This window comes from Nonomuraea solani (assembly GCF_900108335.1).
In the GTDB taxonomy this organism is placed as follows: Bacteria; Actinomycetota; Actinomycetes; order Streptosporangiales; family Streptosporangiaceae; genus Nonomuraea; species Nonomuraea solani.
The window spans coordinates 56661-113777 of sequence record NZ_FNVT01000027.1; the positions used below are offsets into that span (position 1 = coordinate 56661).

The window sequence follows — 57117 nt, forward strand, 5'->3', positions numbered from 1 at the left end:
GTCGCGTTCGAAGACCTTCGTGTAGCCCTGGCCCTGCAGCTCGCCGACCTCGGCGAGCTGGTCGGCGGCGGAGCCGAACGGAAACTCCCAGCGCGTGACGTCGGCCACCACCCACGGCGCGCCCTTCGATTCGGCGGTCCACAGCAGGACGGTGGCCTTGGACGTGAGCGCGGGCCCGACGGAGTTGACGGCCTCGACGGTCACTCCGGCGGGCACCTGGGCGACGGCCGCGGCCGCCGCGGCCGCCTTGGGCTCGGCGTAGAAGCCCGGATGGTAGAGCTGGTCGAGAGCGAACTTCGGCACCAGGGTGAGCGCGACGACGCAGGCCCCCGCCGCCCAGGCCAGCTTGAGCGAGGCGTCGTCGGAGCGCTTCGCCCAGCGCAGCAGCCGGGCCAGCCCGTCGACGCCCGCGCAGAAGAGGATCACCACGGTGAACGCGCTGTACTGGAAGTCCGCCTGCCACCACTGGCCGCGATCGGAAAGCATGCGTTCGAGCACGTGCGGCAGCGCCACCAGCGACACCGGCGAGAGCAGGCACAGCAGCAGCGTCGGCCACGCCAGCAGGAACAGCGTGTCGACCTTGGCCTCGTCGCTGAACGGCAGCAGCACGGCGGCGATCGGGTCGCGCAGCAGCCCCATGATCGCGCCGGGCAGGTCGGGGCCGAGATGGTCGTAGGCCCAGAAGTCCTTGGCGTCGCCGCCGAACGAGGTGATCAGCAGCCCGCGGACGAGCAGCACGGCCCCGAGCCCGAACCCCATGGCGATCAGGCCGCGCAGGCGGTCGCCGATGGCGATCAGGCACAGCCCGGCCCCGATCACCATCAGCCCCATGTCCTCCTTGACCAGGAGCAGCGCGATCATCGCGACGAACGCCGGCGGCACCCGGCCGGCGTGGTAGCGCTCGATCATGATGGCGGTGAGCACGGGGACGAACATCACCTCGTGCGCGTCGAACGCGGCGGCCTGCGCGATCGGCCACGACAGCGCGTACGCGACGGACACGAGATAGGCGGGCGCGACCCCCAGCACCCGGCGGGTGAAACGCCACAGGAACGGGATCGCGGCGGCGAACAGCAGCGCCTGCGCGACGATCAGCGTCCCGGGCCCGTCGTGGATCCAGTAGAACGGCGCCAGCGCCGCGTAGACGGGCGAGAAATGATCGGCGAGCTGGAGATACTCCATGCCCCGCCCGTGGAACATGCCCAGCACGGGAATGTAGGGCGGGCGGAGGTTCGCGTAGTTGCGCACGGCCTGGTCCACGATCACCAGGTCGAACGAGGTGGCCCGGAAGGTCGCCAGCTTGACCAGGCCCAGAACGGCGTAGGCCACCGCGGCGGCGAGCGCGACTGCGCCCACCCGCCCGCGGTGGCCCGACCACTTCTTCCATGGGGAGGGAGCGGCGCTCGCCCCCGTTCGCGCCACGTCTGTCTCACCCGTCACGAGCAGCAAGACTAGAACGAATCCTCCCCAACCTGACGCGGCCGCCGCCCCAGCCTGCCCCCCACAGGTGGTGTACGGCGGCCGCGAGCCCGTCAGGTGCAGGCAGAGGTGATCTTGGTCTGGAAGCCCGTGATCTTGCCGGTGAACTCGGTGGCCTTGCCCAGGTCACCGTCCTCAAGAGTGCTGAAACCGGCGGCGAGGTCGTTCAGCGCGGCGGCGACTTCGCCGTCGTACTTGCCGGCCAGTTCCTTGGTCTTGTCCGCCGCGGACTTCGAGGCGTCCCCAAGGGCCTTGGTGTCCGTGGCATTCGCGGTGATCGCGCTGGTCCACTCGGTGACGATCTTGCTCGCGTCATTGGCGGCGGTGTTGCAGTCAACGGCCTGGCCAAGCGCACCACAGGCGGTGGTGAGGGCGGCAAGAGTCAGCGTCGCGGCCGCGACGGCCAGGCGACGACGAGGGGGAGTCATGTTCCGTGCCCTTCGTAGGTTTAGCGAACGAAGGGAACATTATGGGCCAGGACTTGACCATCGCTTGCACCCCACTAACACCACGGGTATCAAGTGGCCGTAAAGCCGTGCAGGAGGACCCGCACGATCTCCTCCGGTTCCGGCAGGGGAAGATCCAGGAGCCCACGGTAGGCGACGAATCCGGCGAACAGGTCTGTGAGCAGCCACAAGTCGGCTTTCGGCGGCAGTTCGCCGCGTTCGATGGCGCGCTCGTACACGACCCATGAGCGCCGCATCCGGGTGCGCATGCCGGTGCGGATGATCTCGGCGACCGCGGGGTCGCGGCCGGCCTCGCCGAACACCTGCCTGGCCATGCGCGACACCTCCGGGAACCGCCAGAGGGCGAGGGTGTCCGCGACCACCACCCGCAGGTCGCCCTCCAGGGAGCCGGTGTCGGGGACGGCGACGTGCGTGTCCATGAGGCCGGTGATGGTTTCGAGGAGCATGTCGCGCTTGGTGGCGTAACGCCGGAACACGCTCGCCCTGCCCACGCCTGCCGCGGCGGCGACGTCGTCCATGGTGAAGTCGAGGCCGTGGGAGAGCAGCAGCCCGGTGGCGGCCTGCCTGATGCGGTGATCGACCGTCGGGTCGGGTTTGCGGCCGCGCGCGGACATTGTGATACTCCTAGTATCTGATACTGCCAGTCTCGGTTATGGGGGTCGTAATGAGAGTAATCGTGATCGGCGCGGGCGTCGCGGGGCTCGCCCTGGCGCGCGGGCTGCTCAACGCCGGGCACGAGGCCGAGGTCTACGAGGAGGCCCCCGAATTGCGTACGGCCGGGGGCTCGGTGTCGCTCTGGCCCGGCAGCACGGCCATCCTCGATGAGCTCAAGGCCGATCACACGGGCGTCGGGCGGCGGCTGGAGACCCTGGAGTCGTGGTCCGGCGACGGGCGCGAGCTGCTCACCATCGACCTGACCGCGGCCGAGCGCCGCTACGGCCACCCCAGCGTGCACGTGGCCAGGAGCGAGCTGGTCGAGCTGCTCGCCGACGGGGTGCCGGTGACCTACGGCATGCCCGTCGAGCACGTGGTGCCCGAGCGCGCCGAGGCGCGGCTGGCCGATGGGCGTACGGTGCGCGGCGACGTGCTGGTCGGCGCGGACGGCCGCCGGTCGGTGGTGCGCAGGGCGCTGTGGGGCGACGATCCCGCCAAACTGAGCGGCTGGGTCACCTGGCAGGGCTTCACCACCATGCCCACCGCGCTGACCGAGACGCACAGGGCCGTGATGATCGCCGGCGCGAAGGGGTTGTGCGGGCTGATCCCGGCGGGCCAGGGCCGGCTGCTGTGGTGGTTCGACGTCAGGTCGGCGCCGGGGGAGCCGTTCTGGGGTGACGACACGCGGGTGGTGGAGCGGCTGCGGGAGCGGTTCGGCGGCTGGGCGGAGCCGGTGCCCGGCATCCTGGAGACGATCACGGACATCGACTTCTTCCCGCACCACCGGCACGTCATCCCGCCGGTCTGGGGCAAGGGGCCGACCACGCTGGCCGGCGACTCCGCGCACACCATGCCGCCCACCATGGCCCAGGGCGCGAACCAGGCGCTGGAGGACGCCTGGCTGCTGGCCGGGTCGCTCGGCGATCTGCGCGGCTACGAGCGGGCCCGGTCGAAGGTGGCGCGCAGGCCCGCCAGGCTGGCCGCGACAGAGGCCACCAACATGCAGCGGCCGATGGTGGAGCTGCTGTCCGACAGGTTCGTGACCAGGCTGTACACCACGCTGCTGCGCAGGTACAGCAACTACCTCTTGACAGCCTCCTGAGGCCAACTGACTATGTCGCATATAGAGCAACTCGGTGCGTAATACGCAACAAGAGGTGTCGGTTGACCAGCTTGATCTCCACGCTTCCCGGCCGTTCGTACACCGATCCCGAGGTGTTCGCGGAAGAGCAGGCCAGGATCTTCGAAAACCTCTGGTTCTGCGCGGTCAAGGCCGAGGACCTGCCGAAACCGGGCGCGTTCAAGACGGTCCAGATCGGCCGCGAGAGCGTGATCGTCGTACGCGGCCGCGACGACCGCCTGCGCGCCTTCCTCAACGTCTGCCGCCACCGCGGCGCCCGCTTGTGCGTGGAGGACGCGGGCGAGGTCAGGAGAACGATCAGGTGCGCGTACCACGCCTGGTCCTACGACCTCGACGGCCGCCTGGCGGCCGCGCCCAACCTGGCCAAGATGCCCGACATCGACCGGGCCGAGTACGGCCTGGTCCCCGTGCACCTGCGTGAATGGCTGGGTTACGCCTGGTTATGCCTGGCCGCGGAGCCGCCCTCGTTCGAGGAGACCGTCACCCACTCGGCCACCGAACGTCTCGGCGACCCGGCCGCCATCGAGCGCTACCACGTGGACAAGCTGGCCCTCGGCCGCCGCGTCGTCTACGACGTCAGGGCCAACTGGAAGCTCATCGTCGAGAACTTCATGGAGTGCTACCACTGCGCCACCATCCACCCGGAGCTGACCGCCGTGCTGCCGGAGTTCGCCGGGGGGTACGCGGCGCAGTATTACGTCGGGCACGGCGCCGAGTTCGCCGCGCGGGCCGAGGGGTTCACCGTGGACGGCAGCCGGGGGTTCGGCAAGCTGCCCGACGTCTCCGAGGACCAGGACCGCCGCTACTACGCGATCACCGTCAAGCCGCAGGTGTTCGTCAACCTGGTGCCCGACCACGTGATCGTGCACCGGATGTTCCCGATGGCCGTGGACAGGACCGTCGTGGAGTGCGACTGGCTCTACCACCCCGACGTCGTCGCCTCGGGCGCCGACCTGTCGCTGTCGGTCGAGTTGTTCCACCGGGTCAACGAGCAGGACTTCGACGCCTGCGAACGCACCCAGCCGGGGATGTCGTCACGGGCGTACCGGGCGGGCGGGGTGCTCGTGCCCAGCGAGCACCACATCTCGCTCTTCCATCAGTGGGTGAACCAGCGCTTGCGCGGATAGCGCACGGTGAGGCCGCCGTATTTGGTCTTGCCGCTGACCACCACGGAGAGGTGGCCGGGGCGGGGCCTGCCCGGCACCTCGGACGTCGCGGTCCTGCCCCAGTCGCTGCGGAAGGCGTCCACGTTGACCGACGCGCCCTCGGGCAGAATGATCTTGGCGGAGCCGTAGTCGAGCGCCAGCTCGATCTCCACGACGGAGTGCGCGATGACGGCCTCGGACAGATCGAGCTCGACGCTGCCGTACTTCGAGGTGACCCGCATCCGCCGGGGCACGGACCAGTCGCCCGAGCGCTTGATGTTGCCGTTCTTCGAGTCGAGCTCGACCACCTCTGGGACGGGCGGGGCGTGCTCGGCCGGCAGGTCGGTCACCAGGCCCAGCAGATCGCCGTACGTCTTCGCGGTCAGGGCGATCTCGAGCCGGTCCTCGAGCTCCAACTGATTGAGACGGCCTTCGCTGAATGCGTGCTGTAGCTGCTGTGCGGTGCGCTCTCGGTCCTCGTCGGAGACCCGCATCTGCATTTCTGGCATGTCCCGAGCATAGGTTCGCAGGGCTCAGAACGGGAGGCGCCGGCCAGATGGTGTCCGCAGATCGAGAGGTAGGGGCCGTTGTCCGGGGCGGGGGCGTTGGATGACCTGGACTCTCTTCACAACTTATTAGGTACCCAACGGATTGCCTTGAACTCCTCATCCTTGGGTAGCGTGAGGCGTGATGTCAGCGGACCCGTTCGTACATCCGGCGCTCTTCTACCGGGGCGACCGGCACTACACCGCTGCCACCACGGCTTTCATCCGCGCCGGGCTGGCCGCTGGTGAGCCGGTGGCGGTGGCCGTGCCGGCCCGGAATCTCGCCCTGATCGAAAAGGAACTGGGCGCGGACGCGGGCGATGTGCTGCTGCTCGACATGGGCAAGGCGGGGCGCAACCCCGGGCGGATCATCCCGGCCGTGCTGCGCGACTTCGCCGACCGGCATCCCGGCGGGGGCCACGTGCGGATCATCGGCGAGCCGATCTGGCCCGATCGCACGGCGACCGAATATCCGGCCTGCGCCCAGCACGAGGCGCTGATCAACCTGTCGTTCGCGGGGCAGGCCGTGACGATCCTGTGCCCGTACGATGTCGAGAACCTGACCTCCGAGGTGGTCCTGGAGGCGGCCCGCACCCATCCCGTGCTGCAGGACGACTCGGGAGAGTGGGCCAGCGACGACTACGCGCCCGAGCTGGTGATCGACGGGCACAACCGGGCGCTCGACGAGCCCGCCGAGTTCACCTCCGTGCGGTTCGACAACACCAACCTGTCGGCGGCGCGCGGGCTGGCCGCGCGGGAGGCCGCCGCGATGGGGTTCGACCACGACCGGATCGACGACATCCGGCTGGCGGTGGCCGAGCTGGGCGCCAACAGCCTGGACCATGGGGGCGGGTCGGGGACGGTCCGGGTGTGGCGGGCCGATGGGCTGCTGGTGTGCGAGGTCACCGACAAGGGGCACATCACCGACCCGCTGGCGGGGCGGCGGCCCGTCGATCCGCGGGAGGCCGGGTCCCGGGGGCTGCTGATCGTCAACCTGCTCAGTGACCTCGTACGGGTGCACACGCGGCCTGGGGGGACGACGATCCGGATCTACTTCGACCCCCGCCCGTCCGGCTGACCGGCCGCTTTTCCGTCACCCCCGTGGTCAGCGTTCGACCTCGGTCATGCTGGGGTAGCGGGCCCCGCGTACGGCGTCCGCCGGGACGGCCGTGACCAGTGCGTTCAGTTGCTCGGGGGTCAGGGTGACGCCGTCGGCGGCGGCGTTCTCCTCCAGGTAGCGCAGCCGCTTGGTGCCCGGGATCGGGACGATGTCGTCGCCCTGGGCGAGCAGCCAGGCCAGGGAGATCTGCGCCGCCGTCACCCCGGCGGCGTCGGCGATCTTCTTCACCTCGTCCGCCAGCGCCCGGTTGTGCTCGGCGTTCTCGCCCATGATGCGCGGCATGTGGCGGCGGAAGTCGTCGGCGGGCAGCTCGTCGGCGCTCGGCAGCGCGGCCGACAGCAGCCCCCGGCTGATCGGCGAGTACGCCACCAGCCCGACCCCCAGCTCCCTGGCCGCCGGCAGGATCTCCGCCTCCAGCCCCCGCGTGAACAGTGAGTACTCGCTCTGCAGGGCCGCGATCGGGTGCACGGCGACCGCGGCGCGCAGGGTGTCCGCGCTCACCTCCGACAGGCCCAGGTGGCCCACCTTGCCCTGCCGTACCAGCTCGGCCATGGCGCCGACCGACTCGTCGATCGGCACGTCCGGGTTGCGGCGGTGCATGTAGTAGAGATCGATGTGGTCGACACCGAGGCGGCGGAGCGAGGCGTCGCAGGCCGCCCTGATGTACTCGGGGCTGTTCTGGATCGTGCGGCCGGAGCCGTCGCGCTGGATGCCGAACTTGGTGGCCAGCACGACCTCGTCGCGCCGGTCCGCGATGGCCCGGCCGACCAGTTCCTCGTTGGCGCCCCTGCCGTACATGTCGGCGGTGTCCAGAAAATTCATGCCCAGGTCGAGAGCGCGGTGAATGACCGCGATCGACTCTTTCTCGTCACCCTGGCCGTAGAACTCCGACATGCCCATGCAGCCGAGACCGAGCGCGGAGACCTGGAGTCCGTTCGTGCCGAGCGTGCGCCTGTTCACATCAGCTCCCGGTAATTGTCGATCTTGTAGTCCAGCACCTTCAGGTCCTGGGTCAGCTCGGCGATCCTGGACCGTACGCGCTCCCGGTGCAGCTCCAGCATGTGCATGCGCTCGGTGGCGGTGTGGTCGCCCATGCGCCGCAGCTCCGCGTACCGGCACATGTCGGCGATCGGCATGCCCGTCGTCCGCAGCTTGAGGAGGAACTCCAGCCACTGGAGGTCCTCCTCCGCGTAGTCGCGGTGCCCGCTGCCGTCGCGTCCCACGGAGTGGATGAGCCCGATACGCTCGTAGTAGCGCAGCGTGTGAGCGCTCAGCCCGGATCGCCGGGCGGCCTCCTGGATCGTCATGAGTCCAGGTTCACCCTTCGAGCGCGCTCTAAGTCAAATCGGGTGCCGCCTCCCGTACCCACCCTGAGGGGGCAGGCCCTACCCAGGGTCACGTCCGCGCAGGTCATCGGTCATCCCTAGGGGATCACCAGACCAAGGTATTAGGGGATCCTTCAGGGCCGGTTCGGGAGCATCTCCGATACTGGTCAAGGCCGCATTCCTCGACCTTTGACTCATGAAGGGATTGCTTGTCGGCGGGTTCGCGGCCATCGGCACCGGAAGCGGTGCCATGCTCACTTTGCACGCCGGGTCGGATCTCGACCCGTTGCACAGCGTGATCAGCGAGTACGTCTGGCAGTCGGCCGGTTGGCTGCTGCCGGCCTCGCTGACGCTCTTCGCCGTCGGCTCGGCACTGATCGCCGAGGCGCTGCGCCGGGCCGGGATGAGCCGGTGGGTCGTCGCGCTGCTGGTGGCGTGGGGGGCGAGCATGTTCCTCATCGGGGCGTTCCCCACCGACCGGCCGGGCGTGCCGCTGTCGTTGTCGGGCGGCATCCACCGCTATGCGGCCTTCGCCGCCTTCCTGATGATGCCCGCGGCGGGCATGCTGCTGGCCAAGGCCAAGATCCGGTACGCCAAGGCGGTGCGCATCCTCAGCGCGATCGCGCTGGGCGCGCTGGTGCTGGTCGTGATCCCGTACGTAGTGCGGATGTTCGGCATCCCGATGACCAACGACGACATCCCCGCCGGGCTGACCCAGCGGGCCGTGGTCGTCACCGAGCTGGGCGTGCTGGCCCTGGCCGGACTGTCGATGCTCAAGCCGTCGGCCCGGCGCGGCGTCTCGCCCGCCCTGGCCGCCTGACGATCATCAGGCGTGAAAGCCGCCTCGCTGGAAAGAGGTAGGGCCCCTACCTCTTTGGAGTGGCCGAGATGACGATTCTGATCGCGTACGACGGTTCCGACGACGCCAAGGCCGCCATCGCCTTCGCGGGCGAGATGTTCCGCGGGGCCTCCGTGGTCGTGCTGACGGTGTGGGAACGGCTGGCGGTGACCTCGGCGCGAGCCTCCGCCGGGCTCATGGTGACGCTCGACCAGTCCGGTCTGGAGGACGAGGCGATCGAGAAGGCGATGAGCGAGCTGGCAGGCCGGGGGGCGGAACTGGCCCGGCAGGCCGGGCTGGACGCCACGCCCCGGTGCGAGGCGGACGCCGTGGCCGTGTGGTCGACGATCGTGGACGTGGCCGACGAAATGGACGCCACCCTGATCGTGACCGGCACCAGGGGACTCGGCGGGGTGCGGTCGCTGCTGCTCGGCAGCACCTCCGACCGGGTGCTGCACCACGCGAGCCGGCCCGTCCTGGTGGTCCCCGGCCCGCGGAAATGAGGCGTACGATGAGATCATGACGACACGCCTGGAGATGATGGCCCCCTAGGGGGCTCCTTCGGCGACGTCTTGTTGAGGCCCTGCTAGCCGGGGCCTCTCGTCATGCCGGGGCCCCTTGGAGGCACCCGATGTACATCACGACGACCATCCCCTACGTCAACGCCCGGCCGCATCTCGGCCACGCCCTGGAGCTCGTCCAGGCCGATGTGCTGGCCCGGCACCACCGGCGGCGGGGCGAGCCCGTACGGTTCCAGACGGGGACCGACGACAACTCGCTGAAGAACGTGCTGGCCGCCGAGGCCGAGGGCGTCCCGGTGCGCGACCTGGTGGACAGGAACGCGGCCGCGTTCGAGGGGCTGCGGCAGACGCTGGACCTGTCGTTCGACTCCTTCATCAGGACGAGCTCCCACCCGGGGCACCGCGCCGGGGTGGAGCGGATCTGGCGGGCCACCGCGCACGACCTCTACCAGCGGCACTACGAGGGGCTCTACTGCGTGGGCTGTGAGCAGTTCTATCCCGAAGGGCCCTGTCCCGACGGGCACGAGGCGCCGCTGCAGCTCGTCTCCGAACAGAACTGGTTCTTCCGCCTCTCCCGCTACCAGGACGCCCTCCTCGACCTCATCAGGAGCGGGCGGCTCACAATCGAGCCCGCGGCGCGGCGCAACGAGGTGCTGGCCTTCATCGAGGCCGGGCTGGACGACCTCAGCGTCTCCCGGTCGGCCGCCCGCGCCAGAGGGTGGGGCATCCCGGTGCCGGGCGACCCCGGCCAGGTGGTCTACGTGTGGTGGGACGCGCTGGCCAACTACGTGACCGCGCTCGAAGGCGACGACTACGACCGCTGGTGGGTGCGCGAGCCGGGCAAGGTGCACCTGATGGGCAAGGGCGTGATCCGCTTCCACGCGGTCTACTGGCCGGCGATGCTGCTGTCGGCGGGCAAGCCGCCGCCCTCGGCGATCTTCGTACACGACTACCTGACCGCAAACGGCCGCAAGATCAGCAAGTCGTCGGGGAACGCCGCCGATCCGGTGGCTCTCGTGGACGCGTACGGGGTGGACGCCGTGCGCTGGTGGTTGCTGCGCGAGGTGCCGCGCGTGGGCGACGCCGACTTCACCGAGGCCAGGCTGATCGCCAGGGCCGACGAGGACCTCGCCAACGGCCTGGGCAACCTGGTCAACCGGGTGGTCACCATGGTGCACCGCTTCCTGGACGGCCACGTGCCGCCGGCGGGCGAGCCGCTCGCCGAGGTGTCGCCGCACGAGGCGCTGATGGCGTTCGACTTCAGGCGGGCGGCCCTGGCCGTCTGGGAGATCGTCGAGCGGGCCAACAAGTACGTCGAGCGCACCCGGCCGTGGCAGCAGGACCGCGCCGGGCAGGAGGCGTCGCTGGGCACGCTGGTGCACGCCTGCCGGGAGCTGGCCGTACAACTGGAGCCCTTCCTGCCGACGGCGGCGGCGCGCGTGGCCGCGGCGGTGGCCGGCGAGCGGCTGCCCCGGCCCGAGCCGCTTTTCCGGAGACTGGCCGGTTGACGGGGCTCGATGTGAAAGCCTAGGTTGACGCAACAGACCGGCCGGTATGGAGGCACGCATGCCCACCGTCGAGACGCTTCGCGGTCCCGTGGACGTGGCCGAGCTCGGGCAGACGCTGATGCACGAGCACATCTTCGTCGTGACCGCCGAACACCTGGACAACTACGGCCGGGGCGCCTGGTGGGACGAGGAGTTCCGGGTGGCGGACGCGGTCACCAAGCTCAACGCGGTGGCCGCCAAGGGCGTGCGGACGATCGTCGACCCGACGGTGTGGGGGCTGGGCCGCTACATCCCGCGCATCCAGCGCGTGGCCGAGCAGGTGCCCGGCCTCAACGTCGTCGTCGCGACCGGCATCTACTCCTTCGAGGAGTTGCCGCACGCGTACGCCTTCCGCGGCCCCGGCCTGTTCCTGGACGGCCCCGACCCGCTGATCGACGACTTCGTCCGCGACCTCACCACGGGCATCGCCGACACCGGGGTGAAGGCGGCCTTCCTCAAGTGCGTGGTGGAGGAGAAGGGGCTGACGCCCGGCGTCGAGCGCATCTGCCGGGCCGTCGCGACGGCGCACGTGCGTACGGGCGCGCCGATCACCGTGCACACGAACTCCTTCGCGCGGACCGGGCCGATCGCGCTCGACCTGTTCGCGAAGGAGGGCGTCAACCTGGAGAAGGTGGTCGTCGGGCACGCGGGCGACAGCAACGACCTCGACTACCTCATGCGCCTGGCCGACACCGGCGCGACGCTCGGAATGGACCGATTCGGCCTCGACATCTACAACCCGACCGCGCAGCGCGTCGCCACCGTCGCGGCGCTCTGCCAGCGGGGATACGCGGACCGGATGGTGCTCAGCCACGACACCGCCTGCTTCATGGACTATTTCGGCGGAGCCTGGGACGACGCCCGCCCCACGCTCGCGCCGAACTGGCGCTACGATCACATTCACGACGACGTCTTGGCCGCACTCCTGGACTCGGGTGTGACCGATGACCAGATTGAGCAGATGCTGGTGTTCAACCCGAAGCGCTACTTCTCGTAGAGTGGTCGGATCGGTAGAGCTACGCGGGTAGGTGGAGCTGGGTGACTTCGGAGCAGGCCTTGTCGATCAGCCTCGGGCTCCAGGGACCCTGTGTCATCGCGCGGCTGACGGGGGACTTCGACTTCGGCTCCGCGGCCGAGGTTCGCGATCGCGTCACCAAGGCCCTCGATCTCACCCAGCCCCCGCTGCTCGTCATCGACATGCAGGCCGTCAGCGTCTGTGATTCCTCCGGTCTTTCCGTGCTGGTCTATCTGCACAAGGCCGTCACCGCCTCCGGCGGCCGGCTGCTGTTGTCCGGGCTCAACGGCAGGTGCAAGCACCTGTTCGCGATCACCGCGCTCGACAAGTTCTTCGACATCCGCAGTACGGCGGAGCTGGCCATCGCGGAACTGAACGAACCGGGGAATTCGCCGCCGTTTACCGGGTAGGGCCCGTTCATGTCGGCCGAAGAGCCCGATCTGCTCGGCACGTACCTGGAGCAGATCGGAAAGACTCCCTTACTCTCCGCCGCGGACGAGGTGACCCTCGCCCGGCGGATCGAGGCAGGCCTGTTCGCGGGCCATCTGATCGAGCGTGGTGAGGGCACGCCAGAGCTGGAACTCGTCGTCATCGACGGGCAGCGCGCCAAGGACCTGCTCATCAGGTCCAACCTCCGGCTGGTGGTCTCGGCCGCCAGGCGCTACTCCTTCCGGGGGCTGCCGCTGCTCGACGTCATCCAGGAGGGGAACCTGGGACTCATCAGGGCGGTGGAGAAGTTCGACTACACGCGCGGGTACAAGTTCTCGACGTACGGCATGTGGTGGATCAGGCAGGCCATCGAGCGCGGCATCCATGACAAGAGCCGCACCGTACGGCTGCCGATCCACGTGGCGGAGGAGCTGTCGCGGCTGATCAGGGTGGCCAGGCAGTTGTCCGCCGAGCTCGGTCACGAGCCGACGGACGCGGAGCTGGCGGAGGCGGCCGAGCGGTCGCTGGGGCAGGTCGCGGTGTTACGCCGGCTCGGCCAGGACATGGTCAGCCTCGATGTCCCGGTCGGGGAGACCGGCGAGGGCCGGATGGGCGACATGATCGCCGACGAGGACGGGGTCGAGGTCCAGGAGCTCACCGAGCGCCGGGCGCTGAGCGCCGAGCTGCGTCAGGTGGTCAGGACGCTGCCGCCCCGGGAGGCGTTCGTGATCAGGCGCAGGTACGGCCTCACCGGGGAGGAGGCTCAGACGTACACCGAAATAGCGGCTCATCTGGGGCTCACCAGGGAGCGCATCCGGCAACTGGAGAAGCAGGCGCTGAGACGGCTCAGGCAAGGGGGGCCGTTGCTGGCGTGGGCATCCTAAAATCTACATAAAGGAATAACCGTTTCATATCGGATCTTCGCCGGTGAGCGATGATCTTCGTGGTTCCTGGTAGTAGTCGGGACGGTACGCGCCGCTGCCAGTGGGGGAAGCGGCGTTTTTCTCCAGGGAGCATGATGATCAAGCGATTTGCCGGGATGGTCTTAGTGGCGGCTGCCGCGAGCTCGCTCATGGCGGCACCGGCCGCCGCGGCGACCACGGAGACCGTCTCGGCCCAGGCCCAGCTGATCCGATCGAAGATCTACTTCGGCCGTTGCCGGGACACCTGCCAGATCAAGGTCCGGATCACCAACATCTCGCGCCGGAACCTCTACAACGTGAAGCTCAACGTCCGGCTGAAGGTGAGCGGCAGGAAGGCCGGCACCTGCTACGACTACGTGGGGCGGATCGGGGCGCGTAAGGTCCGCTGGGCCTCCTGCACCGTGCGGACGAGGTCTCTGTCCGAGATGTACAACGCCGCCCTGGACGGGTACGCCAGCTTCCGGCCTTACGCCAGCACGTACGTGTCCTACCGGTACTACCGCTGAGCATGGAGAAGGGGCCGGCCAAGCGGCTCGGCCCCTAAGGCTCAACGCGGCTCACGCGGTGACGAGGAGCGCTACCCCGATCAGCACTACGACCGGGACGACCCACATCACGGCCTCGACAGCGAACTCCTTGTACATCGCGCAGATCTCCTTCAGGTGAGGGCAACGTCATTGCGCATGATAGCCGCCCGTAGCGCCTGCCAGGTCCTCGACCTCAGGCCGTGACGGCGCCGTCGGAGGCCGAGCCGACCGTGGCCACGTACTTGGTCAGCACCCCCCGCTCGACCTCCCGCGCGGGCCGCCGCCACGCGGCCCGGCGCTCGGCCAGCTCGGCGGCGGGCACGACCAGGTCGACCGTGCCGGCCGCGCTGTCGATCACGATCGTGTCGCCGTCGCGCACCAGCGCGATCGGCCCGCCGTGGTACGCCTCCGGCGCCACGTGCCCCATGACCAGCCCGTGCGAGACCCCGCTGAACCGCCCGTCGGTCACCAGCGCCACCGAGCTCCCGAGCCCCCGGCCGACGAGCGGGCCCGTGATCGAGAGCATCTCGCGCATGCCGGGACCGCCCGCCGGCCCCTCGTAGCGGACCACGATGACGTCGCCGGCCACGATCAGGCCCTCCTGGATGGCGACATAGCAGTCGGCCTCGGAGTCGAACACCCGGGCCGGGCCCTCGTGCCGGAAATCTTCCTTGCCGCCCAGCTTGAGCACGCACCCGTCGGGGGCGAGCGAGCCGCGCAGGATGGCCAGCGCGCCGCGCCGCTTGAACGGCTCCGCCGCGCTCGCCACGACCCCCTGGCCGGGCGTCTCCCGGGCGTCCGCGGCGACGTCGGCGAGCGTGCGGCCGTCCACCAGCGTCACGTTCTCGCGCAGCAGCCCCGCCTCCAGCAGGCGGCGCACCACCAGCGAGGTGCCGCCGGCCCGCCACAGGTCGAGAGCCGTGCTGTCGCCGCCGCTGGGCTTGAGCCCGGTGATGATCGGCACCTGCCGGCAGACCTCGCCGATGCGGTCGATCTCCAGCGGCAGCCCCGCCTCGCGGGCGATGGCCAGCAGGTGCAGCACCGCGTTGGTGGAGCCGCCCATGGCCGCCACCGAGACGATCGCGTTGTGCAGGGCGTCCTCGGTGACCACGCGGGAAGGCCGCGCGTCGCGGGCGAGCGCCTCCATGGCGACCTGCCCGACCCGGCGGGCCGCCGCGTTCTTCTCCTCGGCCACCGCCGGGATGTCGCCCACCCCGAACGGGGCCAGGCCCAGGAAGTCGGCGACGGTGCCCATGGTGTTGGCGGTGTATTGGGCGGCGCAGGTGCCGGCGCCCGGGCAGGCGTGCCTGGCCAGGTCGTCCAGCTCGGCCTGGTCCAGCCGGCCGACCTCGCGCTCGCCGAGCGCCTCCCACATGTCCTGGATGGTCACGTCGCGCCCGCGCCAGCGGCCGGGCATCATGCTGCCGCTGTACAGGACGACCGAGGGCACGTCCAGCCGGGCCAGCGCCATGATCGCGGCTGGCACGGTCTTGTCGCAGCCGACGATGGCCACCAGCGCGTCGAACCCGTGCGCGCGGCCCATCAGCTCGATCGAGTCGGCGATGACCTCGCGGCTGATCAGTGAGGCGCGCATGCCGGGCGTGTGCATGGTGAGGTTGTCGGAGACCGCGATGGTGTTGAACTCCATCGGCAGGCCGCCCGCCTCCCGCACCCCCTCGGCCACGTGGGCGGCCAGCTCGCGGTGGGTCAGGTTGCACGGCATGGTGCCGGTCCACGTGGTCGCGATGCCGACCACGGGGCGGCGCATGTCCTCGTCGGTCATGCCCATGGCGTACAGGTGGGAGCGGGCCGGTGCGCGGTCGGGATCGTCGGCGATGCTCAAGAGGTCCTCCGAGGTGCGGGTGGTGGCACCTCAATGATCCAGCGTGCGCTCTCCGTGACGGCCCCCGCCCCCCTCACTGCTCGCGCAGCCCCCATGGTGAGTCGTACGCGACCAGCAGATCCAGGAACGGCTGGGGCTCGAACGCCTCGGGCCCCAGCACGCCCGTGCCCTTCCAGGCGCCCTCCGCCAGCAGCTCCAGGGCGATCACCGGGTTGACCGCGGTCTGCCACACGACGGCCTGGGAGCCGTACTCGCGCATCGACCACTGGTTGTCCACCACGTGATACAGGTACACCTCGCGCGGCCGCCCGTCCTTGACGCCCTTGACCCAGGTGCCGGCGCAGGTCTTGCCGCGCATGCGGTCGCCGAGCTCGGCCGGGTCGGGCAGCACGGCGGCGACCACGTCCCGCGGGGACACCTGGGCGGTGCCGCGGTCGGTCCTGACGGCGACGGGCTCGGTGCGGTCCACGCCGAGCGCGTGCAGGGTCTTGAGGGTGCCGATGAACTCCTCGCCAAGGCCGTACTTGAACGTCACCCGCTGGGCCGGGATCCACCGGGGCACCAGCACGACCTCCTCGTGCTCGACGTTCACGCACTCCACGGGGCCGATCCCGTCGGGGAAGTCGAAGATCTCGGGCTCGCTGAAGGGCTCGGTGGTGTACCAGCCGCGGTCCTTCTCGTAGATGACCGGCGGGTTGAGGCACTCCTCGATGGTGGTCCAGATGGAGAACGACGGGGCGAACTCGTAGCCCTCGACGGTCAGGTTGCCGCCGTCCCTGATGCCGATCTCCTCGATCTCGTCGAAGAGCTCGTCGGCGGCGTAGCGGGCGAAGACGTCGGCCAGGCCGGGCTCGACGCCCATGCCGACCAGCGCCAGCCGGCCCTTCGCGGACCACTCCCGCGCGCGGGCGAACTGCTCGTCGCCCAGCTTGATCCCGACCTCCTCGTACGGCCGGTCGGGGTGCGGCTTCGACATCGACATCGCCATGTCGAGGTAGTCGGCCTCGCCCGCCAGCGCCGCCTCGAACAGCGGCAGCACGAAACGCGGGTCGGTGGCGTTGAGCAGGACGTCGCAGCGGTGCTCGGTCAGCAGGGCGGTGACGGCGGCCGAGTCGGCGGCGTCGATCTTGACCGGGGTGAACCTGTCCGCGTGCTCGCCGAGCGCGGCGACGGCCGCCTTGGCGCGGGGGAGGTCGTAGTCGGCGACGACCATGTGGTCGAAGAACGGGCGGCGGGCGGCGATTCGGGTGATGGCGGTTCCCACGCCGCCGGCTCCCACAAGAAGGATACGCATGACGATAAAGCCCCTTTTAACGCTGTTTGGGGGGTGTGTCGTTCATCCAACGTCAGTAGTCTCATCAACGTCAATGGCGTTGGCATAAGGAGCGCACCATGGCCAAGCGCGTCGTACCGGAGGCCGGCCGTCGCCGGCGGCGGCCCACCAAACAGGGGCAGGTGCTCACCCACCGGCTCATCGTGGAGACCGCGCTGCGGATGTTGCGCGAACATGGCGCGGCCGGGCTGACCGCCCGCCGCCTCGGCCTCGCCCTCGGGGCCGACGCCAGCACCGTCTACCGGTACTTCCGGGGCATGGACGACCTGATCCTGGCGATCGCGGACGAACTGTTCGGGCACGCGATGGCGGACTGGCGCTCCACCGGCGACTGGCGCGCCGACCTGCGCGACCTCGGCCTGCGCATCCACCACGCCTACCAGGCCCACCCGCAGGCCGCCGTGCTCACCGCCAGCCGCGTCACCGGGCGGCCGAACGAGGTGGCCAGCGACGAGACCATTCTCGGCGTCCTGCGCGGGGCCGGGTTTCCGGACGCGGACGCCGTACGGATCTATCACGCGTTCATCGACCAGAGCCTGGCCTTCGCCATCCTCGACGCCGCCACGCTGGCCCTGCCCAGGGCGGCCAGGGAGGCCGATGAGGAGGTGTGGCGGGACACGTACGCGCGGCTGCCCCGCGACACCCACCCCCACATCGCCGCCACCGCGCCGCTGCTGGTCGCCCGGATGAACGACAGCGCCTACCCGACGGCCCTCGACATGCTCCTGTCCAGCGCGTCGGCCCAGCTCAAGCGACCTGCGCCGGGGGAGTGACATGGCGATCGCTTCAGGTGACAACCTGCTCGACGTCCGGGCGCATCCACGTCGAGCCCGCCGCCGCCGAGCTGCCGCGCGGCCCTCGCCCGCTTCCCGACGCCGGGCGCATCGGGATGGCCGGCCACCGCGGTCCCCGAGCCACTCTTCGCGCACCCCTTCGGCCTTGGCCATCTCCGGCCTCCACTCTCGCCCCGACCCTCGGCCCCACGCCTACCCGTAACTTCCGGTCACCTTCGGTCGCCCCGACCACCCGCACCCGCCCGCAACCTCCGGTCACCTGTGGTCGGCCCGGTCACTCCGCAAGTTCCGGTCGCCTTCGGTCGTTCCGGCCACCTCCGACCCCTCCGAGTCGCTAAAGGTCGTGGGGTTCGCTGGGGGTGGGCAGGTCGTTCGAGGTTGCTCTGGCGATGCGTTTGGCGAGGCCGGCCAGGGAGTCGTCGGCCATCAGGGCGGGTAGCCGGGGAGCGTCCTCATCGATCCGCCGCAACACCGCGGCCTGGTCTCCGTTGTAGCGGGTCCAGGCACGGAGCACCTCGGGCATCGCCTCGATCGCGTCCTCCGACAGGATCGCCTCCCGGGGCAGCCATGAGGTCAGGAACTGAGAGACCCTTCCCGGACTCCACCACAGCGGCCGATCCCCGACGAACTCGGCCAGCTTCTCGAACGCCTCTCGCGCCCCCGCCACCTCGGGCAGGTCGCGGAAGCGGGCCACGGTGTCGTCGGACGCACCGCGTACCAGGCCGGGCACGGCGCGGGCCCGGTCGATGGCCAGCGGGCGGACGGCGGGAAGGGTGTCGGCGACGACCGCCCCCATGATCCGCTCACCAAGCTCGAACGCGTCCAGAATCCGGCCCGCCACCACCCCTGGCGCCTCTTCCCGCAGGCCGAGGCCCTCCAGGAACTTCGCCTCCTCGACCAGCGCGTCGACCGCCAGCCCGCCGTTGGGCTGATCGATGCCGACGACCAGGATGTGAGGCTCCTTGCCGTTCTCGTATCGGAAGGCCAGGACCGCCAGCACCTGCTCGCCAAAGGGGTCGGCCTTCCCATACCACCCACCCTCGGCCACGACCCGCCCCATCCGCCGCGCCCACCCCGGCTCAACACCGGCCCCGGCCCGGACCGCACTCGCCTCAGCCCGCTCGGCCTCGTCGTCGGCCGGGCGCGCGTCCGACTCGGGCTGATGACCTTCGTTGGCTGGGTCCTCAGTCGGCCGGCCCTCGTCGGTGGAGTGCGCGCTCGGCTCGGGCCGGCGTACGACCGCCAGGGCCGTGAGGGTCAGGCGGGCCTCCAGGCTCCCGTCCTCGGCCAGCCGCATCAGGAACGGCTGCATCTCGCCGGTGGACTCCAGGTCGGCGGCGAGGCGGGCGGCCCAGAGCTCCGTTCGCAGAGGGGAGCGCCATCTGAGCAGGTCGCGGGCCTGGGCGATCACTGTGTCGAACGCTGTCGTGCTCACCCTCAAACCGTATCGATCGTCACGACCTTCCGCGGCCCGGGAGCCGGCGCTGGGCCGGTTGAGGGCCTTGTGGGCGGCCTGGGGCGAGGCGGTTGGTGGTCCGCTCTCGGTCTCAGGCCGCCCACAACATGTGAGCCTGGTCAGCGGTTGTCGCCGGTCAGGCCCGCCTTTCTGAGGGCTTCGGCCATGGCGCCCGACGGGGCCGGACGGTCCTGGCGGCGCTGGCCGCCGCGTCCGTCGCCGCGCCCGCGCTGGCCACCGTCGCCGCCATTGCCGCCGTTGCCGCGCTGGCCGTCGCCGCGCCCGCCCTGGCCACGACCGCCGCCGTCCCCGCGACCGCCGTCCCCACGAGCGCCCTGCCCGCGACCGCCCTCTCCACGACCGCCCTGGCCGCGACCACCGTCGCCGCGAGCGCCGCCGCTGCCGTCACCTCGGGCGCCGCGCGCGCCGTCTCCGCGACCGCCGCCGTCACGGCCGCCGTCCCCACGACCGCCGCCGTCGGCGCGGCCGGAGGTGCGGCGGGGGCCGTTGCCGGAGGTGTCGGTGGTGACCTCGTCTTCCAGGCGCAGGGTCAGCGAGATGCGCTTGCGGGGGATGTCCACGTCGAGGACCTTGACGCGCACGATGTCGCCCGGCTTGACCACGTCGCGCGGGTCCTTGACGTAGTTGTGCGACATCGCGGAGACGTGCACCAGCCCGTCCTGGTGCACGCCGACGTCCACGAACGCGCCGAACGCCGCCACGTTGGTGACCACGCCCTCCAGGATCATGCCCGACGACAGGTCGGAGAGCTTCTCGACGCCCTCCTTGAAGGTGGCGGTCTTGAAGGCCGGGCGCGGGTCGCGGCCGGGCTTCTCCAGCTCGCGCAGGATGTCGGTGACCGTCGGCAGGCCGAACGTCTCGTCCGTGAACTCCTGCGGCTTGATCGAGCGCAGCGCCGCCGTGTTGCCGATCAGCGTCTTGAGGTCCGACTTGACCGAGCCGAGGATGCGCCGCACGACCGGGTAGGCCTCCGGGTGCACGCTGGACACGTCGAGCGGGTCGTCGCCGTCGGGGATGCGCAGGAAGCCCGCGCACTGCTCGAACGCCTTCGGGCCCAGCCGGGGCACGCTCTTGAGCGCCGTACGGGTCCTGAAGGGGCCGTTGGAGTCGCGGTGGCGCACGATGCTCTCGGCCAGCGTGGAGCCGATGCCCGACACGCGCGTGAGCAGGGGCGCCGACGCCGTGTTGACGTCGACCCCGACGGCGTTGACACAGTCTTCGACGACCGCGTCGAGCGAGCGGGACAGCTTCGACTCGGCCAGGTCGTGCTGGTATTGCCCGACCCCGATGGACTTGGGGTCGATCTTGACGAGCTCGGCCAGCGGGTCCTGGAGGCGGCGGGCGATGGAGACCGCGCCGCGCAGCGACACGTCGAGCTCGGGCAGCTCCTGCGACGCGTACGCCGACGCGGAGTAGACCGACGCCCCGGCCTCCGAGACCACGATCTTGGTCACCGACGGCATGTGCTTGACCAGCTCACCGGCCAGCTTGTCGGTCTCGCGGGAGGCCGTGCCGTTGCCGATGGCGATCAGCTCGACGCCGTGCTTCTGCGCGAGCGCGCCCAGGACGGCCAGTGACTGGTCCCACTGCCGCTTGGGCTCGTGGGGGTAGATGGTCGAGGTCTCGACGACCTTGCCGGTGGCGTCGACCACGGCCACCTTGACGCCGGTGCGCAGGCCCGGGTCGAGACCCATCGTCGCCCGGGTGCCGGCGGGGGCCGCGAGCAGCAGGTCGCGCAGGTTGGCCGCGAAGACGCGGACCGCTTCTTCCTCAGCCGCCTGCCACAGCCGCATGCGCAGGTCGATGCCCAGGTGCACCAGGATGCGGGTGCGCCACGCCCAGCGCACGGTCTCGCCCAGCCATTTGTCGGCCGGGCGGCCCTGGTCGGAGACGCCGAACCGGGAGGCGATGCGGAACTCGTAGTCGGGGCTGTCGTCGGGCTCCAGGGTGACGGAGAGGACCTCCTCCTTCTCGCCCCTGAACATCGCCAGGATCCGGTGCGAGGGCAGCTTCGTGAACGGCTCGCCGAACTCGAAGTAGTCGGAGAACTTGGCCCCCGCCTCCTCCTTGCCCTCCCGGACCTTGGACACGAGCCGCCCACGACCCCAGAACTGCTCGCGCAGGCCGCCGATCAGGTCGGCGTCCTCGGCGAACCGCTCGATCAGGATCGCCCTGGCCCCTTCGAGCGCCGCGCCCGCGTCGGCCACGCCCTCGGTGACGAAGCCCTCGGCGGTCGCCGCCGGGTCGAGCGAGGGGTCGGCGAGGAGCTGGTCGGCCAGCGGCTCCAGGCCCAGCTCGCGGGCGATCTGCGCCTTCGTGCGCCGCTTGGGCTTGTAGGGCAGGTAGATGTCTTCGAGCCTGGCCTTGGTCTCGGCCGCCATGATCTGCTCGCGCAGCTCGTCGTCGAGCTTGCCCTGGGACTCGATGGACTCCAGGATCGCCGTCCTGCGCTCCTCGAGCTCGCGCAGGTAGCGCAGCCGCTCCTCGAGCGTGCGCAGTTGCGCGTCGTCGAGGGCGCCGGTGGCCTCTTTGCGGTATCGCGCGATGAACGGCACGGTCGCGCCGCCGTCGAGCAGGTCGACGGCCGCCTGCACCTGCCCGTCGCGTACGCCGAGCTCTGCGGCGATCCGCTGATCAATAGAGAGCACTTGCCTGCCTTTCGATGGTCCCGCCGGTCAATTGTGCAGGACTACGCCGTTCTTCATGACCAGAGTGCGCGCAGGGTGAACGACCACCGCCTCCGCCGGGCCCGAGGCGGGCACCACGACGAGGTCGGCACGATCACCCTGGCCGAGGCCGTATTCGGTCAGCCCCAGCGCCCGCGCGCCGCCGTGCGTGGCGGCCTCCAGCGCCAGCTCGATGTCCTCATCCCTGCGGAACGTGCTGCGGTAGGCGAGATGCATCGCCCGCTCCAGCATGTCGCCGCTGCCGTAGGGGCCCCACAGGTCGCGGATGCCGTCGTGCCCGCAGGCCACGGTGACGCCCGCGGCGCGCAGCCTCCTGACCGGAGGCACGGGGAAGCTGTAGACGGCCGCCGTCACCACCGCGACGCCCGCCTCGGCGAACCCCTCGATCAGGCGGCCCTGATAGGCGTCGTCGAGCTGGCCCAGCGCGTAGGCGTGGCTGACCGCCACCCTGCCGCCCAGCCCGAGCACCTTCGTGCGCTCGGTGATCAGCTCCAGCTCCCACCCGCCGAGCGAACCCCCGTCGTGCAGGTGCAGGTCGAGATGGGCGCCGTAGCGCTCGGCCAGGCCGAAGACCAGGTCGAGGTGGCGCACCGGGTCGCGGTCGATGCCGGCCGGGTCGAGCCCGCCCACCGCCTCGACGCCGCTCTTCAGCGCCGCTTCGAGCAGCTCGGCCGTGCCCGGGTTGACGAGCACGCCGTGCTGGGGGAAGGCGACCTGGCGCACGTCGATGGGGGAGCCCGCCGCGGCCTCGCGCACGGCCTCCACGCCGCGCAGCCCGACCAAGGGGTCGATGTCGGTATGGGTGCGGACATGGGTGGTTCCCGCCGCGCTCATCGACGCCAGCAGCGCGCCGATCCGCGCCACGCTCGGCACGCCCAGCTCGGCACGGCGCCCCAGATCGTTGCCGATGCGGCCGGCGAGCGTGTCGTCGGCCGAGTGGGGCTCCCACGGCCCGCCGTAGAGGGTCTTGTCGAGATGACAGTGCGCCTCGACGAGACCGGGCAGAACAAGCTGCCCGGAGACGTCGATCACGTGAGCGCCGGGCGCGTCGATCCCGGGGGCCACCCGGTCGATCCGCCCGTCGCGAACCAAGATGTCCTCGGAGGAGGGCGTGCCGGGTCGCCAGAGGTGGCCGCCCCGCAGCAGCACGTCGGTCATGCCCAGCACCCTAAAGGGCGTGACCGACGATTTCCGTGTCTCTTTTGAGACGCTTCTGATTCGGTGAGGTCCGGCTACCGGATCTCGCCGAGGTGGGAGACGTTGGCCACGTCCGCGGAATCACCGCTCGGCCGCCCCGCCAGCCAGGCGTCGAGGATCTCGTCGAGCACCACGTCGGACGTCAGCCGGAGGCTGAGCGCCAGCACGTTGGCGTCGTTCCACTTGCGGGCACCGTCGGCGGTGTAGGCGTCGACGCACAGGGCCGCGCGCACGCCGGCCACCTTGTTCGCCGCGATCGACGCGCCCGTGCCGGTCCAGCAGCAGACGACCGCCTGGTCGGCCCGCCCCTCGCTCACGTCCTTCGCGGCCAGCTCGGAGGCCCACGCCCAGTCGTCGCGCTCCTCGTCGCTGAGCGCGCCGTGGGTCACCACCTCGTGCCCGCGCCTGCGCAGCTCCGACACGACCCGTTCGGCCACGCCGTCCTTGCTGTCGGCGGCCACAGAAACTCGCATACGACCTCCCGGTCGCTCATTTTCGCACGTACCAGGCACTGGCGCTTTGAGGTGGCATGTGCTTGGTTGTGTCGCCATATGAGCATTGAGATAAACGATATTCCGGCTCTCGCCCGGGGGTGCGCCATCCTGGGCACCGGAGGCGGGGGCGACGTCCGTACGGGATCGCTGGCCGCGATCAGGGCCATCCGCGCGTACGGCGAGGTGCCGCTGGTCCGGCTGGCGGACCTGCCCGACGACGCGCTGGTCGTGCCACTGTCCGGCATCGGGGCGCCGACCGTCAGCCACGAGATGATCCACGGCGAGGACGAGCCCAAGCGCATCGTCGAGGAGGTCGAGCGGCTCTTCGGCCGCCGGCCGAGCGCGATCATGTCGTGCGAGATCGGCGGCGCCAACGGGGTCGCTCCCGTCGCCTGGGCCGCCCGGCTCGGCCTGCCGCTGCTCGACGCCGACGGCATGGGGCGGGCGTTTCCCGAGGTCCAGATGGTGTCGATGTACGTGGCGGGGCTGCCGGCCGAGCTGGTGATCATGTCCGACATCGTGGGCAACGTCGTGACCATTCGCCCGGTCGACGGGCTCTGGTCCGAGCGGCTGGCGCGGGCCGTCTGCGTGGCGGCCGGCTCGCACGCGCTGATGGCCGACTACGTGCTCACCGCCGCGCGGGCCAGGGGCGCGGTCATCGAGGGTACGGTCACCCGCGCCCTGGAGGTCGGCCGGGCCACCGAGGGCGCCGCCGACCCGCTCCGCGCGCTCCAGGACCGGCTCGGCGCCGCCCGCCTGATCACCGGCAAGCTGACCGACGTGGAGCGGCGCACCACGGGCGGGTTCGTCCGCGGCACGGCCACGATCGAGGGCACCGGCGCCGAACGCGGCCGCCGCCTCACCCTGGAGCTGCAGAACGAGAACCTGGTCGCCCTGGAGAACGGCGAGGTGCGCGCGATGGTGCCCGACCTCATCACGGTCGTGGACACCGAGACCGCCGCCGCCGTCCAGACCGAGGGCCTGCGGTACGGGCAGCGCGTCTCGGTGCTCGCCTGGCCCTGTGACGCGCTCTGGCGTACCCCCAAGGGCCTGGAGACGGCGGGCCCCCGGGCCTTCGGATACGACCTGGACTACGTACCCGTCGAGGAGCTGACGGCGCATGGCTGACCTGCGGATCGGGATCGACGTCGGCGGCACGAACACCGACGCGGTGGCGCTGGACGCCGACGGCCGGGTGATCGCCAAGGCCAAGCGGCCGACGACCTCGGACGTGACGGGTGGCCTGCGGGCCGCGCTGGACGCCGTACTCGAAGAACTGGGCGACAACGCGCGCGACCGGGTCGCGCGGATCATGCTGGGCACCACGCACGCCACCAACGCGATCCTCGAACGGCGCGGTCTCGGCCGGGTCGCCGTGCTGCGGCTCGGCGCACCCGCCACCACCGCCGTGCCCCCGCTCTCCGACTGGCCCGACGACCTGCGCGAGGCCGTCTCGGCGGGCGAGGCCATCGTGCCCGGCGGTCACTACGTGGACGGCCGCGAGATCAGCCCGCTCGACCTCGGCGAAGTCCGCCGCTTCCTGGACGGCGTGACGGCCGGCGACGGTGTGACGGCCGACGCCGTGGCCGTGACCAGCGTGTTCAGCCCGGCGAGCGACGAGCACGAGCGGCTGGTCGAGGAGCTCGTCAGGACCGAGTACGGCCTGCCGGTGTCGGTCAGCCACGAGATCGGCTCGCTCGGCCTGCTGGAGCGCGAGAACGCGACCGTGCTGAACGCCGCCCTGTACGGCGTCGCCGCCCACGTGACCGAGGCCCTGGTGACGGCGCTGGCCGAGCGAGGGCTGGGCGCGCGGCCGTACCTGGCGCAGAACGACGGCACGCTCATGACCGTCGAGCACGCCGCCCGCCTGCCGGTCTCGACCATCGGCTCCGGTCCGGCGAACTCGCTGCGCGGCGCCGCGTACCTGTCCGGCGTGGCCGATGCGATCGTGGTGGACGTGGGCGGCACCTCCACCGACCTGGGCGTGCTGGCCGGCGGTTTCCCCAGGGAGTCGGCGGCGGCGGTCGAGATCGGCGGGGTGCTGACCAACTTCCGCATGCCCGACATCCTGGCCATCGCGCTCGGCGGCGGCACCGTGGTGCGGCCCGGCGGCGTCGGCCCCGACTCCACCGGCTACCGGATCGTGGACGAGGCGCTGGTCTTCGGCGGCACGACGGCGACGATGACCGACGCGGCGGTGGCGGCGGGCCGGGTTCCGCGCGAGGCCGAGGGCTGGCCGGAACGGCTGGGTGACATGCCGGAGGGAATCGCCGACATCCTGCGAAGGGCGGTGCCGCTCGCGGACGAGATGATCATCGACGCGGTGGACCGGATGACGCTCGGCAGAACCGACCGGCCCCTGGTGGCGGTGGGTGGCGGGGCGTTCCTGCTGCCCGCCCGCATCCCCGGTGTCAGTGAGGTGATCCGCCCCGAGCACGCCGAGGTGGCCAACGCCGTGGGCGCCGCCATCGCACTCGCGAGTGGCAGAGTCGATACGATCTTGCCTGCGGGAGATAGCCGGTCAGAAGCGATCGAACAGGTCAAAGAGGAGGCGCGGGCGCGGGCCGTGGCGGCGGGGGCGGACCCCTCCGGCGTCGAGATCGTGGACCTCCTGGAGGTGCCGCTCAGCTATCTCTCCGAGCCCGCCGTACGGGTACACGTCAAAGCCGCCGGACCCCTCGCCCGGTGACAGACCGAAAGGATCCCCCACCATGAGCTGGCACAAACGTCTGCTCGTCGCCGGGGTCACGGGCGCCCTGGCCCTGACCGCGTCCGCGTGCGCGGGCGGTCAGGTACGCGGCGCCGGCGGCACACCGGAGCCGGCCACGAGCACCGCCACGGGCACCGCCACTGGCGGTCAACCGGCGGCGACCCGATCGGGTCAGGCCAACGACACCACGTTCGTCTACGCGCCGAACCTCGACGTGGTCACCGACTGGGACCCGGCGACCTCCTACTCCAACGAGATCGTCGCCCTGTCGAACATCTACGAGGGCCTGACCAGGTACAACTCCCAGACCAAGACCACCGAGCCGCGTCTGGCCACCGAGTGGACCTCCTCAGGCGACGGCAAGGAGTGGACGTTCAAGCTGCGGCAGAACGTGAAGTTCCACTCCGGCGCCACGCTCGACGCCGAGGCCGCGAAGAAGGCCATCGAGCGGACGATCGAGAAGAAGGGCGGCGCGGCCTACATCTGGGACCCGGTCGACAAGATCGAGGCCGTGGACGCGGGCACGCTGAAGTTCACCCTCAAGTACGCCAGCCCGCTCGACCTGATCGCCTCCTCCGGCTACGCCGCCCACATCTACGACGTGGACGCCGTGGACGCCGACGGCAAGAAGACCGCCGGCACCGGCCCGTACACGATCGACTCCTGGCAGAAGGGCAAGGAGACCGAGCTGACGCTGAAGGCGTACGAGGGCTATTGGGGCGGCTGGAAGCCGGAGCAGTACAAGAAGGTCGCCTTCCGCGTCACGCCCGAGATCACCACCGCGTGGCAGCTTCTGCAGCGGGGCGAGGTGAACTTCGTCGAACGCCTGAACCCGCAGCTCTTCGCACAGGCCGGGACGACTCAGGCGGTGCAGACCTCGCAGTCGCCGTCGTTCCAGAACCTGCTGGTGCTGTTCAACACCGCCGAGGGCCCGGCCAAGGACGTGCGGGTACGGCAGGCGCTGCAGCTCGCCATCGACTACGACGGCCTGGCGGGAGCGCTCAAGGGCGCCGGGCTGAAGGCCAGCGGCCTGGTGCCGCAGGGGCTGCTCGGCCACGCCACCGGCATGGAGCCCAAGCAGGACCTGGCCAAGGCGCAGGCGCTGCTCGCCGAGGCCGGTTATGGCCCCGACAACCCCGAGCTCAAGCTCAGCATGACCTACGCCCAGGGCGACGAGGACCAGAAGCTGCTGGTCACGCTGCTCAGCTCGGCGCTGACGAAGATGAACGTGACGCTGCAGGCCAAGCCGATGACCTGGAGCGCGCAGTGGGACCTGGGCAAGAAGCAGGGCCAGGACATCTTCGTCATGTACTGGTATCCGGACTATCCGGACGCCTACTCCTGGTTCCTCAATGTGTTCAAGAGCGCTGACAAGCCGCAGTTCAACCTGTCCTACCTCAAGAACGGTGACATCGACTCGGCCATCGGCAAGCTGCCCGAGCTGACGGCCACGGACAAGGCGATGGCCGAGCGCGAGTACGGGGAGCTGCAGAAGAAGATCATCCAGGAGGAGGCGGCGGTGGCGGTGCCGTACGTGCAGACGTATCAGCGCGCGCTCTCGTCCGACGTCCGGGGATATGTGGACAACCCCGCCTATCCCAACGTGGTGTTCTTCTACGACCTCACGCGCGCCGGCTGAGCATGCTGCGCTATCTGGCCCGCCGGCTCGGCCAGGCCCTCCTGGTCGTGGCCGGCGTGGTCGTGCTCACGTTCGTGGTCATGCGGCTGGTGCCGGGGGATCCGGCGGTCGCGTTCGCCGGGCCGAAGGCCACGCCCGAGCAGCTCGCCGAGGCCCGCGCGCGGTTCGGGCTGGACGACCCGCTCTACGTCCAGCTCGTGAACTACGCCCGCGACCTGGTCAGCGGCGACTGGGGCACGAGCCTGCGCACCCGGCAACCGGTGCGCGACGACCTGTACGTGGCGTTTCCCGCCTCTCTCGAACTGGTCGGCACGGCTCTGCTCATAGCGGTCGTCGCGGGCATTCCGATCGGCGTGCTCGCCGCCCGCTTTAAGACGAAATTTCCGGACTTTGGAGTGCGGGTGGGCAGCATGCTCGCCGTCTCCGTCCCCGTCTTCTGGCTGGCCCTCGTCCTGCAGACGGTGTTCGCCACCAACCTCGGCTGGTTCCCCATCGCCGGCGAGTACGACTCCTCGCTCGACCGCACCAGCCCCCTCACCCTCTGGACCAACATCACCATCGTCGACGCCCTCATCACCGGCAACTGGCCCATCTTCACCAGCACGCTCCAGCACCTCGTGCTGCCCGCGCTGGTCGTGGCCGCCTACCCGGTCGGCGTCATCGCCCAGATGACCAGGGCGGCCCTCATCGAGGAGTCCGGTCAGGACCACGCCCGGCTGGAGCGCGCGCTCGGCTTCGGTGAGACGTCGATCCTGACCAAGTTCGCCCTGAGACCGGCGCTGAATCCCGTTCTGTCGCTGATCGCCCTGGTCTTCGCGTACGCGATCGTCAACGGCTTCCTCGTCGAGGCCGTCTTCAACTGGCCGGGCCTGGGCCGCTACGCCGTCGAGTCGATCCGCTCGCTGGACACCCCGGCCATCGCCGGCGTCACCCTCCTGGTCGCCCTGGTGTACGTCCTGGCCAACCTGGTCGTGGACATCCTCCAGGGCTTCGTCGACCCCCGGACGAGGATGCGATGACGGACGTCGAAACCGCGCCGCTGCGCCGGACCCTGCCGAGGCTGCCCGACCGCTTCGCCGCCCTGGGCGCGGTGCTCATCGTGCTCGTCGTGCTGGCGGCGATCCTCGCGCCGTGGCTGGCGCCGTACCCGGTGGACGAGCCGAAGCCGCTGGAGGCGCTGCTGCCGCCGAGCGGCGCGCACTGGTTCGGCACCGACCAGGTCGGGCGCGACGTGCTCACCAGGATCCTGTACGGCGGCCGCACCTCGCTGTTCATCGCCGTGGCCGTGCTCGCCGTCTCGGCCCTGGTGGGCGTCGCGCTGGGGGTGGTCGCCGGGTACGCGGGCGGCTGGCTCAGGGACGTCATCATGCGCGTCACGGACGTGTTCCTGGCCTTCCCCGCGCTGCTGCTCTCCCTGGCCCTGGCGGTGGTGCTGCAGCCGAGCGTGAACACCGTCATCCTGGCCATCGCGGTGACCTGGTGGCCCTGGTACGCCCGGCTGGCCGCCTCCGTGGCCGCCTCGATCGCGACCCGCGGCTACGTGGACGCCGCCCGCTGCCTCGGCGTGCCCGCGCCGCTGATCATCCTGCGGCACGTGGTGCCCAACTCGCTCACCCCCGTGCTGGTGCAGCTCTCGCTGGACGCGGGCGGGGTGATCCTGACCTCTGCGGCGCTGTCGTACCTGGGGCTGGGCGCGCAGGAGCCGACGGCGGAGTGGGGCTTGATGGTGCAGCAGGGGCAGACGCTGTTCACCACGAACTGGTGGGTGGTCACGTTCCCCGGGCTGGCGATCCTGGTGACGGCGTTCGCGTTCAACGTGCTGGGCGAAGGGCTGCGCAACGCGCTCGACCCTCGGAGGGTGGTCAAGTGATCGAGGTGCGCGATCTTCAGGTGCGCTACGGCGGGCGGCTCGTGGCCGACGTGCCGGTGCTGGACGTGGGCGCGGGGGAGTGCGTGGCGATCGTGGGGGAGAGCGGGTCGGGCAAGTCCACGACGCTGCTCGCGCTGCTCGGCCTCACCGAGAATGCCGAAATTTCGGGACAAATTGGGGTCTGCGGCGTCGACGTCCTGACGGCCTCGCCGCGCGCCCTGCGCGAGATCAGAGGCGCCAGGGCGGCGCTCGTGATGCAGTCACCGCAGGCCGCGCTCGGCCCCGCCACCCGCCTCGGCGTCCTCATGCGCCGCGCGCTCAAACTGCACGGCCGCGACGCCTCCGGCGCGAACATGGCGAAGGCCGTCGAAGAGGTCCTGCTCGACCGCGAGATCCTGCGCCGCTACCCGCACGAGATCTCCGGCGGCCAGGCCCAGCGCTTCGCCATCGCGCTGGCCATCGCCCTGGGCGCCGAGGTGATCCTGGCCGACGAGCCCACCAGCGCCCTGGACGTGACCGTGCAGGCCGAGGTGGTCGGCGTGCTGCGCCGGCTGCGGGAGGAGCGCGGGCTGGCGCTGCTGCTCGTCTCCCACGACCTGGCCCTCGTCTCGACGATCGCCGACCGGGTGCTCGTCATGAAGGACGGCGCGGTGGTGGAGTCGGGCCCCGCCGCCGGCGTGCTGGCCGAGCCGTCGCACCCCTACACCCGCGAGCTGCTGGAGGCGCTGCCGTGACGATGCTCAGGGCCGAGAGCGTGACACTCGGGTACGCCCGCAATCCGGTCGTCCACGACGTCACCCTGGACATCACCGAGGGCGGCGTGGGCCTGATCGGGGAGAGCGGCTCGGGCAAGACCACGCTGGCGCGCGCGTTCCTGGGCCTCCTCACCCCCATGTCCGGAAATATTTGGTACGGCGACCAAACCCTGAAAAAGTCCGACCTGAGGAAGTTCCGGAAGGACGTCCAGCCCGTCTTCCAGGCCGAGGCCCTCGACCCCCGGATGCGCGTCGGCACCTCCATCGCCGAGGCCCTGCCCCGCGCGGCCCGTTCCCGGGTCACCGAGCTGCTCGAACAGGTCGGCCTCGACCCTGACCTGGCCACCCGCAGGCCGCACCAGCTCTCGGGCGGCCAGCGCCAGCGCGTGGTGATCGCCAGGGCGCTGGCCGTCGGCCCCCGCCTGCTCATCCTGGACGAGCCCACCAGCGCGCTCGACGTCACCGTCCAGGCCAGGATCCTCGACCTGCTGGCCTCCCTGGACACCGAACGCCTGCTCATCACGCACAACCTGGCCGTCGTGGAGCGGCTCTGCCGCACCTCGCACGTGCTCTTCGCGGGCCGCGTCGTCGAGTCGGGGCCCACCGGGGACCTGCTGGCCGCTCCCGCGCATCCGTACACGCTGGCGCTGCGCGACGCCGTGCCGAAGCTCGGCGGCGACCCGCCCCAGGCCAAGGGCCGGACCGAGGCGGTGCCGGCGGCGACCGGCTGTGCGTACCGGCTGCGCTGCCCGCTGGCCGTGCCGGAGTGCGAGCGCCCGCCCGCGCCGCGGGACGTCCAGGGACGTCAGGTGGCCTGCCACCGCGCGGAGGACGTCTTAGGCGTCACTTGACGATGGCGCGGGCCTTCAGGAGCTCGCACAGGTCGTCGGAGAGCTTGCCCATCAGCCGGGCCAGCTCGTCCTTGTCCTTCTCCGGCCAGCCGGTCAGCGCGCCCTCGAACCACTCGGTGGTCACCCGGCGGCACCGGACGGCCGCCTCGGCGCCCGCCTCGGTGAGCGCGATGCGCCAGGCCCGGCCGTCGTCGGGGTCGCGTACGCGCTCGACCAGCCCGCGCTGTTCGAGCGCGGCCACGTGCCGGGTCACGTGCGGGCTCTCCACCTGCAGGCTCTCGGCGATCATGCCGATCCTGCGCGGCTCGCCCGCGTCCAGCAGATCGACGATGATCTGGACGTCCGGCCGGTCCAGCCGGACGCCGGCGGCCTCGGTCAGCCGCTCGTGCGTCTTGCCGCGATTGAGCGTGGTCACCAACCGGCGGAAGGCGGCCACCGTGTCCTTGAGATTGTCGTCCATCCGCTTGCTTACCTAACTTAGGTATGTATTATCGGTTCTCGGTTACTTACCCAAATTATCCAAAGGAGCCGACATGGCGACACTCGTCGCACCCGGAACACGGGAGACGTCGAGCCGTAACCCCTGGCCCGCGGTGGTCTCCCTGGCCTTCGCGGCGTCCATCGCCGCTCTCCAGAACACCGCGGTGGTCCCGTTGCTTCCGGTGCTGCAGCGGGAGCTGAACGCCTCGTTGCCCGCCGTCACCTGGACGCTCACGCTGAGCCTCCTGGTCGCCGCGGTGGCCACGCCCTTGCTGTCCCGCTTCGGCGACATGTACGGCAGGCGCCGCATGATCCTCGGCGCCCTCGCCCTCCTGGTGATCGGCTCGGTCATGGCCGCGCTGGCTACCTCGCTGACCTGGCTGATCGTGGCAAGGGTGCTGCAGGGCTTCGTGTCCGCGCTGGTGCCGCTGTCGATCGGGGTGGTGCGCGACATGCTGCCGAGAGAGCAACTGGCGACCGGCATCGGGGTGCTCAGCGCCACGATGGGCTTCGGCAGCGGCGGCGGCATGATCCTGGCCGGGCTCACCTCCGGCGACTACCACCTGGTCTTCTGGATCACCGCCGGGATCTCGCTGCTGGCCGCCGTCGTCGTGGCCTTCCTCGTGCGTGACACCTCGCCGCCGGTGAAGGGCCGTCCCGACCTGCTCGGCGCGGGACTGCTGGCCGCCTGGCTGGTCGCGCTCCTGCTGGGCATCAGCGAGGGCGGCTCGTGGGGCTGGACCTCGCCGGGCGTGCTCGGCCTGTTCGCCGCCGCGGCGCTGCTGGCGGCCGTCTGGGTCCTGGTCGAGCGCAGGGTGGCCGAGCCGCTGGTGGAGATGGCGATGCTGGTGCACCGGGGCACGATCGGCGCGACGGTGTCCTCGATGCTGCTCGGGTTCTCGTTCTTCACGCTGCTGACCGGCATGTCGGCCTTCGCCCAGGCGGGCTTCGCCGCCTCGACCCTGGAGGTCGGGATCTACCTGCTGCCCAGCACGCTGTTCATGCTGGTGATCTCGTTGTTCGCGGGCCGGTTCATGCGCCGCTTCGCGGCCTCGACGATGGTGGCGGCGGGCTCGGGGGTCACCGGGGTGGCCGCGTTGTGGCTGGTGGTGGCCCACGACGCGTCCGTCCACCTGTACGTGGCGTCCTCGCTGATGGGCGTCGGCCTCGGCATCGGCTACGCGGCCCTGGGCACCATGGCCGTCGAGCACGTGGACCCCGCCAAGACGGCCGTCGCGGCCGGTGTGAACGCGCTCGTCCGCGTCGTGGGCGGCAGCACCGCCGGCGCCGTGATCGCCGCCATCCTGGCCGCCCGGCCCGGCCTGGACGGCTACCCGTGGATCTTCGGGGCGGCCGCCGCGGGAGGTGTCGTGGCCGCGCTGTTCGCGGCCGTGTACGGACACCTCAACCGCGCGGCCGTCACTACAGGGCCTTCAGCCCGCTGATCACCTCTAGCAGCACCTTCGCGTCGGGAGCGGGCGGGGGCAGCTCGACCTGGACGAGCTGCTGCGCGTGCAGGTCGCCGACCAGCACCCTGACCACGCCGATGGGCAGGTTCAGCTCGGCCGCGACGTCCACGAGCCGGGTCGGCTGGGTGCACTTCTGCATGATGATGAGATGCTCGGGGGCCAGGCCCCGGGGCGGCGCCAGGCCACCGGCCGTGATGATCACCGCGATGAGGTCGATGGCCTCGCTCGCGGGGACCGTCCGGCCCCTGGTCAGCAGGTAGGCGGGGACGATCGGACCGGCGTCCTCGTCCAGCCAGCGCTCTTCACTCACTTCGCACCACCCGCATGGGGCGAGCCGGTTCCTGAACGGCGGCCGGGGCCTCCGGCTCGGCCACGTGCTCTTCCGGGATCAACACGATCGCGGTGGTCCCTCCATATGGTGAACCGCGTAACGTCACGCGGATGTCATGCCTGGCGGCCAGGCGGGAGACGACGAAAAGGCCGAGCCGGTCACTGTCGGCCAGGTCGAACTCCGGTGGGCTGGCCAGCCGCTCGTTGTAGTCGGCCAGCTCCTCGGGCTCCATGCCGAGCCCGCGGTCCTCCACCTCGAAGGCGAAGCCGCGGGCCGCCTCCTCGCCGCGCACGATGACCGGGGTGTGCGCGGGCGAGTAGACGGTGGCGTTCTCGATGAGCTCGGCGATGAGGTGGATCACGTCACCGACCACGGCGCCGGCCAGACGCTGGCCGGTCATCGGCTCGACGACGACCCGCTGGTAGTCCTCCACCTCGGCCGCCGCGCCGCGGGCCACGTCGTGCAGCGGCACGGGCTTGCTCCAGCCGCGGCCGGGCGTGGCGCCCGACAGGATGATCAGGCCCTCGGCGTGCCGGCGCATGCGCGTGGTCAGGTGGTCGAGCTTGAACAGGTCTTCCAGGTGGTCGGGGTCGGTGGCCCGGTGCTGCATGTCGGCGAGCTGGATGCGCTGGCGGTGCAGCAGCGTCTGGCTCCGCCTGGCCAGATTGCGGAACACGTGCCCGACCCCTTCACTGAGCTGCGCCTGGCCCACGGCCGCCTCGACCGCGGTCTGCTGGACGGTGGAGAACGCCTGGCCCACGTCGTCGATCTCGGCCGTGGTGCTGGTCACCGACAGCTCCGGCACCTCGACCGTCTCGCCCTTGCGCAGCTTGGCGACCACCTGCGGCAGCCGCTCCTGGGCCACCTCCAGTGCGGTCAGCCTCAGCGCGGCCAGCTCCTTGGACAGCCGGTCGCCCATGCGCAGCGAGAACGCGATCGACACGATCACCAGTGCCAGCGCGGTGCCCGTCAGCAGGAAGGCCCTGGACAGCACCTGGTCGGCCACCGGGTCGGCGCGCTCGTTCAGGATCTCGCTGGCCCGCATCTGGGCCGCCTGGAACGACTTGGCCAGCTCTTCCGTGGTGCCGAGCCAGCCCGACGGCGTGCCGCCGGCGATGATCTGGTCCTCCATCATCCGCATCCGCTGGTAGGCGGGGGAGGTGAGCAGGGTGACCTGGGGATCGCGCAGGACCGTGTCGAGCTCGACCACGGCCTGGTCGACGAGGAAGCGCCGGTTGCCGACGAGCTGGGTGAACAGCCTGCGCTCGGCGGCGTCGACCCTCCCGAGCCCGATGGCCTGCTCCCTCGTCAGCAGCTCCTTGGCGTAGCTCATGTCGATGGTCACGCGCGACTGCTCGTAGATCGGGATGTCGTCGATGAGCGCCACCCGCCGGTGCAGGCCGAACAGCGTGTCGATGATCGAGCTGTACGCCTCCACGGTGTGCAGACGGTCGGACAGACCCGCGTCGATCTCACCTCGGACCGAGTCGAGCCTGTCGAGTTGCGTGTACACCGCGTCCACCTGTGTGCGGATCTCTTCCGATCTGTCCTTGGAGTTGCTGGAGAGCTGCTTGAACGCGTCCCTGACAACGTCAGTACGAGTGCGTTGTGCGCTTACGGCGGATTTGTCCGCTGTGTGACGCAGGAGCCTGGCCGAGACTAGACGTTCGCGCTGGATCTCGCTGATCAGTTTGTACGCGGGAAGGCGCAGGTTCGTCCAGACTGTCTTGTATTGACGCAGCTCCAAGCTCTCGCTCGCGGTGACGGCGGTGATGACCCCCCACAACACCACCATGGAGGCCAGCGGCACGAGCAGTAGTCCGATGATCTTCATGCGGATCGTTCGGCTACGACCCATGGCACCTCTCCCCGGTCGGTCCCCTGCTGGCAAGGCCGGACGGGACAACGCCAGAGGATAGCAATTGGATCACCGAAATGCCCAATTTTTCGGGACTTTTGGACACCTGAGCACCTACGGCTTGATCTTGGAGTAGGTTTCCCGGGATACATCGGTGACAGAGGGAGACGCGTTGCGCCGTCGATTTGCCGCGGCCGCCGCGTTGATCCTGCTCGCCGCCTGCTCACCGCCGCCCGAGCCGCAGCGGGCCCCGGAAGGCGAATCGCCCTTCGTGTACGTCAAGAACACCGACATCATGACCGAGTGGGACCCGGGCCGCTCCTACTCCAACGAGATCATCGCCTTCCAGAACATCTACGAGACCCTCACCCTCTGGGACCCGGTCACCAAGAAGTCGGCCCCCCGCCTGGCCACGTCGTGGCGGTCGTCGGCCGACGGCCGGACCTGGACGTTCAGCCTGCGCCCCGGCGTGACCTTCCACACCGGCAACCCGCTGGACGCCACGGCGGTCAAGGCGTCGATCGAGCGCACGATGGCGTCCAAGACGGGCGCCTCCTACATCTGGGACGCCGTCTCCTCCATCAGGGCCGAAGGGCCGCACACCGTCACCTTCGCGCTGAAATACCCGGTCCCGCTGGACCTGGTGGCCTCCGCCGGGTACGCCGCCTACATCTACGACACGAAGGCGGCGCCCGACCTCGGGAAGTGGTTCAAGGAGGGGCGGGACGCGGGCTCGGGGCCGTACACGGTGACGAAGTGGAACAAGGGCAAGGAAGACGAGCTCACGCTCAAGGCGTACGACGGTTACTGGGGCGGCTGGCGGCGGCCGCACTACAACACGATCAAGTACCAGGTCGTGCCGGACCCCGAGCGGGCGTACCGGATGTTGCAGCGCGGTGAGGCCAGCTTCGTGGACCGGCTCGACCCGCGCCTGTTCGCCAGGGCCAAGGCCGCTCCGGGCGTGCGCACCTCGGACCGGCCGTCGTTCACCACGGCCGTGATGCTGTTCAACACCGCCGAAGGCCCGACGAAGGACGTACGGGTGCGCAAGGCGCTGCAGAAGGCCGTCGACTACCAGGGCCTGATGAAGCGGCTCAAGGGCGCCGTGATGCCGGCCAGCGGCATCATCCCCGAAGGACTGCTCGGCCACGTCTCCGGCCGGGTGCCCAAGCAGGACCTGGCCGCCGCCACGCGGCTGCTGCAACTGGCGGGCTACGGTCCCGGTGGCCGGCCGCTGCGGCTGAGCCTGACCTACGCCGAGGGCGAGGCCGACGAGGAGGTGCTCGTCAGGCGGCTGCGGGCGACGCTGCGGCAGCTCAACGTCACCCTGGACGCGCGGGCGATGCACTGGAACGAGCAGTGGGAGCTGGGCAAGAAGCGCGGCCAGGACATCTTCGTCATGTACTGGTGGCCCGACTACGCCGACGGCTACTCCTACTTCGGCCAGGTCTTCCGCAGCATGAACCCGCCCGTGTTCAACCTGGCCTATCTGGACGACCCGGGCCTGGACGCGCTGCTCGACGTCGCGCCCGAGCTGACCGTGACCGACAAGCCGGCGGCGCAGCGCACCTATGAGCAGGCCACGGTCAGGGTGCTCGACCAGCGGGCGGCCGCCGCGCTGCCCTGGGTGGTCAAGTCACAGCGGGCCTTCCTGGGCAGCATCCAGGGCTACGACGACAACCCCGCCTACCCCGACGTGGTCTTCGTCTACGACTTGCGGCCCTCCGGCTGAGCCTCCTTGGTGGCCTCGACGCGGTCGCGCAGCCGCGCCCTGATCTCCTCCGGCGTGTAGGCGCGGCGGCGCCGTTCGGCGCGCGCGATCACCACTCCCGTGGCCGCCACTCCCATGATTCCGGCCAGACCGAGCATCTTCCACCAGCGCATGTTGCCTAGGCTAGCCCTTGTGCTGACTCTCGATGAGGCCGTCAAGGTGACCAGGACCGGCGATTTGTGGATCTTCCGAGGGCGCTCCGTGCCCGACCGGGCCATCCAGACGATGACCAACAGCCCGGTCAACCACGTGGGCATGGCGATCGTGACCGAGGACCTGCCGCCGATGATGTGGCACGCCGAGCTCGGCAAGTCGCTGCTCGACCTGTGGTCGGGCACCCACCAGCGCGGCGTGCAACTGCACGACCTGCGCGACGCGGTGACGACCTGGGCCGACCGCTACGACCAGCGTCCCTGGCTGCGCCAGCTCGAACCGGAGGCGACTCCCGAGATGGAGGACGCGGCGCTGCGCACGGTGGCCAGGCTCGACGGCACCCCCTTCCCCTCCACCGCCCGGCTGGCCGCCCGCTGGGCCAGGGGGCGCGTCCCACGCCGGCTGCGTAAGGAGGCGACGCTGGAGAGCGCCTACTGCGCCGAGGTCGTGGCCGTCACCTACGAGGAGATGGGGCTGCTGCCCGCCGGGCGCCGGCCCAACTGGTACGACCCGGGCAGGTTCTGGAGCGGCGACGACCTGGAGCTGCTGCTGGGCCACCGGCTCGGCAACGAGATCACCGTGGGCGTCGAACGTACGCGACGGCCCTGAGCCGGGTCAGCGGGAGCGTGGCCGCCATCAGCGCGGCCACGATCGCGAACCCCGTCGGATAGCCGGTGTACCCCAGCACCAGCCCGAACCCCATCGCCCCCGCGCCCATGCCCGCGTCGAAGGCCAGGTTCCACAACGTACTGACCCTGGCGGCCTCGCCCCGCTCGAACATCAGCGCCAGCGTCGCGTTCTGCAGCACCCCGAGCCCGGCCCCGAACAGCGCCATCCCGGCCACCACCGCCACCGGGCCACCGGTCCAGAACTGCAGGCCCACCCCGAGCGCGCAGGCCAGCACACCGGGTTTGAGCAGCCCCGCCGAGCCGTGCCGGTCGCCGTGCCGGCCCGCCAGCCAGCGGGCCGCCGGCGTGGCCAGCGACTGGATGAGCAGCGCGACCGAGGCCAGCTCGGGAGAGCCCGCCAGCGGCAGGAACGTCACCATGACGCCCGTCGCGACCGTCGCCGCCGCGAAGACCGTGGCCAGCTTGATCAGCTCACCGGACACGACCACACCGCCGGGATCACGTACGGGCCGCTTCGCGGGCAGCCCCAGCACCGCGGGCAATCCGGCCAGCGGCACGAGCCCGGCCACGACGAACACGGGCGTGTGCCCGAGGGCGTCGCTCGCCCACAACCCCAGCGGCAGGCCCAGCACGGACGGGATGCCGACCGCCACCCCGTACACGCCGAGGCCCTCGCCGCGGCGCTCGGCGGGCACCAGCTCGGCCGTGAGCGCGGTCCCCGTGACCACCAGGACGCCCAGCCCGGCGCCGCGCAGCGCGCTGATCCCCAGCACCCAGCCCAGCCCGGCCGACAGCGGCAGCAGGAGCGCGGGCAGGCCGAGCAGCGCCAGCCCGAGCCCCATCACGGCGCGATAGCCGAACCGGGACAACGACCACGGGACCGCCAGCTCGGCCACGACCGTGGCCAGCATCATGACGCCGGTGACCGCCCCGGCGCCGAGCCCGCCGGCGCCACCGGTCGTGGCGTAGAGGGGCACGGCGGAGAACAGCAGATAGAAGCCGAGCAGCCCGGCCGTCGATGCGGCCATCATCAAACTCATCGAACGCGTCAACATGCCTACGACGGTCGCGGAAGCGCGCATAAGGCACATCGGGCATGAGACGTAGCCGCCTCTTCATAATGGGTGCGTGTTCGTCGGACGTGAGGGGGAGCTGGCGCGCCTGGGCGCGGCGTGGCGGCGCGCGCCGGGCGCCGTGCTGGTCGTCGGCGAGGCGGGCATCGGCAAGTCGCGGCTGGTGAGCGAGTTCGTGTCCGGGATCGACGCGCTCGTCGTCGAGGGCGGGGCCGATCCCGGTGGTACGGCGTACGCGCCGTTCGTGCCGGTGCTGCGCCGGCTGGTCAGGCAGTACGGCGCCGGGCTTGTCCCGGGCGGCGGCCGGCGCGGGCTCGCCCGGCTGCTGCCCGAGCTCGGCGAGGTCGAGGAGATGCCCGACCTGGGGCGGGCGCGGCTGTTCGAGGAGGTGCTGCTGCTGGTCGAGCGGTCGGCCGAGCGGCGGCCGCTGGTGATCGTGCTGGAGGACCTGCACTGGGCCGACCAGGCCGGCGTCGACCTGCTGGTGTTCCTGTTGCGGAACCTGATGGCGCCCGGCGTGCTCGTCGTCGCGACCTCGCGGGAGCCGCTGCGGCTGCCGGACACCGAGACGATCAGGGTGCCGCCGCTGGGGCGCGACGAGGTGGCGCGCATGCTGGGCCGCGACGACGTGGCGCGGATCATGGCGCGCAGCGAGGGCAACCCGCTGTTCGCCGAGGCCCTGGCCGACGTTCCCGCCGGGGCCGCCACGCCCGCCTCCTTGCGGGAGGTGCTGCTCGCCGGGGCCGAGCGGCTGCCGCCCGACGGGCTCGACGTGCTGCGGATCGCCGCCGTGGCCGGGCGCAGGACGCCGCACGACGTGCTGCGGGCCGCCGCCGGGCTGGACGACCTGGCGCTGGACGAGGCGCTGCGGCCGGTCGTACGCGCCCGGCTGCTGCTCGTGGACGGCGACGGCTACACCTTCAGGCACGCGCTCATCCGCGACGCCGTCTACGACGACCTGCTGCCGGGGGAGCGGCGCCGGCTGCACACCCGCTGCGCCGAGGCTCAGCCCGATCGGGCCGCCGACCACTGGTACGCGGCCGGCGACCGCCGCCGCGCCTTCCAGGCCGCCTGGCAGGCCCGCCGCTGGGACCGGGTCCTGGAACTGTGGGACCAGGCCGGCGCAGAGGACCATGCGCAGGTGCTGGAGCTGGCCGCGCGGGACGCGCTGACCGAGGGTGACGCCGAGCGGGCCGAGGAGCTGGCCACCCGGGCGCTCGACGAGGTGTCCGAGCCGCTGCGCGCCGCCCACCTGCTGGAGCTGCGGGTGGCCATCCGCGACCTGCTCGGCGAGGAGGGCCTGGACGACCTGCGCGAGGCCGTACGCCTGGCGCCGCGCGAGTCGAGGCTGATCGGCGCCCTGGCCACCGTGCTGGCCTGGAACGGCCAGGACGCCGAGGCGCGCGCCCACGCCGAAGAGGCGCTCGCGCTCGGCGACACCCGCTCCCTGATCACCCTGGCCGCCCTCACCGCCCTGGACGGCGATCTCGGAACGGCCGCCGGCCTGTACGCCGAGGCCAGGGCGTCCGCGCCCGACGACGACACCCTGCTCATGTCGTACGCCAGCGAGGCCGACGTCCTGGAGGCCGCGGGCGAGCACGTCAGAGCCGAGTCGGTGGCCCGCGAGGGCATCGCCAGGGCCCGCCGCCTGGGCCTGGCCCGATCGAGAGGCGGCCACCTGGCCGCGAACCTGGCCGAGCCCCTCACCTCGCTCGGCCGCTGGCAGGAGGCCCGCGACGTGATCAGCACGGCGCTGGCGCTCGGCCCGCCGCCCATCCACCGCGCCTGGATCCTCATGGTGCTCGGCACCGTGGCCGTCCTGGAGGGCGCGCACGACGAGGCCGCGGAGATCGTCCGCCAGGCCAGGCCGCTGATGCGCGGACGGTCGCGGGGCTACGACTCGTGCCTGGAGCCCGACCTGCTCGAATGCCGCCTCGCCGTGGCCCGGGCCGACCTGGGGCGGGCCCGCCGGGTGGTCGATCACGTGCTGGCCGAGCACGATCTGACGCTGAGCCGCCGCTACGCCTGGCCGCTGCTGGCCCTGGGCGCCAGGATCGGCCGCGTCCGCGAGGCGCCGGCGGGCATCGCCACGACGGGGCGGGTGCAGGAGGCATACCGTGCCACGTTCGAGGCCGAGTGCGGCGGGTCCTGGGCGGCGGCCGTGGCGGGCTGGCGGGCGGTCGGGCAGCCGTACGCGCTGGGCCAGGCCCTCGTCAGAGCCGCCGAGCAGGACCCGGCTCAGGCCACCGGGCCGCTGCGCGAGGCGGCCGCGATCGCCGGCGCGCTCGGCTCGGAGCCGCTGCGGCGCGAGGTCGAGGCGGCCGCGGCCACGCTGCGGGTGAGCCTCTCCGGCGGCCTGGTGCTGTCGGCCCGGGAGCGGGAGGTGCTCGGCCTGGTCGCCGAGGGGCTGAGCAACCGGCAGATCGCGGAGCGGCTGTTCATCTCGGCCAGGACGTCGGGGGTGCACGTGTCCAACATCATGGCCAAGCTGGGCGTGACGTCGCGGGTGGAGGCGGCGGCGCTGGCTCGCCGTACCGGCTTGATCTGAGGGTTTACGCATTATGCTCGGTCGGGATGGACATCCGCGTGCTCGGCCCGGTCGAGGTGTGCGAAGGCGGCGCTCAGATTCCGATCGAGGGGGCCCAGCAGCAGTGCGTGCTCGGGCTGCTCGCCGCGTACAAGGGCTCCTACGTGCCGGTCGACCGGCTGATCGAGGCCCTGTGGGAGGACGATCCGCCCAAGACCGCCAAGACCATCGTGCAGCTCAAGGTGTCACAGCTCCGCAAGACGCTGGGCGGCCGGATCTCCAGCACGACGGCGGGCTACTCGCTGGCCGGGGCCTGGTTCACGCTCAACGAGCCGCGACCGGCCATCCGCCACTGCGAGCAGGCCGCCGAGCTCTACGAGCGCATCGGCTGGAAGACCGGCGTGCTGGTGGCCTCGAGCAACCTCGTCGTGGCCGGTGACCTGCACGAAGGCGCCGGCCAGTACGAACACATCGTGCGGCTGTGGGAGGCCCACGACCCGTCCCGCCTGCCCGCGCTGCTGGAGAACTTCGCGATCAAGCTCATGTGGGTCGGGCTCGCGGGCCAGGCGCTGGAGCGGCAGGAGCGGGCCGTACGACTGCGCGAGGAGAGCGACGACCCCCAGCCGCAGGGGTGGCGGGGCCGGTCCTACTCCATCCTCGGTGACATCCACCTGGCGCTGGGCGACCTCGACGCCGCCATGGACGCGTTCGACCGCGCGCTGGAGCAGGCGGAGGGCGGCGAGCTGGCCGCGGCCCTGTCCAGCGCGGCCCTCGTCGCACAGGCGCGGGGCGACGGCGACGGCGCGGCGGACCTGGCCCGGAGAGCCGTCGCCGTGGCGGCCTCCGGCGGGATGGTCAGGGAGTACGAGGAGGCCAGGAGCACGCTGGCCAAGGTCGACGCGTCCACGGCGATCGGTGAGCGGATCCGCGTGCTGAGAGACGTGCTCGACTACTACCGCGACCGCACCTACCCCTACATCGAGGTGCGCGCCCGGGTGTGGCTGATCGAGGTGCTCCTGGCGGGCGGCCTGCCCGACGAGGCCGCGGAGCTGGCGCGGGAGGCGTGCGCCGCGGCCGCCGCGCATGGGCTGCGGCGGCTCGAAGGCCAGGCGCTCACCCTGCTGGCCCGGGCCGAACCGCCCGGGGCCGAGCACGCCCGCAGGGCCGCCGAGCTGCACCGCGCCCACGGGCATCGGCTGGACGAGGCGGCGGCGCGGGCCGCACTCGATCACGCCTGAGCGGTGAGCAGCGACGCGAACGTGGCGCGCAGTTCGTGGCCCGGGTCCACGCCGAGCTGGTCGGCCAGGAGGCGGCGCGTGCGGTCGTACAGCTCCAGCGCCTCCGCCTGCCGCCCCACCCGGTAGAAGGCCGTCATGAGCAGCGACACCAGCCGCTCCTGGTGCGGCGCGGCCGTCACGATCGCGCGCAGCGGCGTGATCGCGCGCTCCGGCTGCCCCAGCCGGAGCCGGCGGCGGGCCAGGTCCTCGATCGCCGCCAGCCGCGCCTCCTCCAGCTCGATCGCCGCCACCTCCAGCGACTTGCCACCCCTCGACTCGCCGAGCGCCGGGCCGAGCCACAGCCCGAGCGCCTCCTCCAGCAGCTCAGCGCCCGCCTCGTCGCCCTCCCTGGCCGCCTCGGCCGTCAACCGGCGAAAGCGCAGCGCGTCGACGCGCTCGGGGTCGGCCCGCAGCACATAGCCGGACGAATCCGTCTCCACCTCGGCGCCGACCAGCGCGCGGCGCAGCCGGTACACGTGTCCCTGCACGGTCATCCGCGCACTGTCCGGGGGATCGGTCTCCCACACGGCGTCGACCAGCCGCTCCACCGGGACCGGACGGTTCAGGTCCAGCAGCAGCGCGGCCAGTACGAAACGACGCTTCCGCGGCCCAAGGTCCAGGCGGCGGTCCCCGACACAGGCGTCGATGGACCCGAGCAGGCGAAACTCCAAGTGATCCACCTGTCACAGGGTGCGGCAGGGCGCTAAAAGCCCGCTAAAAGCCCTTACGGCGCCAATCAAACGCCAACCACCTCTGCGAACGTCTTTGGCTCACGATCTACGCCTCAACAGGAAGAGACGAAAGTTGATCACGAAGAAGGCCGCGATCGCCGTTCTGGCGGGCTCGCTCCTGGCCGGCCCGGTGGCCACCGTCGCCCTGACCCAGCCGGCCAGTGCCACCGTCACGCTCAAGGGGGACCGCCTCGGGCCCGGCGAGTGGCTGCTGCCCGGGCAGTCGCTGACCTCCGGCCGGTTCAAGCTCGTCCAGCAGGCGCAGGGCAACCTGGTCTTCTACGACGGCACCCAGGCGCTGTGGACCTCGCCCACCTCGGGCAGGCCCGGCGCCCGCGCGACCATGCAGAAGGAGGGCAACCTCGTCATCTACGGCGCCGACAACAAGCCGCTGTGGGCCACGCCGACCGCCGGCAACCCCGGCGCGTACCTGCTGCTGCCCAAGGAGAGCGGCAACCTGGTGATCTACTCCAGGGACAACAGGCCGCTGTGGTCGACGAAGGCCGCCATCGGCAAGCTGCCCTCCGGCCACGTGCTGCGGCCCGGCCAGGTCATCCAGTCGGCCAACGGCCGCTACCGGCTGATCCAGCAGGACGAGGGCAACGCGGTGCTGTACGACGGGCAGAAGAGCCTGTTCACCACCCCGACCGCGGGGAACCCGGGGGCTCGCTCGATCATGCAGCCCGAGGGTAACTGGGTCGTCGTCGACCGAAATGACAAGGCCCTGTGGACGACCAGGACGGCCGGCAACCCCGGCGCGTGGCTGGCGGTCACCAACGACGGCCGGGTCATCATCTACTCGGCGGACAACAAGCCTCTCTGGTCCAGCCGCTGACCCCGCTTCTGGCCGGGCGGACTTCCGCCCGGCCTTCTTGGGTGGTGCCGCTCACCGATGGCAGGCTAGGGGGATGCGCCTGGCTACCTGGAACGTGAACTCGGTCAAGGCACGGCTGCCGCGCCTGCTCGACTGGCTGGCCGAGACCAAGCCCGACATCGTCTGCCTGCAGGAGACCAAATGCCCCGCGGAGGCGTTCCCGGTGGCGGAGGTGGGCGCGCTCGGCTACGCCACCGCGGCCCACGGCGACGGGCGCTGGAACGGGGTCGCGCTGCTGTCCAGGGCCGGGCTGGACGACGTGACCCTGAGCTTCCCCGGAGAGCCGGGCTTCGCCGAGCTCGACACGGTCGGCGCCGCCCGGGCCGAGGCCCGTGCGATCGGCGCGACCTGTGGCGGGATGCGGGTCTGGTCCCTGTACGCGCCCAACGGCCGCAGCCTCGACTCCCCGCACTACACGTACAAGCTGGGCTGGTTCGCCGAGCTGCGTGAGGCCCTCGCGGCCGAGCTGGCGACCGGCCCGCTGGTGGCGTGCGGCGACTACAACGTGGCGCCGACGGACGCCGACGTGTGGGACCCCGCCCTGTTCGCCGGCTCGACCCACGTCACGCCCGCCGAGCGGCAGGCGCTGGCCGACCTGCGCGATCTCGGGCTCCAGGACGTGGTGCCGACGCCGATGAAGGGGCCGCACCCGTTCACGTACTGGGACTACCGGGCCGGGATGTTCCACCAGAACAAGGGCATGCGCATCGACCTCGTGTACGCCAGTGCCGACGTGGCCGGGCGGGTGCGGTCGGCGTACGTCGATCGTGAGGCGCGTAAAGGGAAAGGACCGTCCGATCACGCGCCGATCGTGGTCGACCTCGAGCCGTAAATACCATTACAAAGTGCTGTCGTCCGAGTATCCTGAGTTCTCGAAAGTCACGGGGGAAATACGTCGCATCCAGGCCCAGCAGGGGGGATCTCGATGGAACCCGCAGACGGCCGCGTCATCTTGTTCATCCTCATCGCCCTGGCCGTGTTCGCTCTCGGCCGCCGCTTCCAGACCATGGTTCTCACCCGTCAGGTGTGGAAGCAGAGTGCCAGGCAGGTGGTGGCCAGGAAGGTCACCGCGCACAACGCGGCGAAGTCGATGATCGGAATTACCCTGACGGCCGTATTCGTGATCTGGCTCGTCCTCAACCTCAACCGCGTCATGTGAGGAATCACCGGGTAAAGGCCCGGTGCAGGGCCCAGGCCGTGATCACCGCCGTGCCGGCGGCGGCCAGGCCGACCGCTCGCGTCAGGCGTACCGCGCGGCGAATGTCCTTGACGGCGGGCTTCGGTCCCTCACCCATCGTGGGGCGGTTCTCGGTCCTTTCGCCGTACACGTTCTTGCCGCCCAGCGTGACACCGAGCGCGCCGGCGAACGCGGCCTCGCACCTGCCGGCGTTCGGGCTGGGGTGCCGGTGCCCGTCCCGCCGCAACATGGCCAGCGCCTGCCGCGGGTCGGGCCCGGTCAGGACGGTGAGCACGCCCGTCAGCCGCGCCGGTACGTAGTTCGCCACGTCGTCGAGCTTCGCGGCGGCCCAGCCGAAGTTCTCGTACCGGGGGGAGTGGTGGCCGATCATGGCGTCCAGCGTGTTGATCGCCCGGTACGCCAGCAACCCCGGCACCCCCGCCACCGCACCCCAGAACAGGGGCGCCACGACCGCGTCGGAGGTGTTCTCGGCCAGCGACTCGACCGTGGCCCTGGCCAGCTCGGGAGCCTCCAGGTGGGAGGGGTCGCGGCCGCAGAGGTGAGGGAGGCGGGCCCTGGCGCGTTCCAGGTCGTCGTGTTCGAGGGCGTCGGCCAGGTAGGCGCCCTCGCGGGCCAGCGTGGTGCCGCCGAGCACGGCCCAGGTGGCCACGGCGGTCACGACCGTACGGGCGACCGGGTTCGCCGCCCGTTGACCCAGCACGCCGAGAGCCGTGGCACCCCCGACGCACAACACGACGTGAACCACACCGCGCGCCCTCTCGTCCCGATACAGGACCCGCTCCAGTCGCGCGGCGGCCCGTCCGAACACGGCGACAGGGTGGGCCGGACTCTGCGGGTCGGCCAGGACACGGTCGAGGGCCACGCCAAGGGCAAGGCCCAGGGGGTCATACCAAATGGGCATGAAGCTCATCTTCGTGCACATCCAGCCAGGCCGCGGCCCTGCGGATGCGCTCACCGGCGCCGCCCGCCCACATCCGCGCCCAGTTGCCGCCTGTCGTGGCGCGGGTGCGCATGACGGTGTAGGAGCGCTGGAAGCGGATCCTGGCGAGGGCGAGGAGGCGGCGGCGATCGCGGGGCGGGACGCCGTACGCGTCGCAGAACAGGCGGAGACGGGCGCCGACGTCGAGGGAGCGGAGGAGGGGCGGGCAGTCGATGGGGTCGGCGATGGGGGCCCAGTGGCGGAGGGTGGTGACGATGTCGAAGAGCCGGGTGGTCGGGCGAGCGAGGTCGAAGTCGATCAGCGCAGCAGGTTTGCCATCCCGAAAGACCACATTTTCCGGCGTTAAATCACAATGTCCGATGACTTCCGGCGCTTTGTCATCATTCGACCCGCCTTCCCACCCCTCAGTGGTCAGCGGGAACCCGGCCGTCGCGTCGTGATACCGGCGCACCAGCTCCGCCAGCTCCACCAACGCCCCCTCGGCCACGCTCTCAAGCCGAAGCCCGGTCTTCCCCGGTACATAGGTGAGAATCTCCCGGCCAAGCCCGTCCATCCCCATGACACGGGGCGCCCCCTCGAACCCGGCGGCTTCCAGGTGCCTCAACAGGGCATGCACAGCGGGCGTTGACGTACTGGCCGGTCTGCGTACGGTGTCTCCAACACGCACTACCCCGTCAGTCACGTCCCCGCCCTGCAGGGGAATCTCATGCAGGAGCGTCGCGACCATGCCACGACAGCTTAGACCCATTTGCCCCGCCCCCGCCTGGCCTTTTCCAAGCTGGGCCGCACATCTCCCGCTCGCTAACCTGTCACCTCGTGCCCATCCTGCTGTCGCTGGCGGCGTTCCTCATGACGCTCCTCGGCGGCCTGGTCGCCGACCGCGTCGGCGGACGCCGCCACCTCGTCCTGGGCTTCGCGGCCGGCGTGATGCTGGGCGTGGTGGCCTTCGACCTCCTCCCGGAGGCCCTGGCCCTCGACTCTCTCCATGCGCACGGCGTACCGCTGCCGATGCTCATGTTCGCCCTGGCCTTCCTCGCCGTCCATATCGCGGAACGCTCGATGAGCATCCACGACACGCACGAGGCCGACTACACCCCGCACCGCCACAGCCGAGCGGGCGTCGGCCTCACCGCCGGCTCCGCCTTGATCGTCCACAGCCTCCTGGACGGAGCCGCCATCGGCGCCGCGTACCAGACGGACAGCTCGCTGGCGGTGGCCGTCGCGATCGGAGTAATCGCTCACGATTTCACGGACGGCTTCAACACGTACACGGTCACATCTCTCTACGGCAACACCCGCCGCCGCGCCCTCACCCTCCTCACCCTGGACGCCCTCGCCCCCATCACAGGCGCCACCCTGACCTCCCTCCTGACCATCCCACCCGAAGCCCTGGGCGCCTACCTGGGCCTTTTCTCGGGCTTCCTCCTCTACCTGGCCACCTCCGACATCCTCCCGGAGGCCCACACCCCCCGCCGCAGCACGGGTTTGACGCTGGGCGCGACGGTTGTGGGGGTGGTGTTCATGTGGGGTGTGATCGGGCTGACAGACTGACACGGGGAAAACGTGTGCGTGACAAGTCGCCGGATCATGCACAATAAGGCGGGAGCGCCCTTAGCTCAGCTGGATAGAGCACCGGACTTCTAATCCGACGGTCGCAGGTTCGAATCCTGCAGGGCGCGCCACTTCACCTGGGCAAACTCCAGCCGCGCCTGCGCGCTGGCGCGGCATGGGGCAAATGTGAGGCAAAGCTGAGTCAGCCGCCGAGTGGCCGCCCCAGCGCGGACGCGGCGTTCAGCACCAGCCGGGCCGTCTCCCGGGCGGCGTGGTGGGCTACCTCTGGCAGCACCGAGACGTAGGTGTCGGCGGTCAGTACGATGCTGGCATGCCCCAGCATTGCCTGCACCACCTTCAGGTCGGTGTGCGCGGCCAGGGCCAGCGTGGCGGCGCCGTGCCGCAGGTCGTGCAGCCGGATCGGCGGTTGTCCGGAGGTCGCCACCAGCCGGCGGAATCGGCCGGTGAGGTAGTCTGGCCGCAGCGGCGCACCCGTCGCGGTGGTGAACACGTATCCCGAGTTCTGCCAGCGGGTGCCCGCCGTCGCGCTCAGCTTCTCTTGCCGCTCGCGGTGCCGTCTCAGCACCCGTACGGTCTGCGCGTCCAAGGCGACCACTCGGCAGCTGGTGGCGCTCTTCGGCGGGCCGACCACGACCTGGCCGTCGGCGTGCACGCGCTGCTGCGTCACCGTCAGCTCTGCGGTCTGCAGGTCGACGTTGGTCCAGCGCAGCCCGGTCAGCTCGCCGCGGCGCAGACCGCGCAGCGCGGCCAGCCACCAGGCGGCGTACAGGTGATCCTGCGCGACGCCGACCAGGAAGGCCGCGAGCTGTTGTTCCGTCCAGACCGCTACCGCCGGACGTTCTCCCGCTTGCTGCCACCGGGCCGTCCGCCCGACGGTCCAGACGACCGGATGCGGCCGCCGTGGATGGGGCAGCTCGGCGCCGTTCGCCGGGTTGACCGGGATCAGCCGGGCACGCACCGCGGCGTTCAGCGCGGTCCGCAAGGTGGCGTGGATCCGCACCACAGTCGCGGGCGACAACCGGCGGCCGGTCGGCGAGGGGTGGGACGCCAGCGTCGCGAGCAGTCCGTTGACGTGGCGAGAGGTGAGTTGGTGAAGGAGGATCCGTCCCAGCTGCGGGATGAGGTAGAGGCGGATGTGCGCGGCGTAGCCTTGCCGGGTCGACGGACGCAGGGCGTTCTTGGTGGCCAGCCAGCGTGCCAGCCACTGTCCAAGGGTGCATCCTGCCCCTGCACCGTCGTGGTCGGCCGCGGCCAGAGCGCGGCCTGCCGCTTGGGCTTCTTCAGGGTCGGTGTAACCGCCCTGGCGGATGCGCTGCCGCTGCCCCTCCAGGCCGCGTACCTGCACCGCGAAATACCAGCTGCCGTGATCGCCATCTACTGGCAGACGCGGACACGTCACTCCTCGCTGACGTCCTGTTTCCGTATCCACGCAGCCGCATCGCCTGCTGACCTGCACACGAGCTTTTGGCATCTGCCCCACCTCCACCTCTCACGGTGTGCTAAGACAGACGCGTCAGCCAGGGCTCGCATTCGATCAGGGATGACCTCAGGCCAAGTGTCGGGGAAGCGCAAGCCGAGAAGGAACCGATCAGTCGGCGCGAACGCGGGCTTGGTCACCTGCCGCTGCAGTGCGGTCAACTGGTGCCGTAACACCAGGATTTCGATCTCCTTGTCATGATCGGTTCGGCGGAGCAATTTCAGGGACGAAGAGGTGGTCGTCGCCGTGGGGTAAGCCAAGACGGCGGACGAGCCACCTCACACCAACCCACCCACCCACCCAGGTCTTCAGGACACCCCTAAACCCTGTCGAGCACGTCCGGGCGGGTCGACAGCAGCTCGTACCCAACTGCTTCCTGCGGCAGCCGGATGCCAGTGACCAGCATCTTCCTGGCTCGTTCTGCGAGCGGGCCGAGCCACGCCGACACGCGCACAGCGGCATTCGCTGGTACGGGCACGGCGGGACGCTCGCGGCCTGCCTCGAAGAGCAGTTCGTAGAGCGGAAGTGCCGGCACAACCGCGGGAAGGCCGGCCAAGACCGCACTGGCGCAGGCCGTGGCGGGGATCTGCAGTCCTTGCAGATCCACGTCGCCGAAGTAGACGATCCGGTCGGGTCTCGGAGACAGCAGCGGCGTCGACAACACCGCCGACGGGAACTGGTTACCGGTGCCGTAGCCCACATGCCGTCCCGGACCTGCGGCGGCGTGGAGCCGCGTGGCCTCCAGAAGCGAGGTGTAGGTGTGATGGTTCTCCGCGATAAGCAGTGCCGTACCGCGAGGGTCAGGGCGTCCCGGAACCCATTGCGAGACGAACGGAATGGGCACCTGGTGACAACGCAGCAGTTCGAGCGTCAGCGCCCCGGACGCGAACAGCCGGTGCGTCACAAGCCCATGAAGCCGTTTCTCATCGCCGAACAGCTCCAAGGACCGTTCTCTCATCGGCACGCTCGGCCTCGTCGTCCCTCCGTCGCGAAGAAAGGCGGCCACCGTCTCGAGCACGTCGAACTCGTCCTGCCTGGTTGCGATCCGTCCGGCAAGTTCGAGCGTGGGCGGCCATACCCGTACGGTCCTCGCCTCGCGCACGACCCGCTCGCGAGGAGGGCGGCGGACCCAGAGCGGCAGGGGAGGCGCGTCTCGCGTGTCGAAATGCCGGGAGGTGCTCGGGAAAATCACCGACTCGGCAATGGCCAGCTCGTTCAGCGCGTCACGGATCTCGGCACGCGCGGTCGGCACCGTCGCCAGGCGCCGATCGAATGCGACCGCCGCGTCGTACAGCGTCTCGATCTCGATCTTCTGCCGCGGCGAGGCCGCGACCTGTTCGGCGAGATGCCGGGCCAGGGAACTCAGCTTCATGATGCAGCGCCGTCCGTCGTCTCATCACGTGTCAGGCGGACGCTGGTGATGCCTTCCACCGCGGATCCGAAGCGTTCCTCCAGGACGACGTACCTCCGAGTTCGGAGCGCTCCTGGCGCGTTGCGCATTCGCAGCACGTTCGGAAACTGACCGACGGCACCGAGGTCTTCCACGCCGGTGGTGTAGACGAGCTGCACGCCATGAGCGGTCGCCACCTCGCGCTGTAGCCGCAGGAGCGCCACGTGGCTCGCGGTGCCCAGCGGATTGTCCAACACGAGGGTGCCGCCGAGCGCTGCCCTTCCCCTGCCCCGGTTGACGGCGCGCAGCCGGGCGAGTGTGCAGTAGAGCGCGACGCACACGGTCAGCTTCTCGCCGCCGGAAAACTTGCCGAGGCGGGTCACGTCGACCGGTTCGACCGCCAGATCGCTGTTGGGTTTGAGTACTTTGACGGTGAACCCGCGTGGTGCCACAGCTTCGTGGACACATCGCTTGAGGAGCGCGAAACCCTCGGGTTTCGACTTCTCGACCACGATCCGGTCGACGACCGCGTCAATTCGTGCGTGCAGGTCCTCCTCGCTGCTGGGGCGGGCGAACCGGATTCGGAGGAAGTGCTGATCGGCCCATCCGCCCAGGGTCCCGGGCAGTTTAGAGTGCCGGTTTGCGGACTCCAGGTTCGCGAGCACGTCCTGAACTAGTGCGGCGATCTCCACCACGACGAGCCGCTGATCGCGTCCGATGTCGGCGAGCTGGCCGTCTATGGTGGTGCGACGCGCCCGCATCTCTTCGGCGCGGGCGGCGGCACGATCGCCGAGCGTTTCAGGATCGTCACCGGTGAATCGATCTCTGATCGCATCGGGGATTCCGGAGAACCTGCCCTCCGACGCCAGCCTGCGCACAGCGTCGATGGCTTCGTTCGTCTTGATCCTCGCTACGGTTACGATCTCCGCGGTAGAGGCCAGGCGACCGAGTACCGCCCGTGTCTCCGACTCGGCCCGCGCATCGTCGCCGTCGAACGCTGCCACTCCATCCACCACGTCGGCTGGCGCGGCAGCGTCGGTGAGACGATGCGCGCGCTGTGCGAGCACCTGCGCCGCGGTGTCCGCCTCGCTCGCGGCTGAGACCGCGTCGTCGGCCTCCCTGTTCAGAGCGGTCACTTGTCCACTCATGTCGGTCGCAGTCGCCGCCTGTATCGCGGCGAGCTCCCGCGCCTCGGCTTCGCCTGCGGGCTCGACGTCGAGCTGGGCGTGCCGCAGCCTGTCGCGCGGCGTCCGCTCAGTGACCTCTTTGCGCGCCTGTTCGAGCTGGAGAATGGCACGGCTCAACCCCTGCTGGGCCTGGTCGGCCTTCTCCCGGGATCGGCGTCGCGCGATGGCACGCCGTTCAGGATCCTGCCCATCGCCCGTTTCGAGCAACGACGCCGCACGTTCGCGAATGGCCTCCGGATATCCCGCGAGCGCCTGTTCGGCGCGTTCGGCGCGACTGATGAGCCCCGTTAGCCGTTCTGCGAGCACGGATTGCGCTGCCACAGCATGCCATTGAATGTCGAGATCGTTGAAACGGCTCGTCAGCATGGACAGGGGGTCGTCCGTCGGGGTGGCGACGTCCTTGCGGCCCGCATCGAGCATGGAGATCGCGCGGCCTTCACGTTCGTATCGTTCCTTGTTGGATCTGTGCTCGGCGGCTTCTCGTTCAGCGGCGCGCTCGGTCTTGCGCCACTCGTTCGCGAGAGTGGTGGCTTCGTCGGCGACCCGCGTGTACGCCCGGACGTCCCGGTCTCGTTGTTCGATGTCTCGCTTGAGTTCCTGCAGTGTTGAGACCTTGGCGACGAGGGCTGTCAGGCGCTCGATTCTGCTCGCGAGCAGGTTGAGATTGTCGGACAGCCGTTGCTCTGTGGCCGCGTCCGCGAGGTCATGGGCTTCGAGTTCGTCGATCTGAGAACCAAGTGTTGCGTCGGTGCTGTCGATCATGTCGATGGCCTGCCGGCATTCCTCGGCCCTGATCTCCAAGGTGTGCAGGTAACCGGTTGGGCAGTCGCGCAGCAGGGATTCCAGCACCTCCAGCAGCGTTCGGTCCGCCTGTGTCTGCTGGTGGAGTTCGGCGATTCGCCGTTCCTGCTCATGGCGCCGGCGTTCACGTTCTGCCCGCGCATGTTCCGCCGCGGCCGGATCGTACAACGCCGGGTCACTGGGCACCGCCGACCATTCAGGGGCAACCGCATTCAACGCCTGCTGCATCTGGGTCGCGGAGCATACGGTGACGTGGGCGATCGACCAGCAGCCCTGCTTTTCCAGAGCGAGGTGGGCCTTGCCGAGGTCTGCGTCCGCGACGACCACGCCCGCGGCGAGTTCCGCAACGATGGAGTTCCGCAACGCGACGGCGCGTGCGGGCTCGCTCACCAGGTCACGCAGCAGCTCCCATCCCGGCCGCGCAGTCACTTCGCCGGCGATCGCCTCGGCAACGCGCTGGGCATCACGTGTGGTCGGGAGGAATGCGTCGGTGCGCAACCCGTCCAGCGCACGATCGTCGTCGGCCGCATCGACACGGGTTTCCACGATGACCGATTCGGCCGTCGAGACCGCATGTGTCAGCGCGGCACGAAGGTTGGCCGCTTCGGCCCACAGATCGAGCCGCCCATCCTCGCTGAGCTCCATGAGTTCAGCGAACCTGGCGTTGGTGGCCAGCATGCTGACGCGAGCGGAGAGTTTCTCGTGGTCGGAGACGAGTTGATCCCGTTCGGAGTTCCTGGCGGCCCGCTCGGTCGCCAGGGCTCTCCGCTGCTCACTCAGTGATGTGCGCAGCGCCGGCCGGCCAGCGCGCCGTGCGCGTACCTCATTCAGCAGCTGGTTCGCCTCGTTCTTGGCTGCCCGTGAGTCGCCGAGAACCTCAGCGGGAACCGCTTCTCGATCGGGTAGGTCGCCCAGGTTGGCTGCGGTTTCGATGGCATCTTCGATGCTTGCCATCTGCAGGCGGAGGTTGTCCGCGCGTTCCTCCGCTTTGGCGGAGAGTTCCCGGTTGACGCGCACGCGCTCCTCTTCGGTCGCGGCATGGGACCTCGCGGTCTCCGCCGCTGAGGTCATCTGCTCCTCGGCGGTACGTTCGTCAGCCGCGAGAGCGACGTAGCGGGCCTTGAGAAGGGCCGCGGCGTCATCCCGTGCCCTGCGCAGCGGAGCGGTCTCTCGCTCCGCCTCGGTCATCTGTCGGCGCACCGACCGTGCTTGATCCTCTGCCTCCGCCCGCTCGGCCAGGGGGCCGACCGCTTCCCAGGCCAAGTCGTCATTCTTTGTGGTGGTGGCTGCCGACTTCGCCTCATCGGCTGCCTTGGTCACCGCAGCGAGCCGATATGTGGCCGCGATCCTGAGCAATTCATTCGCGACGTCGTTGAGTCGGCCGCGTTCGCTGTCCAGCCTATGAGCCTCGCCGCGAAGCCGCTTCGCCTCCCCGGCGAACCATTCCCTGTCGGTTTCCTGCGCCGAAGCCGCGCTTTGGAACGCGGCTGCCAGCAGAGCGGCCGCCTGCTTCGCCTCGCCTGCTTCTCGGTCCGCTTCGTTGGCGAGATGGTGTCTTTCGGCCAGCGTGTCAAGTATGCCGGACATCTCAGCACAGAAGTCACGATCCACAAGCAGATCTGGTTTCCGACCAAGGACGTCGATGACCTTCCGCAGATTGGCCGCGACGAGCTCCGGCTGAGCGCTGTCCACGGTCAAATCGATCAGGAAGTCGATGAATTTGTCCGTGGAGGGGAAATTGAACAGCTCGGCGACCCCGCCCTCCGAGTGGTTCATCTCCTTCTGATAGCCGAACAAGGTCGGATCGAGATTTCGCGCGATAAGTGTTTCGGTCCACACACCGCGCTGATCAGTGATCGCGAACGAGAACTGCTGCGGCCGTGACGCCGCGATCTCCCGCAACAGGCGAACGAACTCGGCCATCGGCCGGGTGCGGCCCGTTTCATCGTGAACGGGAAGGTGATCGAGATCGAGCACACCAGGCACCTCGAAGAACGAGTAGTACCACCCTCTGAGCTTTTCACGATCACGATCGGGGTCGACGGGTTTGCGGCGGTCGATCCATTCGTATACGGCTCCGGTGATGAGTCGCGGCGGGGGCAACAAGCTGTCGTCGGACTGCGCGATCCATTCAGCGACCGTGTGGCTCGTGTCGCCGGAGGCGATGTAGTCCTCCAGATACCGCTTGACGGACTTGCCCATGAAGTCTTTCCGCAAGGGCAGGAGCAGGGCGAAGAAGAGCGAGAGCAGACTTGACTTGCCGCCTCCGTTACGCAGCCAGAGGATCGAGTCAACGGGCTCACTCGAACCGTCTGCGTCTGACGACACGTCCAGTGTGAGATCCGTGAACCGGGCAGCCCTGTCGCCGACGTTCGCCAGCCGCAGACGAGACAGCTGATAAGTCACGGTGCCGCCCTCCGGTCGTGGTCGCTACGTCTGATGGCGGCCAATACGTCATATGCGGCGTTGCCGGCGAGTTCAGCGGCCTGGATACGGAAGCGTTCGAGCAGTTGGAAGACCTCAGGACCGCGGGCAGGTGCTGACCGGGCGAGGGCTTGGTCGACCATCCAGGTGAGCACGTGCGCTATCCAGTAGGTGGAGGATGCGGGGGACCGGCGTGCCTTGCCCTTTCCTCTGTCCGCCTTGTAGCCGGGCGACAGACGGTCATAGGTACGCCACGCCTCGTCAAGCGATCCCTGTGCCTGCTCGGGTGTGCGCTTGAACCGTTCGCACGTCTCGCGGAGAAAGCGTTCGAGCTCGTCGACCGACACCCACCTAACTCGGTCGTCATCGAAGTCGGCCGGCGTCGGGAACGCGTAGGCGGCGACCGCGACGCTGACGAGTCCCACCAGCAATCGTTCGGTCACGCCACCGACGTTCGGCAGGTCCGAGATGCGATAGGCGAACACCGACTCGCGGCGCACGCCGAGGACAAGTCCCAGATCGGAATCGGACAGCACCTGAGTCTCGAGTCCCTCGAGGACGCTGTCCACGGCGTTGCGGAACTCCACGTCGGCGCGGTAGCGGCTCAGCAGTGCGCGATAGTCGCTGTCCGCGCCGGGCCGCATCTTCGGCCGCAGGGCGCAACCGATGAGCACACCCACATCGGCGAGATCGCGTTGGCTGAGGGTCATGAGGCATCCCGGTCCGCCACCGCCGCCCACCGGCTGAGCGCCTCCTCGTCCTGCGCGACGATCAGATCATCGCCCGACCAGCCGGGCAGGGTGATCCGCGCGCCATCGGCGTCGACCGCCGCCGCGGCGCCGAGGACGCGAGCAGCCGTGTCCACCGCCGTGGACACGTCCTGCGCCGTCTCGGGTGCGTACTTCCACAGCGCGGCGAGAACGATGACCTGCTCGACCTCCGCGGGCAGATCCGCCGCCCGGGCGGAAAGCAGGAGATCTGACAGGCGCGCGGGCAGCCCGACCTCGTCCACCAGGCGTGCGGCGGCCCCCAGCACCTCCGGAGGTATGGCGGGAGGATCGGGATCGCCGAGCTCCTCGTCGGGAACTGGCGGATCTTCCAGTGAAGGCGCGCGTCGTGGCGCGAGAAGGTCATCGACCAGGTCGGCGATGCGCACGACCCTAGGCACCTGGCCGCCTGACACCAGGACGGCGAAGGTCTCAGCAGGCTCCACCGCCACGTCGGCGCGCAGGACAAGCAGTGGGAGGTACAGGCCGTCCATGATGTCGGGGTTCCGCAGCCCGCCGACCGGCCGGAACGACTGGCGGGCCTGCTCGTCGAGAAAGATCGTCCGTGCGTTGACCAGCTTCCCGTGGAGCTCGGTGTGCCGTTGACGGCACTTCTCCAGCAGTGCTGCGATGCGCGCTGAGGCCTTGGCGACCTCCGGTTCGGTGTCGGGTGCGTCCAGCGCTCCTCGGAGATGGCCGAGCAATCTGGACTCTGTCGCGAGCCGTTCCTCCAGGTGTGTACGGTTGCGCTCCAACTGTTCCGGCACCTCCCTGACCCATTGGGGAAGCACGGTCCGAATGTCCCGCACCGTGTCCGCCAGCAGCGTCCGCAGTTCATCGGCATAGCGGATGGACAGGAGCA

General features: G+C 70.3%; 52 protein-coding genes and 1 tRNA gene (2 of these 53 running past the window's edge). 28 read left to right on the forward strand and 25 right to left on the reverse strand.

The window, feature by feature from the left end; genetic code table 11:
• From C4V41_RS52275 to C4V41_RS52285, 3 genes are all read right to left on the reverse strand, one after another.
• Window positions 1-1440 carry the 5' portion of a DUF2079 domain-containing protein gene (locus C4V41_RS52275; RefSeq protein WP_235030930.1) on the reverse strand. Its footprint begins 27 nt before the window's first position, so 1440 of the gene's 1467 nt are visible here — the first part of the coding sequence; it begins with the start codon at window positions 1438-1440; the stop codon falls past the left edge of the window.
• Between the two features lie 92 nt (window positions 1441-1532).
• On the reverse strand, window positions 1533-1907 hold the full coding sequence (locus tag C4V41_RS52280) for a hypothetical protein (RefSeq protein ID WP_103963553.1): 375 nt from the start codon (window positions 1905-1907) through the stop codon (window positions 1533-1535).
• Between the two features lie 89 nt (window positions 1908-1996).
• Entirely contained in the window at window positions 1997-2560 is a 564-nt protein-coding gene (locus C4V41_RS52285) for a TetR-like C-terminal domain-containing protein (protein ID WP_103963554.1), read from the reverse strand.
• A 50-nt stretch (window positions 2561-2610) separates the two neighbouring features.
• Here C4V41_RS52285 and C4V41_RS52290 point away from each other — a divergent pair, with 50 nt between their 5' ends.
• Window positions 2611-3702 (forward strand): FAD-dependent oxidoreductase, encoded by a 1092-nt coding sequence (locus tag C4V41_RS52290; protein WP_160150701.1) that lies wholly within the window; start codon window positions 2611-2613, stop codon window positions 3700-3702.
• Window positions 3703-3764: 62 nt separating this feature from the next.
• A complete protein-coding gene (locus C4V41_RS52295) occupies window positions 3765-4868 on the forward strand; it encodes an aromatic ring-hydroxylating oxygenase subunit alpha (protein WP_235030931.1) in 1104 nt (367 codons plus the stop codon).
• On the opposite strand, the gene C4V41_RS52300 is transcribed toward C4V41_RS52295, so the two are convergent.
• Window positions 4838-5395 carry a DUF1707 SHOCT-like domain-containing protein gene (locus tag C4V41_RS52300; RefSeq protein ID WP_235030932.1) on the reverse strand — a complete coding sequence of 186 codons (558 nt, stop codon included), beginning with the start codon at window positions 5393-5395 and terminating at the stop codon, window positions 4838-4840. The two genes, C4V41_RS52295 and C4V41_RS52300, sit on opposite strands and share 31 nt — an antisense overlap.
• Before the next feature lie 181 nt (window positions 5396-5576).
• Between C4V41_RS52300 and C4V41_RS52305 the strand changes: the two genes are divergently transcribed.
• On the forward strand, window positions 5577-6509 hold the full coding sequence (locus C4V41_RS52305; protein ID WP_103963557.1) for a sensor histidine kinase: 933 nt from the start codon (window positions 5577-5579) through the stop codon (window positions 6507-6509).
• A 27-nt stretch (window positions 6510-6536) separates the two neighbouring features.
• Here C4V41_RS52305 and C4V41_RS52310 read toward each other — a convergent pair whose 3' ends face one another.
• Together C4V41_RS52310 and C4V41_RS52315 are read right to left on the reverse strand one after the other, a co-directional pair.
• Window positions 6537-7511 carry an aldo/keto reductase gene (locus C4V41_RS52310; RefSeq protein ID WP_235030933.1) on the reverse strand — a complete coding sequence of 325 codons (975 nt, stop codon included), beginning with the start codon at window positions 7509-7511 and terminating at the stop codon, window positions 6537-6539.
• Window positions 7508-7858, reverse strand: coding sequence for a MerR family transcriptional regulator (locus C4V41_RS52315; protein WP_103963558.1), 351 nt, complete (start codon window positions 7856-7858; stop codon window positions 7508-7510). The genes C4V41_RS52310 and C4V41_RS52315 overlap by 4 nt, the downstream gene beginning before the upstream one ends.
• Before the next feature lie 214 nt (window positions 7859-8072).
• On the opposite strand from C4V41_RS52315, the gene C4V41_RS52320 reads away from it, so the two are divergent.
• From C4V41_RS52320 to C4V41_RS52350, 7 genes are all read left to right on the forward strand, one after another.
• Window positions 8073-8696, forward strand: a complete 624-nt coding sequence (locus tag C4V41_RS52320) for a DUF998 domain-containing protein (RefSeq protein WP_103963559.1) — start codon at window positions 8073-8075, stop codon at window positions 8694-8696.
• A 68-nt stretch (window positions 8697-8764) separates the two neighbouring features.
• Window positions 8765-9217: a universal stress protein gene (locus tag C4V41_RS52325; protein ID WP_103963608.1), complete on the forward strand. Its 453-nt coding sequence runs from the start codon at window positions 8765-8767 to the stop codon at window positions 9215-9217.
• Window positions 9218-9345: 128 nt separating this feature from the next.
• Window positions 9346-10743, forward strand: a complete 1398-nt coding sequence (metG, locus tag C4V41_RS52330; protein ID WP_103963560.1) for a methionine--tRNA ligase — start codon at window positions 9346-9348, stop codon at window positions 10741-10743.
• Window positions 10744-10801: 58 nt separating this feature from the next.
• Entirely contained in the window at window positions 10802-11779 is a 978-nt protein-coding gene (locus tag C4V41_RS52335; protein WP_103963561.1) for a phosphotriesterase family protein, read from the forward strand.
• Between the two features lie 41 nt (window positions 11780-11820).
• Entirely contained in the window at window positions 11821-12207 is a 387-nt protein-coding gene (locus C4V41_RS52340) for an STAS domain-containing protein (RefSeq protein WP_103963562.1), read from the forward strand.
• Window positions 12208-12216: 9 nt separating this feature from the next.
• Complete coding sequence (locus tag C4V41_RS52345; protein ID WP_103963563.1) at window positions 12217-13110, forward strand: sigma-70 family RNA polymerase sigma factor; 894 nt, start codon at window positions 12217-12219, stop codon at window positions 13108-13110.
• Between the two features lie 164 nt (window positions 13111-13274).
• Complete coding sequence (locus C4V41_RS52350) at window positions 13275-13655, forward strand: hypothetical protein (protein ID WP_146104141.1); 381 nt, start codon at window positions 13275-13277, stop codon at window positions 13653-13655.
• Between the two features lie 214 nt (window positions 13656-13869).
• Here C4V41_RS52350 and ilvD read toward each other — a convergent pair whose 3' ends face one another.
• Window positions 13870-15519 carry a dihydroxy-acid dehydratase gene (ilvD, locus tag C4V41_RS52355; protein WP_103963565.1) on the reverse strand — a complete coding sequence of 550 codons (1650 nt, stop codon included), beginning with the start codon at window positions 15517-15519 and terminating at the stop codon, window positions 13870-13872.
• Window positions 15520-15592: 73 nt separating this feature from the next.
• Window positions 15593-16813, reverse strand: a complete 1221-nt coding sequence (locus tag C4V41_RS52360; protein WP_103963566.1) for a saccharopine dehydrogenase family protein — start codon at window positions 16811-16813, stop codon at window positions 15593-15595.
• A 98-nt stretch (window positions 16814-16911) separates the two neighbouring features.
• On the opposite strand from C4V41_RS52360, the gene C4V41_RS52365 reads away from it, so the two are divergent.
• Window positions 16912-17625 (forward strand): TetR/AcrR family transcriptional regulator, encoded by a 714-nt coding sequence (locus C4V41_RS52365; protein ID WP_103963567.1) that lies wholly within the window; start codon window positions 16912-16914, stop codon window positions 17623-17625.
• 355 nt (window positions 17626-17980) lie between these two features.
• Here the strand turns inward: C4V41_RS52365 and C4V41_RS52370 are convergent, their stop codons facing one another.
• The 4 genes from C4V41_RS52370 to C4V41_RS52385 form a co-directional block, all read right to left on the reverse strand.
• Window positions 17981-19081: a hypothetical protein gene (locus tag C4V41_RS52370; RefSeq protein WP_146104142.1), complete on the reverse strand. Its 1101-nt coding sequence runs from the start codon at window positions 19079-19081 to the stop codon at window positions 17981-17983.
• Between the two features lie 140 nt (window positions 19082-19221).
• Window positions 19222-21771, reverse strand: a complete 2550-nt coding sequence (locus C4V41_RS52375; protein ID WP_103963569.1) for a Tex family protein — start codon at window positions 21769-21771, stop codon at window positions 19222-19224.
• Window positions 21772-21798: 27 nt separating this feature from the next.
• Complete coding sequence (locus C4V41_RS52380) at window positions 21799-22968, reverse strand: amidohydrolase (RefSeq protein ID WP_103963609.1); 1170 nt, start codon at window positions 22966-22968, stop codon at window positions 21799-21801.
• A 74-nt stretch (window positions 22969-23042) separates the two neighbouring features.
• Window positions 23043-23480, reverse strand: a complete 438-nt coding sequence (locus C4V41_RS52385; protein WP_103963570.1) for an RpiB/LacA/LacB family sugar-phosphate isomerase — start codon at window positions 23478-23480, stop codon at window positions 23043-23045.
• Between the two features lie 78 nt (window positions 23481-23558).
• On the opposite strand from C4V41_RS52385, the gene C4V41_RS52390 reads away from it, so the two are divergent.
• Genes C4V41_RS52390 through C4V41_RS52420 form a run of 7 tightly spaced genes read left to right on the forward strand, consistent with a single transcriptional unit; the run spans window position 23559 to window position 31326 of the window.
• The gene (locus C4V41_RS52390; RefSeq protein ID WP_235030934.1) at window positions 23559-24629 is read left to right on the forward strand and encodes a DUF917 domain-containing protein; all 1071 of its coding nucleotides are present in this window, start codon (window positions 23559-23561) and stop codon (window positions 24627-24629) included.
• Window positions 24622-26190 (forward strand): hydantoinase/oxoprolinase N-terminal domain-containing protein, encoded by a 1569-nt coding sequence (locus tag C4V41_RS52395; protein ID WP_103963571.1) that lies wholly within the window; start codon window positions 24622-24624, stop codon window positions 26188-26190. The genes C4V41_RS52390 and C4V41_RS52395 overlap by 8 nt, the downstream gene beginning before the upstream one ends.
• A gap of 22 nt (window positions 26191-26212) precedes the next feature.
• Window positions 26213-27850, forward strand: coding sequence for an ABC transporter substrate-binding protein (locus tag C4V41_RS52400; protein WP_103963572.1), 1638 nt, complete (start codon window positions 26213-26215; stop codon window positions 27848-27850).
• Window positions 27851-27852: 2 nt separating this feature from the next.
• Window positions 27853-28869, forward strand: a complete 1017-nt coding sequence (locus C4V41_RS52405) for an ABC transporter permease (RefSeq protein WP_103963573.1) — start codon at window positions 27853-27855, stop codon at window positions 28867-28869.
• A complete protein-coding gene (locus C4V41_RS52410; RefSeq protein WP_103963574.1) occupies window positions 28866-29720 on the forward strand; it encodes an ABC transporter permease in 855 nt (284 codons plus the stop codon). Before C4V41_RS52405 ends, C4V41_RS52410 begins: the two co-directional genes overlap by 4 nt.
• Window positions 29717-30454: an ATP-binding cassette domain-containing protein gene (locus tag C4V41_RS52415; protein ID WP_103963575.1), complete on the forward strand. Its 738-nt coding sequence runs from the start codon at window positions 29717-29719 to the stop codon at window positions 30452-30454. The genes C4V41_RS52410 and C4V41_RS52415 overlap by 4 nt, the downstream gene beginning before the upstream one ends.
• A gap of 2 nt (window positions 30455-30456) precedes the next feature.
• A complete protein-coding gene (locus C4V41_RS52420; protein ID WP_235030937.1) occupies window positions 30457-31326 on the forward strand; it encodes an ABC transporter ATP-binding protein in 870 nt (289 codons plus the stop codon).
• Here C4V41_RS52420 and C4V41_RS52425 read toward each other — a convergent pair.
• Complete coding sequence (locus tag C4V41_RS52425; protein WP_103963577.1) at window positions 31319-31786, reverse strand: MarR family winged helix-turn-helix transcriptional regulator; 468 nt, start codon at window positions 31784-31786, stop codon at window positions 31319-31321. The two genes, C4V41_RS52420 and C4V41_RS52425, sit on opposite strands and share 8 nt — an antisense overlap.
• Before the next feature lie 73 nt (window positions 31787-31859).
• Between C4V41_RS52425 and C4V41_RS52430 the strand changes: the two genes are divergently transcribed.
• A complete protein-coding gene (locus tag C4V41_RS52430) occupies window positions 31860-33251 on the forward strand; it encodes an MFS transporter (protein ID WP_103963578.1) in 1392 nt (463 codons plus the stop codon).
• Here C4V41_RS52430 and C4V41_RS52435 read toward each other — a convergent pair.
• Together C4V41_RS52435 and C4V41_RS52440 are read right to left on the reverse strand one after the other, a co-directional pair.
• On the reverse strand, window positions 33229-33585 hold the full coding sequence (locus C4V41_RS52435; protein ID WP_103963579.1) for a DUF742 domain-containing protein: 357 nt from the start codon (window positions 33583-33585) through the stop codon (window positions 33229-33231). The two genes, C4V41_RS52430 and C4V41_RS52435, sit on opposite strands and share 23 nt — an antisense overlap.
• Window positions 33578-35464 (reverse strand): sensor histidine kinase, encoded by a 1887-nt coding sequence (locus C4V41_RS52440; protein ID WP_235030935.1) that lies wholly within the window; start codon window positions 35462-35464, stop codon window positions 33578-33580. The genes C4V41_RS52435 and C4V41_RS52440 overlap by 8 nt, the downstream gene beginning before the upstream one ends.
• 172 nt (window positions 35465-35636) lie before the next feature.
• On the opposite strand from C4V41_RS52440, the gene C4V41_RS52445 reads away from it, so the two are divergent.
• Window positions 35637-37196, forward strand: coding sequence for an ABC transporter substrate-binding protein (locus C4V41_RS52445; RefSeq protein WP_103963581.1), 1560 nt, complete (start codon window positions 35637-35639; stop codon window positions 37194-37196).
• Here C4V41_RS52445 and C4V41_RS63625 read toward each other — a convergent pair.
• Window positions 37172-37348: a hypothetical protein gene (locus tag C4V41_RS63625; protein WP_200824855.1), complete on the reverse strand. Its 177-nt coding sequence runs from the start codon at window positions 37346-37348 to the stop codon at window positions 37172-37174. The genes C4V41_RS52445 and C4V41_RS63625 overlap by 25 nt on opposite strands.
• On the opposite strand from C4V41_RS63625, the gene C4V41_RS52450 reads away from it, so the two are divergent.
• Window positions 37347-37997 (forward strand): hypothetical protein, encoded by a 651-nt coding sequence (locus C4V41_RS52450; RefSeq protein WP_103963582.1) that lies wholly within the window; start codon window positions 37347-37349, stop codon window positions 37995-37997. The genes C4V41_RS63625 and C4V41_RS52450 overlap by 2 nt on opposite strands.
• On the opposite strand, the gene C4V41_RS52455 is transcribed toward C4V41_RS52450, so the two are convergent.
• Entirely contained in the window at window positions 37963-39048 is a 1086-nt protein-coding gene (locus C4V41_RS52455; RefSeq protein WP_200824856.1) for an MFS transporter, read from the reverse strand. The two genes, C4V41_RS52450 and C4V41_RS52455, sit on opposite strands and share 35 nt — an antisense overlap.
• A gap of 97 nt (window positions 39049-39145) precedes the next feature.
• On the opposite strand from C4V41_RS52455, the gene C4V41_RS52460 reads away from it, so the two are divergent.
• Both C4V41_RS52460 and C4V41_RS52465 read left to right on the forward strand, forming a co-directional pair.
• Window positions 39146-41638, forward strand: a complete 2493-nt coding sequence (locus C4V41_RS52460; RefSeq protein WP_103963584.1) for an ATP-binding protein — start codon at window positions 39146-39148, stop codon at window positions 41636-41638.
• Between the two features lie 26 nt (window positions 41639-41664).
• On the forward strand, window positions 41665-42855 hold the full coding sequence (locus tag C4V41_RS52465; protein WP_103963585.1) for a winged helix-turn-helix domain-containing protein: 1191 nt from the start codon (window positions 41665-41667) through the stop codon (window positions 42853-42855).
• Here the strand turns inward: C4V41_RS52465 and C4V41_RS52470 are convergent.
• Window positions 42846-43565: an AfsR/SARP family transcriptional regulator gene (locus C4V41_RS52470; protein WP_160150702.1), complete on the reverse strand. Its 720-nt coding sequence runs from the start codon at window positions 43563-43565 to the stop codon at window positions 42846-42848. The genes C4V41_RS52465 and C4V41_RS52470 overlap by 10 nt on opposite strands.
• Window positions 43566-43698: 133 nt before the next feature.
• Between C4V41_RS52470 and C4V41_RS52475 the strand changes: the two genes are divergently transcribed.
• The 3 genes from C4V41_RS52475 to C4V41_RS52485 all read left to right on the forward strand — a co-directional run bounded on the left by C4V41_RS52475 (window position 43699) and on the right by C4V41_RS52485 (window position 45658).
• Window positions 43699-44460, forward strand: coding sequence for a curculin domain-containing protein (locus C4V41_RS52475; RefSeq protein WP_160150703.1), 762 nt, complete (start codon window positions 43699-43701; stop codon window positions 44458-44460).
• A 73-nt stretch (window positions 44461-44533) separates the two neighbouring features.
• Window positions 44534-45331, forward strand: a complete 798-nt coding sequence (locus tag C4V41_RS52480; RefSeq protein ID WP_103963588.1) for an exodeoxyribonuclease III — start codon at window positions 44534-44536, stop codon at window positions 45329-45331.
• A 93-nt stretch (window positions 45332-45424) separates the two neighbouring features.
• A complete protein-coding gene (locus C4V41_RS52485) occupies window positions 45425-45658 on the forward strand; it encodes a hypothetical protein (protein WP_103963589.1) in 234 nt (77 codons plus the stop codon).
• Window positions 45659-45662: 4 nt separating this feature from the next.
• On the opposite strand, the gene C4V41_RS52490 is transcribed toward C4V41_RS52485, so the two are convergent.
• The gene (locus C4V41_RS52490) at window positions 45663-46598 is read right to left on the reverse strand and encodes a cobalamin biosynthesis protein (protein ID WP_103963590.1); all 936 of its coding nucleotides are present in this window, start codon (window positions 46596-46598) and stop codon (window positions 45663-45665) included.
• Window positions 46582-47364 (reverse strand): phosphotransferase, encoded by a 783-nt coding sequence (locus C4V41_RS52495; protein WP_103963591.1) that lies wholly within the window; start codon window positions 47362-47364, stop codon window positions 46582-46584. The genes C4V41_RS52490 and C4V41_RS52495 overlap by 17 nt, the downstream gene beginning before the upstream one ends.
• Before the next feature lie 89 nt (window positions 47365-47453).
• Between C4V41_RS52495 and C4V41_RS52500 the strand changes: the two genes are divergently transcribed.
• Entirely contained in the window at window positions 47454-48188 is a 735-nt protein-coding gene (locus C4V41_RS52500) for a ZIP family metal transporter (RefSeq protein WP_103963592.1), read from the forward strand.
• A 54-nt stretch (window positions 48189-48242) separates the two neighbouring features.
• A tRNA-Arg gene (locus C4V41_RS52505) sits at window positions 48243-48319 on the forward strand.
• Window positions 48320-48390: 71 nt separating this feature from the next.
• Here C4V41_RS52505 and C4V41_RS52510 read toward each other — a convergent pair.
• From C4V41_RS52510 to C4V41_RS52530, 5 genes are all read right to left on the reverse strand, one after another.
• On the reverse strand, window positions 48391-49554 hold the full coding sequence (locus C4V41_RS52510; protein ID WP_235030936.1) for a tyrosine-type recombinase/integrase: 1164 nt from the start codon (window positions 49552-49554) through the stop codon (window positions 48391-48393).
• A gap of 451 nt (window positions 49555-50005) precedes the next feature.
• Entirely contained in the window at window positions 50006-51058 is a 1053-nt protein-coding gene (locus C4V41_RS52515; protein WP_103963593.1) for a Wadjet anti-phage system protein JetD domain-containing protein, read from the reverse strand.
• Entirely contained in the window at window positions 51055-55470 is a 4416-nt protein-coding gene (locus C4V41_RS52520; protein ID WP_103963594.1) for a coiled-coil domain-containing protein, read from the reverse strand. The genes C4V41_RS52515 and C4V41_RS52520 overlap by 4 nt, the downstream gene beginning before the upstream one ends.
• Entirely contained in the window at window positions 55467-56198 is a 732-nt protein-coding gene (locus C4V41_RS52525) for a hypothetical protein (RefSeq protein WP_146104143.1), read from the reverse strand. Before C4V41_RS52525 ends, C4V41_RS52520 begins: the two co-directional genes overlap by 4 nt.
• Window positions 56195-57117, reverse strand: the 3' portion of a protein-coding gene (locus C4V41_RS52530) for a hypothetical protein (RefSeq protein ID WP_146104144.1). It continues 526 nt past the right edge of the window; only the last 923 of its 1449 coding nucleotides appear in the window; its start codon lies beyond the right edge, outside the window; its stop codon occupies window positions 56195-56197. Before C4V41_RS52530 ends, C4V41_RS52525 begins: the two co-directional genes overlap by 4 nt.

Coding starts and splice junctions, on each gene's coding strand:
- C4V41_RS52430 (WP_103963578.1), top strand. CDS start 31,860: ATGGCGACACTCGTCGCACCCGGAACACGGGAGACGTCGAGCCGTAAC.
- C4V41_RS52490 (WP_103963590.1), bottom strand. CDS start 46,598: ATGCCCATTTGGTATGACCCCCTGGGCCTTGCCCTTGGCGTGGCCCTC.
- C4V41_RS52455 (WP_200824856.1), bottom strand. CDS start 39,048: ATGATGGCCGCATCGACGGCCGGGCTGCTCGGCTTCTATCTGCTGTTC.
- C4V41_RS52495 (WP_103963591.1), bottom strand. CDS start 47,364: ATGGTCGCGACGCTCCTGCATGAGATTCCCCTGCAGGGCGGGGACGTG.
- metG (WP_103963560.1), top strand. CDS start 9,346: ATGTACATCACGACGACCATCCCCTACGTCAACGCCCGGCCGCATCTC.
- C4V41_RS52410 (WP_103963574.1), top strand. CDS start 28,866: ATGACGGACGTCGAAACCGCGCCGCTGCGCCGGACCCTGCCGAGGCTG.
- C4V41_RS52280 (WP_103963553.1), bottom strand. CDS start 1,907: ATGACTCCCCCTCGTCGTCGCCTGGCCGTCGCGGCCGCGACGCTGACT.
- C4V41_RS52395 (WP_103963571.1), top strand. CDS start 24,622: ATGGCTGACCTGCGGATCGGGATCGACGTCGGCGGCACGAACACCGAC.
- C4V41_RS52380 (WP_103963609.1), bottom strand. CDS start 22,968: ATGACCGACGTGCTGCTGCGGGGCGGCCACCTCTGGCGACCCGGCACG.
- C4V41_RS52420 (WP_235030937.1), top strand. CDS start 30,457: ATGCTCAGGGCCGAGAGCGTGACACTCGGGTACGCCCGCAATCCGGTC.
- C4V41_RS52385 (WP_103963570.1), bottom strand. CDS start 23,480: ATGCGAGTTTCTGTGGCCGCCGACAGCAAGGACGGCGTGGCCGAACGG.
- C4V41_RS52525 (WP_146104143.1), bottom strand. CDS start 56,198: ATGACCCTCAGCCAACGCGATCTCGCCGATGTGGGTGTGCTCATCGGT.
- C4V41_RS52335 (WP_103963561.1), top strand. CDS start 10,802: ATGCCCACCGTCGAGACGCTTCGCGGTCCCGTGGACGTGGCCGAGCTC.
- C4V41_RS52465 (WP_103963585.1), top strand. CDS start 41,665: ATGGACATCCGCGTGCTCGGCCCGGTCGAGGTGTGCGAAGGCGGCGCT.
- C4V41_RS52315 (WP_103963558.1), bottom strand. CDS start 7,858: ATGACGATCCAGGAGGCCGCCCGGCGATCCGGGCTGAGCGCTCACACG.
- C4V41_RS52450 (WP_103963582.1), top strand. CDS start 37,347: ATGTTGCCTAGGCTAGCCCTTGTGCTGACTCTCGATGAGGCCGTCAAG.
- C4V41_RS52365 (WP_103963567.1), top strand. CDS start 16,912: ATGGCCAAGCGCGTCGTACCGGAGGCCGGCCGTCGCCGGCGGCGGCCC.
- C4V41_RS52305 (WP_103963557.1), top strand. CDS start 5,577: ATGTCAGCGGACCCGTTCGTACATCCGGCGCTCTTCTACCGGGGCGAC.
- C4V41_RS52485 (WP_103963589.1), top strand. CDS start 45,425: ATGGAACCCGCAGACGGCCGCGTCATCTTGTTCATCCTCATCGCCCTG.
- C4V41_RS52425 (WP_103963577.1), bottom strand. CDS start 31,786: ATGGACGACAATCTCAAGGACACGGTGGCCGCCTTCCGCCGGTTGGTG.
- C4V41_RS52515 (WP_103963593.1), bottom strand. CDS start 51,058: ATGAAGCTGAGTTCCCTGGCCCGGCATCTCGCCGAACAGGTCGCGGCC.
- C4V41_RS52360 (WP_103963566.1), bottom strand. CDS start 16,813: ATGCGTATCCTTCTTGTGGGAGCCGGCGGCGTGGGAACCGCCATCACC.
- C4V41_RS52300 (WP_235030932.1), bottom strand. CDS start 5,395: ATGCCAGAAATGCAGATGCGGGTCTCCGACGAGGACCGAGAGCGCACC.
- C4V41_RS63625 (WP_200824855.1), bottom strand. CDS start 37,348: ATGCGCTGGTGGAAGATGCTCGGTCTGGCCGGAATCATGGGAGTGGCG.
- C4V41_RS52390 (WP_235030934.1), top strand. CDS start 23,559: ATGAGCATTGAGATAAACGATATTCCGGCTCTCGCCCGGGGGTGCGCC.
- C4V41_RS52325 (WP_103963608.1), top strand. CDS start 8,765: ATGACGATTCTGATCGCGTACGACGGTTCCGACGACGCCAAGGCCGCC.
- C4V41_RS52320 (WP_103963559.1), top strand. CDS start 8,073: ATGAAGGGATTGCTTGTCGGCGGGTTCGCGGCCATCGGCACCGGAAGC.
- C4V41_RS52480 (WP_103963588.1), top strand. CDS start 44,534: ATGCGCCTGGCTACCTGGAACGTGAACTCGGTCAAGGCACGGCTGCCG.
- C4V41_RS52400 (WP_103963572.1), top strand. CDS start 26,213: ATGAGCTGGCACAAACGTCTGCTCGTCGCCGGGGTCACGGGCGCCCTG.
- C4V41_RS52285 (WP_103963554.1), bottom strand. CDS start 2,560: ATGTCCGCGCGCGGCCGCAAACCCGACCCGACGGTCGATCACCGCATC.
- C4V41_RS52290 (WP_160150701.1), top strand. CDS start 2,611: ATGAGAGTAATCGTGATCGGCGCGGGCGTCGCGGGGCTCGCCCTGGCG.
- C4V41_RS52345 (WP_103963563.1), top strand. CDS start 12,217: ATGTCGGCCGAAGAGCCCGATCTGCTCGGCACGTACCTGGAGCAGATC.
- C4V41_RS52405 (WP_103963573.1), top strand. CDS start 27,853: ATGCTGCGCTATCTGGCCCGCCGGCTCGGCCAGGCCCTCCTGGTCGTG.
- C4V41_RS52440 (WP_235030935.1), bottom strand. CDS start 35,464: ATGGGTCGTAGCCGAACGATCCGCATGAAGATCATCGGACTACTGCTC.